This window comes from Lysinibacillus mangiferihumi (assembly GCF_003049665.1).
Taxonomy (GTDB): Bacteria; Bacillota; Bacilli; order Bacillales_A; family Planococcaceae; genus Lysinibacillus; species Lysinibacillus mangiferihumi.
The window spans coordinates 1-57,671 of the sequence record NZ_PYWM01000030.1 but is presented as its reverse complement, the minus strand read 5'-3'; the positions used below and the strand labels follow the sequence as shown (position 1 = coordinate 57,671).

60 protein-coding genes, 3 pseudogenes and 1 riboswitch (1 of these 64 running past the window's edge) are annotated in these 57,671 nt (G+C 35.6%); of the genes and pseudogenes, 55 read left to right on the top strand and 8 right to left on the bottom strand.

Annotated features, from left to right (window positions below):
* From C9J37_RS22015 to C9J37_RS21975, 9 genes are all read left to right on the top strand, one after another.
* A protein-coding gene (locus C9J37_RS22015; protein ID WP_107897084.1) for a hypothetical protein crosses the window boundary here: on the top strand, positions 1-791 show its 3' portion. 61 nt of this gene lie to the left of the window's left edge; the window shows 791 of its 852 coding nt (coding positions 62-852); its start codon lies beyond the left edge, outside the window; its stop codon occupies positions 789-791.
* Between the two features lie 23 nt (positions 792-814).
* Entirely contained in the window at positions 815-1,534 is a 720-nt protein-coding gene (locus C9J37_RS22010; RefSeq protein ID WP_107897083.1) for an Imm43 family immunity protein, read from the top strand.
* A 19-nt stretch (positions 1,535-1,553) separates the two neighbouring features.
* The gene (locus tag C9J37_RS22005) at positions 1,554-2,609 is read left to right on the top strand and encodes a hypothetical protein (RefSeq protein WP_107897082.1); all 1,056 of its coding nucleotides are present in this window, start codon (positions 1,554-1,556) and stop codon (positions 2,607-2,609) included.
* A gap of 150 nt (positions 2,610-2,759) precedes the next feature.
* Entirely contained in the window at positions 2,760-3,389 is a 630-nt protein-coding gene (locus C9J37_RS22000; RefSeq protein WP_167397392.1) for an Imm43 family immunity protein, read from the top strand.
* Positions 3,390-3,561: 172 nt separating this feature from the next.
* Positions 3,562-3,888, top strand: a complete 327-nt coding sequence (locus tag C9J37_RS21995; protein WP_107897080.1) for a hypothetical protein — start codon at positions 3,562-3,564, stop codon at positions 3,886-3,888.
* Between the two features lie 66 nt (positions 3,889-3,954).
* Positions 3,955-4,599, top strand: coding sequence for a DUF1963 domain-containing protein (locus C9J37_RS21990; protein WP_107897079.1), 645 nt, complete (start codon positions 3,955-3,957; stop codon positions 4,597-4,599).
* A 54-nt stretch (positions 4,600-4,653) separates the two neighbouring features.
* Complete coding sequence (locus C9J37_RS21985; RefSeq protein WP_107897078.1) at positions 4,654-5,295, top strand: hypothetical protein; 642 nt, start codon at positions 4,654-4,656, stop codon at positions 5,293-5,295.
* A gap of 310 nt (positions 5,296-5,605) precedes the next feature.
* Positions 5,606-6,136: an imm11 family protein gene (locus tag C9J37_RS21980; RefSeq protein ID WP_107897077.1), complete on the top strand. Its 531-nt coding sequence runs from the start codon at positions 5,606-5,608 to the stop codon at positions 6,134-6,136.
* 75 nt (positions 6,137-6,211) lie between these two features.
* Positions 6,212-6,793 carry an imm11 family protein gene (locus C9J37_RS21975; RefSeq protein ID WP_107897076.1) on the top strand — a complete coding sequence of 194 codons (582 nt, stop codon included), beginning with the start codon at positions 6,212-6,214 and terminating at the stop codon, positions 6,791-6,793.
* Between the two features lie 401 nt (positions 6,794-7,194).
* On the opposite strand, the gene C9J37_RS28480 is transcribed toward C9J37_RS21975, so the two are convergent.
* Positions 7,195-7,350, bottom strand: coding sequence for a hypothetical protein (locus tag C9J37_RS28480; protein WP_167397391.1), 156 nt, complete (start codon positions 7,348-7,350; stop codon positions 7,195-7,197).
* 194 nt (positions 7,351-7,544) lie between these two features.
* Here C9J37_RS28480 and C9J37_RS29120 point away from each other — a divergent pair.
* From C9J37_RS29120 to C9J37_RS21910, 11 genes and pseudogenes are all read left to right on the top strand, one after another.
* A pseudogene (locus C9J37_RS29120) lies at positions 7,545-8,062 on the top strand (transposase); the annotation flags it as partial.
* Positions 8,063-8,231: 169 nt separating this feature from the next.
* Positions 8,232-8,720, top strand: a complete 489-nt coding sequence (locus C9J37_RS21960; protein WP_107897073.1) for an antitoxin YezG family protein — start codon at positions 8,232-8,234, stop codon at positions 8,718-8,720.
* A 1,299-nt stretch (positions 8,721-10,019) separates the two neighbouring features.
* Complete coding sequence (locus C9J37_RS21950) at positions 10,020-10,346, top strand: DUF5713 family protein (protein WP_268808044.1); 327 nt, start codon at positions 10,020-10,022, stop codon at positions 10,344-10,346.
* A gap of 308 nt (positions 10,347-10,654) precedes the next feature.
* Positions 10,655-10,894: a DUF4303 domain-containing protein gene (locus C9J37_RS29755; protein ID WP_107897071.1), complete on the top strand. Its 240-nt coding sequence runs from the start codon at positions 10,655-10,657 to the stop codon at positions 10,892-10,894.
* Between the two features lie 64 nt (positions 10,895-10,958).
* Positions 10,959-11,186, top strand: a complete 228-nt coding sequence (locus C9J37_RS29750) for a DUF4303 domain-containing protein (protein ID WP_407656264.1) — start codon at positions 10,959-10,961, stop codon at positions 11,184-11,186.
* A 45-nt stretch (positions 11,187-11,231) separates the two neighbouring features.
* Positions 11,232-11,651, top strand: a complete 420-nt coding sequence (locus tag C9J37_RS21935; protein ID WP_107897069.1) for an SMI1/KNR4 family protein — start codon at positions 11,232-11,234, stop codon at positions 11,649-11,651.
* Positions 11,652-11,983: 332 nt separating this feature from the next.
* Entirely contained in the window at positions 11,984-12,799 is an 816-nt protein-coding gene (locus tag C9J37_RS21930; RefSeq protein WP_107897068.1) for a hypothetical protein, read from the top strand.
* 16 nt (positions 12,800-12,815) lie between these two features.
* Positions 12,816-13,292: a hypothetical protein gene (locus tag C9J37_RS21925; RefSeq protein WP_069513068.1), complete on the top strand. Its 477-nt coding sequence runs from the start codon at positions 12,816-12,818 to the stop codon at positions 13,290-13,292.
* A 20-nt stretch (positions 13,293-13,312) separates the two neighbouring features.
* Positions 13,313-13,786 (top strand): hypothetical protein, encoded by a 474-nt coding sequence (locus tag C9J37_RS21920; RefSeq protein ID WP_107897067.1) that lies wholly within the window; start codon positions 13,313-13,315, stop codon positions 13,784-13,786.
* 319 nt (positions 13,787-14,105) lie between these two features.
* Positions 14,106-16,958: a hypothetical protein gene (locus C9J37_RS21915; protein ID WP_107897066.1), complete on the top strand. Its 2,853-nt coding sequence runs from the start codon at positions 14,106-14,108 to the stop codon at positions 16,956-16,958.
* A 292-nt stretch (positions 16,959-17,250) separates the two neighbouring features.
* Positions 17,251-18,228 carry a glutaminase gene (locus C9J37_RS21910; protein ID WP_107897065.1) on the top strand — a complete coding sequence of 326 codons (978 nt, stop codon included), beginning with the start codon at positions 17,251-17,253 and terminating at the stop codon, positions 18,226-18,228.
* A 489-nt stretch (positions 18,229-18,717) separates the two neighbouring features.
* On the opposite strand, the gene C9J37_RS21905 is transcribed toward C9J37_RS21910, so the two are convergent.
* From C9J37_RS21905 to C9J37_RS21895, 3 genes are all read right to left on the bottom strand, one after another.
* Positions 18,718-19,884 (bottom strand): MFS transporter, encoded by a 1,167-nt coding sequence (locus C9J37_RS21905; protein WP_137067782.1) that lies wholly within the window; start codon positions 19,882-19,884, stop codon positions 18,718-18,720.
* Positions 19,885-19,912: 28 nt separating this feature from the next.
* Positions 19,913-20,902: a ThiF family adenylyltransferase gene (locus C9J37_RS21900; RefSeq protein ID WP_167397390.1), complete on the bottom strand. Its 990-nt coding sequence runs from the start codon at positions 20,900-20,902 to the stop codon at positions 19,913-19,915.
* Positions 20,903-21,443: 541 nt separating this feature from the next.
* Complete coding sequence (locus C9J37_RS21895) at positions 21,444-22,790, bottom strand: amino acid permease (RefSeq protein ID WP_107897062.1); 1,347 nt, start codon at positions 22,788-22,790, stop codon at positions 21,444-21,446.
* 171 nt (positions 22,791-22,961) lie between these two features.
* A riboswitch (glycine riboswitch) is annotated at positions 22,962-23,038 on the bottom strand.
* Between the two features lie 229 nt (positions 23,039-23,267).
* Between C9J37_RS21895 and C9J37_RS21890 the strand changes: the two genes are divergently transcribed.
* Positions 23,268-24,182, top strand: a complete 915-nt coding sequence (locus tag C9J37_RS21890; RefSeq protein WP_167397389.1) for a tetratricopeptide repeat protein — start codon at positions 23,268-23,270, stop codon at positions 24,180-24,182.
* Positions 24,183-24,355: 173 nt separating this feature from the next.
* Here the strand turns inward: C9J37_RS21890 and C9J37_RS21885 are convergent, their stop codons facing one another.
* Positions 24,356-24,742: a rhodanese-like domain-containing protein gene (locus C9J37_RS21885; protein WP_024361208.1), complete on the bottom strand. Its 387-nt coding sequence runs from the start codon at positions 24,740-24,742 to the stop codon at positions 24,356-24,358.
* Positions 24,743-24,866: 124 nt separating this feature from the next.
* On the opposite strand from C9J37_RS21885, the gene C9J37_RS21880 reads away from it, so the two are divergent.
* The 12 genes and pseudogenes from C9J37_RS21880 (at position 24,867) to C9J37_RS21825 (ending at position 35,841) form a co-directional block, all read left to right on the top strand.
* Positions 24,867-25,697 (top strand): octanoyltransferase LipM, encoded by an 831-nt coding sequence (locus C9J37_RS21880; RefSeq protein WP_167397388.1) that lies wholly within the window; start codon positions 24,867-24,869, stop codon positions 25,695-25,697.
* 191 nt (positions 25,698-25,888) lie between these two features.
* Positions 25,889-26,686: pseudogene (locus C9J37_RS21875) on the top strand (ribonucleotide reductase N-terminal alpha domain-containing protein); the annotation flags it as partial.
* Between the two features lie 93 nt (positions 26,687-26,779).
* The gene (locus C9J37_RS21870; RefSeq protein ID WP_107897059.1) at positions 26,780-27,661 is read left to right on the top strand and encodes a DUF559 domain-containing protein; all 882 of its coding nucleotides are present in this window, start codon (positions 26,780-26,782) and stop codon (positions 27,659-27,661) included.
* Positions 27,662-27,901: 240 nt separating this feature from the next.
* Positions 27,902-29,674 (top strand): annotated as a pseudogene (locus C9J37_RS21865) (vitamin B12-dependent ribonucleotide reductase); the annotation flags it as partial.
* A gap of 727 nt (positions 29,675-30,401) precedes the next feature.
* Positions 30,402-30,929 (top strand): sigma-70 family RNA polymerase sigma factor, encoded by a 528-nt coding sequence (locus tag C9J37_RS21860; protein WP_107897058.1) that lies wholly within the window; start codon positions 30,402-30,404, stop codon positions 30,927-30,929.
* Positions 30,919-31,917 carry an LCP family protein gene (locus tag C9J37_RS21855; RefSeq protein ID WP_107897057.1) on the top strand — a complete coding sequence of 333 codons (999 nt, stop codon included), beginning with the start codon at positions 30,919-30,921 and terminating at the stop codon, positions 31,915-31,917. Before C9J37_RS21860 ends, C9J37_RS21855 begins: the two co-directional genes overlap by 11 nt.
* A gap of 146 nt (positions 31,918-32,063) precedes the next feature.
* Positions 32,064-32,363, top strand: a complete 300-nt coding sequence (locus C9J37_RS21850) for a DUF1871 family protein (protein WP_167397387.1) — start codon at positions 32,064-32,066, stop codon at positions 32,361-32,363.
* 146 nt (positions 32,364-32,509) lie between these two features.
* Positions 32,510-32,950: a LytTR family DNA-binding domain-containing protein gene (locus C9J37_RS21845; RefSeq protein ID WP_107897055.1), complete on the top strand. Its 441-nt coding sequence runs from the start codon at positions 32,510-32,512 to the stop codon at positions 32,948-32,950.
* Positions 32,951-32,960: 10 nt separating this feature from the next.
* Positions 32,961-33,425, top strand: coding sequence for a DUF3021 domain-containing protein (locus C9J37_RS21840; RefSeq protein WP_107897054.1), 465 nt, complete (start codon positions 32,961-32,963; stop codon positions 33,423-33,425).
* Positions 33,415-34,140 (top strand): ABC transporter ATP-binding protein, encoded by a 726-nt coding sequence (locus C9J37_RS21835; RefSeq protein ID WP_107897053.1) that lies wholly within the window; start codon positions 33,415-33,417, stop codon positions 34,138-34,140. Before C9J37_RS21840 ends, C9J37_RS21835 begins: the two co-directional genes overlap by 11 nt.
* On the top strand, positions 34,137-34,868 hold the full coding sequence (locus C9J37_RS21830) for an ABC transporter permease (protein WP_107897052.1): 732 nt from the start codon (positions 34,137-34,139) through the stop codon (positions 34,866-34,868). The genes C9J37_RS21835 and C9J37_RS21830 overlap by 4 nt, the downstream gene beginning before the upstream one ends.
* 64 nt (positions 34,869-34,932) lie before the next feature.
* The gene (locus C9J37_RS21825) at positions 34,933-35,841 is read left to right on the top strand and encodes an NAD(P)H-dependent flavin oxidoreductase (protein WP_107897051.1); all 909 of its coding nucleotides are present in this window, start codon (positions 34,933-34,935) and stop codon (positions 35,839-35,841) included.
* A gap of 103 nt (positions 35,842-35,944) precedes the next feature.
* Here the strand turns inward: C9J37_RS21825 and C9J37_RS21820 are convergent, their stop codons facing one another.
* On the bottom strand, positions 35,945-36,919 hold the full coding sequence (locus C9J37_RS21820; protein WP_029747087.1) for a DUF1385 domain-containing protein: 975 nt from the start codon (positions 36,917-36,919) through the stop codon (positions 35,945-35,947).
* A 176-nt stretch (positions 36,920-37,095) separates the two neighbouring features.
* Between C9J37_RS21820 and C9J37_RS21815 the strand changes: the two genes are divergently transcribed.
* The 20 genes from C9J37_RS21815 to C9J37_RS21725 all read left to right on the top strand — a co-directional run bounded on the left by C9J37_RS21815 (position 37,096) and on the right by C9J37_RS21725 (position 53,600).
* A complete protein-coding gene (locus C9J37_RS21815) occupies positions 37,096-37,521 on the top strand; it encodes a hypothetical protein (protein ID WP_107897050.1) in 426 nt (141 codons plus the stop codon).
* A 62-nt stretch (positions 37,522-37,583) separates the two neighbouring features.
* On the top strand, positions 37,584-38,018 hold the full coding sequence (gene aroQ / locus C9J37_RS21810; RefSeq protein WP_107897049.1) for a type II 3-dehydroquinate dehydratase: 435 nt from the start codon (positions 37,584-37,586) through the stop codon (positions 38,016-38,018).
* Between the two features lie 2 nt (positions 38,019-38,020).
* Positions 38,021-39,082 (top strand): M24 family metallopeptidase, encoded by a 1,062-nt coding sequence (locus C9J37_RS21805; RefSeq protein WP_107897048.1) that lies wholly within the window; start codon positions 38,021-38,023, stop codon positions 39,080-39,082.
* Positions 39,083-39,099: 17 nt separating this feature from the next.
* The gene (gene efp, locus C9J37_RS21800) at positions 39,100-39,657 is read left to right on the top strand and encodes an elongation factor P (RefSeq protein ID WP_024361192.1); all 558 of its coding nucleotides are present in this window, start codon (positions 39,100-39,102) and stop codon (positions 39,655-39,657) included.
* A 146-nt stretch (positions 39,658-39,803) separates the two neighbouring features.
* Positions 39,804-40,805, top strand: a complete 1,002-nt coding sequence (locus tag C9J37_RS21795; RefSeq protein WP_107897047.1) for an NAD(P)H-dependent flavin oxidoreductase — start codon at positions 39,804-39,806, stop codon at positions 40,803-40,805.
* A 99-nt stretch (positions 40,806-40,904) separates the two neighbouring features.
* The gene (locus C9J37_RS21790) at positions 40,905-41,114 is read left to right on the top strand and encodes a hypothetical protein (RefSeq protein WP_008179863.1); all 210 of its coding nucleotides are present in this window, start codon (positions 40,905-40,907) and stop codon (positions 41,112-41,114) included.
* A gap of 4 nt (positions 41,115-41,118) precedes the next feature.
* Positions 41,119-41,496: a hypothetical protein gene (locus tag C9J37_RS21785; RefSeq protein ID WP_024361190.1), complete on the top strand. Its 378-nt coding sequence runs from the start codon at positions 41,119-41,121 to the stop codon at positions 41,494-41,496.
* 12 nt (positions 41,497-41,508) lie between these two features.
* Entirely contained in the window at positions 41,509-42,420 is a 912-nt protein-coding gene (locus tag C9J37_RS21780; protein WP_024361189.1) for a stage III sporulation protein AE, read from the top strand.
* Between the two features lies 1 nt (position 42,421).
* Positions 42,422-42,565 carry a hypothetical protein gene (locus C9J37_RS28475; RefSeq protein WP_162832708.1) on the top strand — a complete coding sequence of 48 codons (144 nt, stop codon included), beginning with the start codon at positions 42,422-42,424 and terminating at the stop codon, positions 42,563-42,565.
* Between the two features lie 62 nt (positions 42,566-42,627).
* Entirely contained in the window at positions 42,628-43,047 is a 420-nt protein-coding gene (locus C9J37_RS21775) for a SpoIIIAG-related protein (protein WP_025219928.1), read from the top strand.
* A complete protein-coding gene (locus C9J37_RS21770) occupies positions 43,048-43,608 on the top strand; it encodes a SpoIIIAH-like family protein (protein WP_024361187.1) in 561 nt (186 codons plus the stop codon).
* A gap of 200 nt (positions 43,609-43,808) precedes the next feature.
* Positions 43,809-44,306: an acetyl-CoA carboxylase biotin carboxyl carrier protein gene (accB, locus tag C9J37_RS21765; protein WP_107897046.1), complete on the top strand. Its 498-nt coding sequence runs from the start codon at positions 43,809-43,811 to the stop codon at positions 44,304-44,306.
* A gap of 12 nt (positions 44,307-44,318) precedes the next feature.
* Complete coding sequence (gene accC / locus C9J37_RS21760) at positions 44,319-45,680, top strand: acetyl-CoA carboxylase biotin carboxylase subunit (RefSeq protein ID WP_024361185.1); 1,362 nt, start codon at positions 44,319-44,321, stop codon at positions 45,678-45,680.
* A 135-nt stretch (positions 45,681-45,815) separates the two neighbouring features.
* A complete protein-coding gene (locus C9J37_RS21755) occupies positions 45,816-46,589 on the top strand; it encodes a class I SAM-dependent methyltransferase (RefSeq protein ID WP_201262203.1) in 774 nt (257 codons plus the stop codon).
* 825 nt (positions 46,590-47,414) lie between these two features.
* Positions 47,415-47,684: an HPr family phosphocarrier protein gene (locus C9J37_RS21750; protein WP_107897045.1), complete on the top strand. Its 270-nt coding sequence runs from the start codon at positions 47,415-47,417 to the stop codon at positions 47,682-47,684.
* The gene (gene ptsP, locus C9J37_RS21745; RefSeq protein WP_107897044.1) at positions 47,678-49,396 is read left to right on the top strand and encodes a phosphoenolpyruvate--protein phosphotransferase; all 1,719 of its coding nucleotides are present in this window, start codon (positions 47,678-47,680) and stop codon (positions 49,394-49,396) included. Before C9J37_RS21750 ends, ptsP begins: the two co-directional genes overlap by 7 nt.
* A gap of 73 nt (positions 49,397-49,469) precedes the next feature.
* Positions 49,470-50,222, top strand: a complete 753-nt coding sequence (locus tag C9J37_RS21740; RefSeq protein ID WP_107897087.1) for a DeoR/GlpR family DNA-binding transcription regulator — start codon at positions 49,470-49,472, stop codon at positions 50,220-50,222.
* Positions 50,219-51,130, top strand: a complete 912-nt coding sequence (pfkB, locus tag C9J37_RS21735; RefSeq protein WP_107897043.1) for a 1-phosphofructokinase — start codon at positions 50,219-50,221, stop codon at positions 51,128-51,130. Before C9J37_RS21740 ends, pfkB begins: the two co-directional genes overlap by 4 nt.
* A gap of 20 nt (positions 51,131-51,150) precedes the next feature.
* Entirely contained in the window at positions 51,151-53,034 is a 1,884-nt protein-coding gene (locus C9J37_RS21730) for a PTS fructose transporter subunit IIABC (protein ID WP_107897042.1), read from the top strand.
* Positions 53,035-53,189: 155 nt separating this feature from the next.
* A complete protein-coding gene (locus C9J37_RS21725) occupies positions 53,190-53,600 on the top strand; it encodes an Asp23/Gls24 family envelope stress response protein (RefSeq protein ID WP_069513084.1) in 411 nt (136 codons plus the stop codon).
* Positions 53,601-53,672: 72 nt separating this feature from the next.
* Here the strand turns inward: C9J37_RS21725 and C9J37_RS21720 are convergent, their stop codons facing one another.
* Positions 53,673-54,842 carry an MFS transporter gene (locus C9J37_RS21720; protein WP_025219923.1) on the bottom strand — a complete coding sequence of 390 codons (1,170 nt, stop codon included), beginning with the start codon at positions 54,840-54,842 and terminating at the stop codon, positions 53,673-53,675.
* A 191-nt stretch (positions 54,843-55,033) separates the two neighbouring features.
* A complete protein-coding gene (locus tag C9J37_RS21715; RefSeq protein ID WP_107897041.1) occupies positions 55,034-55,876 on the bottom strand; it encodes a MerR family transcriptional regulator in 843 nt (280 codons plus the stop codon).
* 328 nt (positions 55,877-56,204) lie between these two features.
* On the opposite strand from C9J37_RS21715, the gene nusB reads away from it, so the two are divergent.
* Together nusB and folD are read left to right on the top strand one after the other, a co-directional pair.
* Complete coding sequence (nusB, locus tag C9J37_RS21710; protein ID WP_024361179.1) at positions 56,205-56,585, top strand: transcription antitermination factor NusB; 381 nt, start codon at positions 56,205-56,207, stop codon at positions 56,583-56,585.
* A gap of 34 nt (positions 56,586-56,619) precedes the next feature.
* Entirely contained in the window at positions 56,620-57,483 is an 864-nt protein-coding gene (folD, locus tag C9J37_RS21705; RefSeq protein ID WP_107897040.1) for a bifunctional methylenetetrahydrofolate dehydrogenase/methenyltetrahydrofolate cyclohydrolase FolD, read from the top strand.
* The last annotated feature ends 188 nt before the right edge of the window (positions 57,484-57,671 follow it).

Here is a 57,671-nt window from a genome sequence, read left to right as displayed (position 1 = left end):
GAACAATTAATGAAACGAAACAAGAGTTAGAAAAAATTTATAATCTCCCTATTTTAAATCAAACACTTTTGAAATGGTACAGTGATTTACCAAGAGATAAAGACGTAATGTTTTTGTGGACGAACGATTTCTATCTATTTGGAATAGAGAATCTAACGGTAGCTTTAGAGGGCTACAGGTTTATTAGAGACGATAAAGGGTGGATAGATAGCTCAGAGACAATGAAATGGCAGGAGAATTGGATCAATATTGCCAGTTGGAGCGGAAACCCAGTCATTGCAGATATAAGTAAAGAAGAAACGCCAATTTATTACGATTATGCAGGAGGGGATTTTTCCCCGAAACTACTTGTGGATTCACTGGAAAAGTTCGACTATTTTTTGTCGGTTTGGCTTGATAAACATGAGGATAGATATTATAAAAGCGGGGAATATCAATCTGATTTTTTTAATTGTATGGAGAAAGAGTGGAAAGTTAAATTACATAATGAAGAAATTAAATTATTATGCGACTTTCTTCCGATTGCAAAATCAAAAGGAAGTTTTGTCCCAATTGATTCCAAAACTAACGAAAAAGTAAAAAAATATTATGTGTATCTTGAGCATCCAGGTGATCATAAATCAAAAGTGATTCTAGCATTAAAAAAAGAAACTGGACTATCATTCGAAGAAATACGAAATCGTTTAAATAGTAATGAGTTTCTAATAGCTGAGGGATATGGGGAAAATACTTTAGTTTTAGCAAATTATTTTATTTCTTTGGGTGCGAATGTAAAAATTAAGAAAATCTAAAATATTATAGTGAGTTCTTGAGCTTGGCTTATGTAAAAGAAATGCGATTGCATATCGCAATAGACTTAATTAAATTTTCGATTAACCAACTAGCTAACGATAGGGGTAACTTAATGAAATATTTTATGTTAGTCAATGATAGAGATACTTCTCCCATTTATTTAGACGGGGTTTTGCACGAAAGCTTTACTGAAGAAAAATATGTAGAAGGAATGAACTATGAATGGAATCGGCCATTTATTGAACAAATGGCGTTTCCAAAAGACCTTTGGTTAATAACGAGAAGCAAAGTTCAATTTGATTATTATGAAAATTTCTTCGGTCATATACTGTCTGAAAAATTTTTATCTGCAATGGAACAAAGGAATGCATTACAGGATTATGTTATAGCTAATTTGGAAATTGTAAGTACAAAAGGTAGACCAAAAGTAAAGGATGTATTTTTCTTTATGAAATGTATTAATAGACAATCATTGGTTGATTATGAAAAGTCTGCGTTTCTTACAAGAGAAGTGCCAAGCAATGCAAAATTAAAAGTTGGTGGAAGTTTTGTTGATAGATATATTAATTTGGTGTTAAAAGAAACGGACTGTGATTTATTTCAATTAAACGATCTAAAACTAGGAAGATACCTATTTTGTTCGGAGAGATTTAAATCATTGTGTGAAAAGGATGATCTTAAGGGGATTCAATTTATGGATTTAGCGTTAGTGCCTAACTATCTACAATCTATCGTGAATTAACGAAATAGGAGTGAATTTAATGAATAATACAGCATTTTTGTTCGAAGAAGGTTATTGTACCAATACTATAAAAGATGCCCATTTGCTAACGAATAGTGTAACACTAGAAATCCCTATAAATGACACTGTAAGCCAATACGATATTTGTAAATTTAAATTGATTGTTGAAGAAGTGAAAAATGGAACGCAATTATTGTTGGATTCCTCTACATTAGGTGAAAAAATAACAGAAGTACTATATAACGACGTAACTTTTATTGAAGAAGATTTTATTTGTTACATGCATGAAAATAATTTGGAGTTACAAAAGCAAAGCCAAAATAAAGTTATTCAACAAGCTTTTAAAGAGGGGGCAGTTTCTAAAAAAAATGCTTATCGAAAAAATTGTCCGGAATTAAAAGGGGATTACAATATCAAAATTCAAGTTTTTCGTCATGGGATTCAAAAACCTGAATTTTTATCGTCAGAAGCTCCTCTGTTTTTAACCGATTATGAACAAAAGATTGAGACAGTTACTGTCTATGTGCTAATATTCAAAAACTCTATTGATATATATAAGAATAAAAATGTTACCAAATCTAAGGTTTATGGTGGTTTAGGACATCTAGGTTTTTTTATGGTGGATTTAAAACTTTTTAGTGAATTTATAAGGAGTGAAGTTGGGGATGAGCCATTAAACCTTGTTGAGTTATTTACTACAACCAATTTAGTTGATAAATGTTTTGAAGAAGGAATATTAATTGTTACTTGGGGGATTAAGCCTTGGCATTATTATATTCAAGCAATGAATAATTCAATTCTACTTCATGAATGCACTGTTAGAGGAACCTACAAAATAAAAAATGAGATAAAGGAGTTATCTGTAATTCCTGGTGACGAATTACTTACATGGCCGGCATGTCTTGAAAAAAAATGGCCAATTATTCGTTTGGAGGGTACTGGTGAAAAAATTGATCTTACTTTATGTACTTGGTCAGGTGCACTCGGAAATGAAATAATTCCTATGTATATTCTTGAAAGAAGTGAAGAAAGGATAGAGAATGTAAATCCTATTATTAATTACAGTTTCATTTAAATTTAAGGACTGAAATAAAGATGCATTTTGATATTAGGAATGAAACATAACAAAACCACATGAATTAATAGCTGCAAGAATTTTCGAAAAGTTATTAATCACAATACATAGAGTAATGTTCACAATGAGGAAAAAATGGGGGGATATAATTTGAAAAAATATATGATAGTAAATGACAAACTCACGACACCTATTTTCTTAGATGGCGTAATACATGAACATTTTGATGAAACAATGTATCACGAGGGAATGGGGTATAGTTGGAATCGTCATTTTTTTAACAAAGATGATTTGCCGAAAGAATTGTGGTTCATTACCACAAGCAAAATTGAATTTGATTATTATGAAAGTTTTTTAGGGCATATTGTTGAAGAACAGTTATTAAATTTAATAGTTGAGTCGAAAGCGATACAAGATTATGTCATAGCAAAACTACATATAGTTAACACCAAGGGAAAGTCAAAAGTAAAGAAAAATAAAAACTATTATTTCATAAAATATTACGATGGTATTTCATTGGTGGATTATGAAAAATCAGAATTTATTTCTAGAGAAGTACCTAAAAATAAAAGTTTTAAATCGGAAGGTACCTTTGTTGAAAAATATCAGAAAATAATTTTTAACAATACAGATTATGATGTCTTTCGTTTAAAGGATTTAAGATTAAGTTCATACATATTTTGTTCAGAGAAATTTAAGAAACAATGCATTGCACTAAAATTAAAGGGGTTAAAATTTATTGATCTAAATGACGTTGCAACACATATTAACTCCCGGTAGGTTGTAACTGAAAGAGCTGAAATGACTGATTGTATTTCATGAAAATAAGAACGGCTAGGTGAAAAGATAATCAGAGAATATGCTAACTTAATGTACCGTAAAAATCTAGATTTTACTGGACGGTTGAGGGGCTACCACTTCTTAGTAGTCAAAGCCATAAAAGGAGATTTCTATGAATAAGAACGAAGCTTTAAATATCGTTTATGAACATATTTTAGGAGAAAATTCAATATTAATTCAATTGAGAAGGGGGGAAGGATTAAATGAGAATCAATTTAATGAATTAATCACTGCTATGCAGTTTTTAATAGTTGAATTTAAGAGCTTAGATGTTGTTCCAAAAAAACTTGCATTAGCGTTTGTAGATGTAAGTAATTATTTTTATTTTAACGAAAATAAATATTGTTTGGAAGAACAAAACATTATTGAAGATGCTGTTCAGATGATTAGTCAATTGGCAAATGAGTTATTTGACTCAAACAAAGAGTCGGATGACTAATGATTCCGTTATTTCCCAGTTTACGAAAATACATATACTCAGATAACTAAATTAGGAGTTGATATGATGTCAGTTGAAATTACGTTTAAAGATGTTGAAAATGAATCCATTGTGCCCCGACTCGGCGGGTATAGCTTCTTGCCTAAAAATATTGATTGGCCATTAAATCCAAATGGAGATAAATTAACACTTGTATTTTGTTTGCCAACAAATTTCCTTAATGAAACGCTAAATTTAAACTTACCAAAAGAACAGTTCCTCTCTGTTTTTACAACGTATAAAAAGAATGATTACTTTTTAGATTACATCACTTTTCATGGAGATCAAGAAGAGTTAACAAACATTAAACAAGGATTTACAAAGGTTTTATTACACGAAATTGGAGAAATTCGAAATGAATCCAATTTCTTAATACCTGCACAAGCGTTCATTTTAGGCGACAAGTTGAATTTGGACTATGAGAATTTTGATGGTGAAGATTTAGATGATATTGAGATTTACTGTGGTTCATTAATGGGTAATAAAGCATCTTTGTTACAAATAGAAGATTTAGGTTTAAACGATTATCAATTTTGCCTACAAATTTATGGGGGTGATTTTCCAGAGGAATTCCGTAATATCTTTAGCCTAAGCGATTCAATAGGATATTTATTTTTAAACAAAAATTATAATCAGAATGACATAGGTATTTTTTTTACTCAATGTACTTAAGGGGCTTTAAAATGGTGAATCATAGGACAAACGCGGTGAATTAGGAGGGCTAGGATGAACTCAAAAGTACTTGAAATTCGAAATGAATTATTAAATCAGTGGACTGAAGTAGAGCAGATTATAGATAGGATGATTACTACAAAGTTATCTGAGGTTTCTTATTGGAAATTTGCTTCTGATGAATATTATACGCATTTACCATATTTTCATGAGATCAATAAATTTAAAAAGGGAAGAATTTTGAAAAATATAACAAAAGGCGAGAGGTTTAGTAAAAGAATGATTCATTCTTTCGGGTTTAATGAATTAAATCAACTAATTATTATGCAGTATCCACAAACTGATAATAATTTAAAACTTGGTACAGGAACCCAAATATATACTATAAATTCTGATAAAAGTGTGAATACTTTTGTAACGCGTTGGTATCCAGAAAAAAACCACCCTACAAAATTGTTATCTATTAGCGTATTTAAACCTGTAGATGAGCATAGTTGGATGGAGGTTGGTATAGGTGCAGAAAAAAATTGGTCAGCAATGAACTATATTTATAATGACGCTAACGTAATAGAAAATGTCATTGCTTGTAATTCTGATGTAGAAGCGCCATTAACTTATCATTTCATTTACAATAAAGAGGGAAAATTAGATGAAATTAAGATTGGTGAAGTTATATGGTGGAAAAGAAAAATATAATTCAAATGTTACAATTAACTTTTTAAAGTCGAGCAGAATCTTATAATTTTGGAAATTATGCTCGTTTTTTAGTTAAAAGTGAAATGGAAGATAATTTAATCAAACTTCAGATGAAATTAAAAATAAATATTATTCGTATTGGAGACATATTATCACATCCAGGGACTTGGTTTTACCTTCCAACGGTTTGTAATGCCTAAATATTTAGAGACTTAATTGGATTCTTTAAGAACCATTTTCGGTAGTGGAAATTGAGTAATATCATAGTAGAGATACTGCTAATTTTATTTGAAAAGAGGGTGTATAAATATTGAATATTTATGAAATAAAAAGTGACTATGATGTTTTTAATTTTTTTGTATTCAAACAGGGAAGTAATTCTAACTATTTAAACTTTGAAGGTCAAAAGTTAGGAGATAATTGGAATCCTTTACAGTTAGAAATAATCAGAGAAAAAGGAAAGAAAGAGGATTTTGATGCATCATGTTATTTTGATGGAATATTAATTGTGAATGCGGAGCTTAAAAAGATTTTTGAAGTGAATTATGGTGAGAAAATAGAGGTTTTGCCAGTTAATACAGATAGAGGTCTATATTACTTTATAAATGTTACCAATAAAATAAAAGCTATTAAAAATATTGATAAAATGACCACGGAAGAAATAATGGAAATGGTTAGAAATAAATGCTACACATTTGACCTTCAGATTGTAAAAGATCAAGGGATTTTCAGGGATAGTAAAATGTCAGCAAACTATTTTGTTACAGATTCCTTTATCAGGTTAATGAACAATAATCGAATCAAGGGCTTACGTTATGAAAAAATTGGACATGCAGAATAGAATAGTCAATATTATTTATACAGCGCTGCTTATTAAAGAGTCAATACAAAACTAGACTTTAAGGGGGAGAAATAGATGAGCTATTTCAGATTATTAGCTTCTTATAAACGAGATGTATATTTCTTTTATTCTGATGAGAATCCATATAATCGATTTGACTTGGAAAAAGGTCTGGCATATGTTCAACATGACAAACTACTATACGTAGTAGATAGGCTCGATTCTGATTTAGATCAGTATGATATTTTACCAACTGTGGGTGGCAAGTTGGTAAGCTTAAAGCTAAAAAAGCTAATAGAAAAATTAGGTTCAGATTGTGAGTTTATTCCTGCAATTATTAAATCTACTGAAACAGGAGAAACCAATGATTCTTACTTCGTAATGAATGTTTTAAATTTAATTCCTTGTTTAGATCATAATAGATCAGACTATGACCCATTAGTTAAATCCAGACCTGATGGACCAATTAGTTTAAATTTTATTGCTCTTATTCCAGATTCTCTAAATGGATATCATGTAGTAAGAATGAAAGAATCAAAAGAAGAGATAGTTGTAGATGAAGTTTTTGTGGAAGCTTGCAGAAAAGAAAAAATTAAAGGTGTTCTATTGGTTAAAGAAGGTAATGTACGTAGTCCAGACTTTGTTGAACTTACATAGTGTTGTTAATTGGTATAAAAATATAGAATTGAGTCCCTTTTCGAAAATATAGGCTAAGTTATGCAAGATTATGAGAACTGGCATAAAAGCTTATAAGGAAGAACAGTTAAAAGGAGTTTTCTTATTGGCATTTTAGACCGCTTTCTGCTCAACAATATAGAAGAGACAGGGGGATTGGTGTTTTTCCTTAGTAAGTTTCTTGAAATCCATGGTAGCAAAATTAAGCATCGTATGCATGGACAGTTTTTATCCCGTTAGGATTGTCCTTCGCATACAATGCTTTTCTTTTGCATCTGCAAAGACACGTTTACTCGTGTCTTCACGTAATGCATATATTTGTTTGTTGTACGAAAGAGAAGAACCCCATCTGTTTTCGTTGGGAGAACGTTAGAACATATGATTTAATTGTCTTTTTTTGATAACAATTTATACCAAGGTTTACCAATGAAAAATAATGGAATCAAAATTAAGGCAAACAGACTATTTTTATTAAATCCGTTACTCCCTAAAATAAGAAGAACACCAAATAACGCTAAAACTCTTACAATTGTATTCAAATGTGCTTCCTCCCTTATTATCATTACTACTTTTATATATAATATAATATATTTTTCTGATATTTACGAATTATTAATTTTATAAATAGGAGCATTCCTGTTAGAAGAATTTTCAGGGGCTTGGAAAAGAAAAAGCCCTCTTGTATGATGCATGAGTGTCAACGCCTAAATTGACCCATCATCACACAGGAGAACAAATTGCCACACTTCTAGAGCAATACAAATTGATGCAAAGCGAACTAGCCACTCTAACAGAACATTTAATCGAACTATCGAAAGAAATAACAGACTATGAATACGTAAGTTCTGTTCCAGGCATCGGCGACGTAACGATGGTCGAGCTGCTTTCAGAAGTCGGCACTCTCACACAATATGAGCATCCACGCCAATTAATGAAGCTAGCGGGACTCATATTGCGTGAAAACTCTTCTGGACAGCACAAAGGGCAAAACGGATTTCTAAACGTGGCAGAAGGAAACTCCGAGCCCTGTTATTCCGAGTGATGATACCGTTAATTCGCCATAATAAAGCCTTTAAGCAATTACATGACTATTACACGACACGCGCTGTCAATCCCCTTTGTAAGAAGCAATCGATTGTCGTGCTCTGTGGAAAGTTACTGAAGATTTTACACAGCTTGTGCAAGAAGAAAGTGCATTTTGATGTGAGTCACATGATGAAAGACCTTTATTGTCTCCAAGAGGCAGCCTAAGCATCATCAAAGCTCGATCTACAACAGAAGGAATGTATGCGCAAGGACGCCAAGAGACATGGGAAGGTCCACCATCATAAGCTACGCAATCCAAAAGTGTATTAATATAACACTGGATCAGGAAATCATTACTAGTAAAATCAACATTTATAGAGGGAAGGTAACTAATATGAAACAAAAAATGAATAAGCTATATAGAGAAATAGCAGAAACAGTTAATGAAATGATTCCAGTAAAATGGGGGGAATTTTATTTTTATGCTCAAATATCAGAATCAGGAGGGGGGACTTATTTTTTTTACAATACACCCGAGAATAGACAATCCTTTAATTATAGTGTAAAAATACCAATTAACTATGCTATTGAAAAAGATGAATATAAAATTAATAAAAGAAAGCTGTTTGAATTGAGTGATGAACTTAGAAATGTTTTCAAAGATAACCAACAAGAACTTTGGTATTCCTTTACAATGTCTCTTGAGAGTAGTGGAGATTTTAAGATTCATTATGATTATACAAATTGGCTTGATACAGAATATAGCTTTAGTGATCAAATGATTATATGGAAAAATAAATACTTAGGTGAAGTTCCAAATGATGAAAATTATAAAGCGTTAATTGAAAAGTACTATATTGAATTTCCTAATAATCCGATTTGACTAAATGAAATACTATTAAACTTAATTTAATTTTACCATTATTTGATACGTTATTTTGAAATGCAACCTATCATTGATAACAGCGACGAAAAATATATTGGGAGGCCATTAAACTGTTCTTCTTTTAAAGATTCGATATATTATTTAAGATTCTAATTTAGAAATACTTTAAATTCTGTAAGTAAAAAAACAGCTTATGCAACCATTTTAAGGGAGTATGAGCTGTTTATTTTGCATTGTGAGAATGTTAAAACGATCTATTAAACAAGAAGTCCTAGATGGCTTGGATGGGGCGATTTATTATGGGGAGACAAGGTAAATGCGGCCCTCTCCTTAGGAGCAGAAAAAGCCAATAAACACCTAGAGACCGTAAAAGATAAGTTCCAAACAAAAGTGGAGGAAGTAAAGGACCAGTTCCGTCAGTTGGGAACACCGCCGTTGGAGTAGGTCGGTGTGAACGTAGGCCGAATAACGGATACGGGAACAGTTGGAAAAATAAGCCATCGAATAGTTCCAAACCACCAGGAAAAGATAGTAAACCTGCTGACGGAACTAAGGGTACGGGTAAGAATGTAAAGGATTATATTGATGATAGAGTTGATGTGTCGGGTAATGTCGATGCTACTAAGATGAACAAGCTTAAATGCTATTCAAAATAATACTTTTTACTGTAGATGAGTTATCTGAGATTAGTAAAGAATATAATGAAGCATTATTTAAATTTGATTTTGGTAAGTATCTGAGAGGGCTAGTAGGTGACCTACCTACCGCTATGATAAATCCACATGTACATCATATTTTATTTAAAAAAGGTCTGGGTCAAAGTGCTTTTTGTTTTTGTAAGAATATTGTGTTGAACAACATAAAAATGCTTAAGTGAAATTCATAACTCATGAAGGTAGTACCATCAAGGCATTCTGTTTTAATACTTGGTTTGAAAAAATAATACGATAATTAGGCGTTAATAATAAAATGCCTGAGAAGTCAGAGAGATCACATTTTACATAGTGATTAGTATGAGAGGGAAGGGTAAAAAAAGAATGATATTGACATAGCCTTTGCGATAAAAAAACAACAAACGAAAATGACTTACGTAGGCTAGAATTGAATAGTTTTTTAAAAAAAGGGTGTATAAGGTTTTCTTTATCAGGTTAATGAATAATAATCTAAATGCTTACGTTACGCAAAGATAGGCGTTTATAAAAATGTAAGTTGTTTCTATGATAGAATAAAAATGGTATTATATGTTTGTGAGAAGTGATTTTTAGTATGACAATCAACATCAAAGGAGGAACCATTGTGAAAAAACTTGATTCTAAATTCGAATACTTGTCGGATATGTACGAAGATTCGTATTATCCAACGTTTTTAGTAAATAAAATTAAAGAGAATATTATGAAATTAGTCCATTTTATTGAAGAGGGTCATCATACAGTTGAAGCGGTGCAGGAAAAGTTGGATGAAATGACTGTAGCAATCAATGACCTACAGGATGAGTTTTATCAACAAGATAGTGAAATTGAAACGGTTGCACGAGATTCAATAGCCATAACAGTAGAAGAAATTTTACAATATTTTGAGATTGATATAGATATCGAAGAAGCATTAAGAGAACGAGATTGGTGAAAAATTAAATACGTAATAAAAGATTTATGCTATAAAATTTCGTCTTAACCTGTACTTTTAAACATACTTTTTATCTTAATATTTGGCCAATTGATAAATTTGATTTCTTACATCGTGAAGATGGAAAATATAATTTTAATGTGGCGAAAATGGATAGTTAAAAAAGAAGCTTAAAAACCTTAAATTGAAGGGTATCACCTCAATCTGATATCGATGCATTTAAACCTTATTTATAGCAACAAGTAATAATCGAGATATGGAGGTGGGTCATAGTTGTATGAAAGTTTTTTGATGAGTTTGGAAAAAGATTGGTCTTGGCAGTCAGAAACGATTTTAAAGAATTGTCAAAAAAGATTGGGAACGAGAGAATATATGCAGTTTGTTTGATAACTGATAGTAATGCTATGACAGTAACTTTAGTAATAAATACATATGAAAAGGTTGAATCAAATTATCAAAAATACATTCAGGGGAAGTCAGAGTGTGTAAAAGACGAAATCTTATACAAAACGGTAAAATGGGTTCCAGCTAAAATGGGAATATGGTGATACTGATCTTGAGCAGAGTGAGATAGAATTAGTATCAGACTATTTAGCTGAGAAATGAGAGACTATTGAAGAAAGTAAGTTTAAGCAGTTTGAAGCGAAACTTTATGAAACAATGACTGAGTCATTACTTACATTACGAAATGAAGGATTGTTTTGTTGTTCTAAAAAAGAAGAGATTATAGTTTTGATTTCTATTTCTGATGATGAAAGAGCTGAAATGGTTGAGAATTATTCTGCGGGGCTATTAAATTCAGAAAATATCAGAAATAATTTTGAGAAGAGATGGAATTAAAAAACTTCTAATTAATAATATTTTCTTTGAAAGAAGGAATAATCAATGAAATTCGCATTTATAAAAAATAATACAACCCTTCAGTTTACACCGATAAATAGTGATGAAATTGAACACGTTGAAGGAGAACTAGGCATTACATTTCCAAATGAACTAAAGTTATTATTGATGGAGATTGGTTATGGTTCTTTTATTGGTGAAGATGAACTAGATGAAAATTGTATATTAAGTCCATCATCGATTCGAGATTTTCGATTGAGACAAGGCTATTTTGAAGCATTTCCACGTTACGATGAAATTAATAAATTAATTTTTTTTATCGGGTGGGAATCAGTGCCTTTTTCAATTGAATTAACCGAAGAACAACAAAATCCTGTTTATAATAACAAAAATAAGATTGCAAACTCTCTTGAAGAATTTTTATTAAAGATTAGCGAAAATCCTGAATATTACCAACCTGATTAAGTATAAGGCTGTCAATATTTAAATACCACACATCATAAGACTTTTTCCCTTGAAAATTTATACACATCTATTCAAGCACTTGATTGCCTAATAAGCAACAAGTGTTTTTTTATGTTTAAGACTACATTTCCTCATTAGAATTATTGAAAGCTGAGAAGAGTGTGTAACTATATTCATACTCGTTAATTTATTATTTAATTCTTCTTAAAAAGGTATTTAGATATAGAAAATGAGTTGAAATTTATAAAAAAATCAAAAAAATATGATTTTATATAAAAAAACAATATTGTATAATGATTGTAAATTTTAATACTAATCATTGGGAGGTCTATATGTCAATTAATACGAACTTTAATCAGCCAAATTCGACACTTGTAACTGTGAAAAGATCTAGTAGCACTACGCCATTAATTGCTACATCAAACCAAAACAATGACAAAAACATTCAAAATTTTGCAATGCAACAACAAAGAGACACCGTATCTATCTCGAGTGAAGCAAGAAATAGGTTGCTAGCGGCTCGTGCTTCTGTGAGATCTAACTCATGGGTAGATACAGCCTTAGATTGGGCAAAATCTACAGTTAGTTGGCTTAAAAAAGCGGGCCAATTTGCTGTAGATGCAGCTAAAGAAGGCATTAACTTTTTAGTACTTGATGATGTTAGAACGATTTTTAATCCGAATGCGGGCATTACAGAAAAAGGGGTAGCGTTAGTTTCCCTCTTCCCAGCAGGAAAAGTAGTGAAATCAGGGAAATTATTCGAGCTATTGAGAAAAGCGGGGAAATCCGCGGATGTTGATGCCTTTGCTGGTTTAGGTAAAATTCAAAAGTTTAATGCTAAAGGAATTTTATTAGATGGAGATAGCCGTACGGGTTGGGACCACATTTACAAAAGACATGTTGCGGGAACTACTGCAAATAGGGGGACCACATTATTTCCTAGAGCACTCGGTGATGCACAGATAAAAAATTTAATTATGGAATCATTAGAAAAAGGAACTTTAAAAAGTACGCATGCTAATGGAATGAAAATTTACACATACCGCCCAAGAAAATATGGTATTTCTGAGATGACAACAGTTGTCACAAAAGATAATATTATTAAAACATCTTATCCTAATGGTGGAACATCGGTAATAAGAAAATAAAGGAGGGAGCCTAAAAATGAAAATTAGATTTGATTTAGAAGATGACGATTTATCAGTTCTGCAAAATAAGAATATCCGTGCTGATTTTTATCTCGACAGTTATTTAGAAGTATTTGTACTTGAAAATAATAAGGAAATTTTTCTCTTTTCCACAACAATACACAGTACAATTATTATTACATTCAGTCGACAATTATTAGAATTATACGAAACAGGTAAGAAACTTGTTCTTGATACTTTTGGTAATGCCAACGTCTATACTTTTAAAAAAGTGGGGAATAATATAGTTATTACCAATTTTGATGTATTCACTAATGCAGAAGCATGGCAATATACATTTGATTTTAATGCATTTTTGAAGGCTTATACAAACGAGTTACGAAGACATTTGCGAAATTTGACAGAAAAAGATGCAAACATTATAAAATGTTCAGACTTTATCTTATTAAAAGAAAGCTTAAAGAGTTTAGAAGCGGTTGCCAATGCAATTTAATTTAGAGAGGTAAGCTAACAATGAAAATTAGATTTGATTTAGAAGATGACGATGTTTCGGTTTTTCATAATAAAAACGTGCATGCTGATTTTTATCTCGACAGCTATTTGGAAGTATTTGTGATTGAAGATAACAAAGAAATTTTACTCTTCTTTACAACGATACACAGTACCATAGTGATTGATTTCAATCAACTATTAATAGAATTGCATCAAACAGGCAAGGAACAAGTTCTTGATACATTTGGTAATGCCAACGTCTATACCTTTAAAAAAGTAGGAAGTAATCTGCTGATTACAAATTTTGATGAATTCTCTAATTCACAAGAATGGCAATATACGTTTGATTTTATGGCATTTACGAAGGCGTATACAAACGAGTTGCGACAGCATTTGAAAAATTTAGTAGAAAAAGATGCAAAGATTATCAAACGTCCAAACTTTATGTTACTTAGACAAGGGTTAAATGAACTGGAAATAGTTGTAGCGCCGTGATATGATTCTTCTTATTTGGAGATACTCGTATATTATGACAATAATAATTGAAACAAAGAAAGAAGAGGTTTCTCTATGTTTTGAGATGCCTCTTTTGTTAATTGTTAGTTTACTATATGTCGATTTATGTTTTTGTCAATATGTATGTTGTAGAGCCCTGTTTGATTTATGTACTTCAACAGTTTTAATCAAAAGAATACTAGAACTGTGCTGGGAATTAGGTAGAATTTACTTTTTTAGATTGTTCAACAATAATAAGGGAAATTTTTGTTTTTTTACCGATATATATCGTAGGAAACAAAAAGGAGGTCAACACGTTTTGAATAAAAAATATCTTTTTACAGTAGCGGCTATTCCCGCAGCATTTGTTGTACCTGCTGTAGCAGGGGCAGAAGAAGTAACGACCCTTACAATAACAGGTAACCCATTAGTAGGTGTAACGCTTAATGCCGACTTAAAAGGTGCACCAGCTGGCACATACATAAAAAGTTATCAGTGGTATTATGTTGAAGGGGGTTCCAATAAACCGATTCCTAGTGCAACAGAGGCTACATTTAAATTACCGGTAGAGGCAGAAGGTAAAACAGTCCTAGTGGAGGCTGTGACGACGACAGATACTAAATATACGAGTAGCCCAATAGTGGTACCAGAATTGTCCTTAAAAATTGAGAAACCTACTTTTGAGGGATACAGTCCAACAGATAATGTATTACCTGGTGATACAGTGAAAGTTATCGGAGCTAAAGTTACTGATACGAAGGGTGCTGTAATCCAAAGTAATCAAATTACATATAGCTATGAATGGTTTTATAAAACGGGTGATGTGTTTACGATTATTACGGGTGTAAATACAGAGTCCTTTACGATTCCTAAAGATGCGCTTGAAACAAATAAAAAAGATATATCGGTCAGAGTAATCGCGAAAGTCGGTACTAAGAGAGTGGAATCTGATTTCACAGAAGTGCTAACTGTTTCGAAACAGCCAATTGAAACACTTATGACGAGCATTACGAATTTACGCAAAAGCGATAGCAAGTATCAGGTAACAAACTTTGCATCATTTGAAGCGAATGTAAAAGCATTAGAAGCGAAATACCAAGCTCTTTCAGCTACTGCAAAGGCAAGCATTACGAACTATGATGTACTAAAGCGTGCATTGGCAGATGTTGAGGCTATTAGCAAATTAAATAAGCAATTAGACAATATTCCAGCTGGGCAAAAAGACCTAGCGAAATATATTAGCGAACTAGAAGCGTCTTATGACAAGCTTGATTTATTACAACGTAGTTTAGACGTAAATGATACTTTGTACAGTGGTATTAAAGCTTTAGTAAAAGAACCATCTGATACCGCAGATTTAGCTGAAGTGAGAAGAATTAATAATGAGATTGTGGCGCTATTAAACTATGATAGTGCGCTCATTAAATATGCCCCTAACAGTGTCGAATCGTTACAGCAAGCGGTAAACAAAATAGAAGCTGATATTGCGAAACTATCGAAAAATTATCAAGTAGCTGTACAAAATCAAACGATACTTAAAGACGCAAAGCAAGATTTGAAAAAGATAGAACAGTTTATTAAACTTTTCGATAAATTGACAGCAAATACGACGGCGAACAAGCAGGTGACAATTGCTAAATCCATTCGCTCTAGCTATGAAAAATTAACGTATAAACAATTGCTTTTAGTGCCAAATGACTATAAAGTGAAGTTGCTTAATGCGGAAAATGCTGAGCAGGATATGATCAATCGTTTGAATGCGGAAATTAAAGCGTATATTGGTGATAAGCAATATCAAATTAAGCCTACAGCAGATTCATGGCAAGGCTATGTGAACAATATTAATAAAATCGTATCGGATTATAAAAGTTTAACAAAAAATTCAGCGGCTAAAATTATCGACTATGATCGTATTTTAATCTTGCAAAAAGACTTTAAAGCGGCTGAAAAAGTTATTAAAGATATAGATGGCTATAAAAAGCTTGCTAACACAGCTGGCGTTACAGAAAGTAAGCTGAAAACGAGCTACAGTAATACACTAAAAGCATACAATAAATTAACGACTTTACAGCAATCACTAGTTTATAATGCACAGGAATTTTTAAATAGCTCTCCTAATATAACGGTAGGGAATAATGGCAATGAACCTACTGATAAGGCAGATGCGGAAGCACTGAAAGTTAAAATACAAGCTTTCGCCAATGTAACAAGTTATACATTTACGCAATTTGAAGCGGAAGTAGAAGAGGCAACAAAGCAATATAAAAAATTGTCATCTCCAGCACGAAAATATGTAACAAACTATGATTTATTAACTACAGCGACAAAAGATCTTACTGGTGTAAGAGCATTCCATAAAAAAGTACAAGCAGCTCGAGAAGAACTAGATGTTGCAAAGCAAACGAAAAAAATTGAATCAGTCGAAGCGGCTTATGCGAAATTGCCTGCCAATCAACAGCATTTAGCGAAGGCACAGTACGAGGATTTATTAAAAAATCGTTTAGTAGACACGACTGCACCTGATATTTCGAAATTAATACAAGATATTGCGGCAATTGAAACGGATGATTTATATAAAGTATCCATACAGGATATTCAAAACTTGGCGAACCAATATAATAAACTAAGTTCCAGCGATAAAAAACGCGTAACAAATGCGTCAATTTTAACAGCAGCTATAGCAGATGTTAAAAAGGTAGAGTCATTTATGAAGCAATACGATAAGTCGTTTGCAAGCAATCCGACAACAGTTATTAAAGCATTTGCGAAGTTAACATCTAAACAAATGAGCTTAGTCAATGAAAATGTTCGCCAACAAATTATCGCCAAGGAGAAAGAACTTCAGCAAGCAAACGATATTGCATTAACGTTAATAGAGGACATTAATTCACTTGTCCAAAATGGCGATTATATTGCGAATTTAGAAGCGAAAGTGACGCAAATTCGCACTGCTTACGATAAACTAACTGCTTCTGAAAAAAGTGTTGTGAAAAATTATTCGAAGCTGACACAGGCAGAGAATGACTTGAAAAAAGTAGCAGAGGTTCATGCGCTATATGTACCTGATGCAAATGGCAATGAAGCTGCTCGCAAAGCTTGGCAAACAGCCTATGGTAAACTCTCTAAAAAACTAGAAAATCTGTATAAGAATATGTACGCAGGCGATCTGTAAGCAGACTTCTGTGTAATCTGTAAAAATAGTATGTAAGGGGAAAAGACAAACCTTACATACTATTTTTGTCTTAGTCTAACAGGGGCTAATTTGGTATTATATTTAAGGTAAGGTTTGAGAAGTCATTCATTGTGTATACTAAGTCCGAAAAGCAGTAACTGTTTAGACATTTTCTTTTGTCATACCTTATGACAGACGCTACAATACATGGTTGACTTAGATTAATCAAATAGAGTCTTCGTAGTTCAAGCTATGAGGGCTCTGTTTTTAACTAGAAAAGGAGAGCACAGCAATGCCAATACATCATAATCAAGTTAAAAATCACGATAGTCAATCGATAGGGCAGTGGGTTGAGCAGTTCCGTCCCTTTGCTAAGGAAGGGAAATGTGCCAGCTATATTCCAGCTTTAGCACAAAAAGATCCACAGCAACTAGCCATCTCCATTATCGGACCGAATAGTGAACAAATCGTTGGAGGAGATGTAACGGAATTATTTACCCTCCAAAGTGTTTCAAAAGTTGTGACCTTTATTTTAGCTTGTATGGACCGAGGATTGCCGTATGTTTTAGAACGGGTAGATGTTGAGCCTACAGGTGATACGTTCAATTCCATTATTCGTCTTGAAAGTCATCAGCCTGGGAAACCTTTTAATCCGATGATTAATGCAGGAGCGATTACAGTGTCCTCGATGCTGGATGGCAGTTCGCCACAGGAGAAAGTGGCTAAAATCCTGTCGTTTTTAGAACAAATGGTTGGCAAACAGTTAAAGGTAAACGAAGAAGTGTTTCAATCTGAATGGCAAACAGCTAATCGCAATCGATCATTAGCCTACTATTTAATGGATTCGGGCTTTTTAGATTGTCCAGTTGAAGAAGCATTGGAAGTTTATTTGAAGCAATGTGCAATTGAAGTCAATGTTTCGGATTTAGCGATGATTGGCTTAGTAATCGCGAATGATGGCTATCATCCACAACGAAAAATCCAGCTCTTTCCAAAACAAGTGGCTAAATTAGCGAAAGCCCTAATGGTGACATGTGGTATGTATAATGCATCAGGTAAGTTTGCTGCTTTTATCGGTTTGCCAGCTAAAAGTGGTGTCTCTGGTGCCATTGTTGCGGCTGTTCCCAATCACGCAAGCTTGGAATCACCTTTTCCAGCTGGTTGTGGCATCGGTATTTATGGGCCAGCTATTGATGATATCGGAAATAGTGTAGCAGGTGTAAAATTACTTAAGCATGTTGCAGATGAATGGAATATGACGATTTTTTAATGTTGATAGTGGTGAATAATTACATTACAGGAGGGCGCTTTCCGTAGGCATATACGTAAACCGCAACCGTCGTAAATGACAGACTGTTGCGGTTTACATTCCCACACAATGGAGAGAAAATACATTTAATTTGTACTTGATGGCTGGTGCTTATAAATTTCATATACCTTGTGAAGTCATGTTTAAGAATGTCTTGTTCTTTTGTAGTGGTTCAGTCATGCCAAGCATGCATTTGAATGTTTGCAGAGTGAAAGTTTTCGCTAATATCATCTAGTTTTAAATATTCAGTCACTATATAACTTACTTCGTCTAATGTTAAATTTGCAGCTACTGCATTATTTTGGGGCAAAATTATTATACTAATCATGGAGGTGAGTTACTGTAAGGATAGCCCTAGTAATCAGGAATTTATCAAGTTTATAAATCATAAAGTGTGTGCATTCATAGAGATTTGGCTTTCTCGATGTCTACGGGGAAAGAGGATATAAGTTATGACATCTTTTCAAAAGAATCATTTGATTTATTGAAAAATAGAAGATACAAACCAAACGTAATAGTGATAATTCCTGTTATAATGATTAAATTTACTACATCATCATATATCATAGGTACTAACAAACATGTAACAATGGCAAAGGACGAAACGGTATTGATAATAGAAGTCACTTTACCAATATGTTGATATTCATAAAAATGATAAATCATTTTTCCATAAACTGTACCTGACATACCAATTAATAAAAATGTTAAAGCAAAGAGTACGGTTTTTATGGCTATACTATCAGTGAAAGCTATCAGTGTAATAGCAACGCCAGAGACCAGATAATCAATCATGAAAAAGTTTTTAAAAGGCATTTTAATATGGTTTGAGAGAAATACTCCGACAAGCTCTGATCCTCTCTGGATAGCTAATAGAACACCTAGATATTCCACGCCAATGTTTAGTATAACTAGATAAGCACCAACAATACGCATTACCATCGTTGTAAGACCGCTTAAGATACCCTCCATGACAACAATTCGTGACGGTGTCTTTTTTTGCCAAAAATATTTAAAGGCATACAAAATATCAGTTTTATAATTCGCTTTTTCTTGAAGAGGATTGTTATTGGGAGGAGTATAGCCAATATTTTTTACAGATATTTTCAAGAATAATGCAATACATAAAATGAAAGTAAACATGTCAAGTATGAGTATACTGATGACAGACATATATATAAGAATGATTGATGACAAAAAATTTGATACTATATCAACGGTATTATTTGTAATATTCATGGCATAAACAGATTGTTCGATATCTGTTTTTTTATATTGTAGTATTTGAGGAATAAAACTGGATTGAACTGGATATATCAATGTGTTTGCAAATGAAAATATAAAATGGCATATGAAGATTAATAGAATATCTAATCTAAAGTATACTGTGAATAATATGCCTGTTATAGATAGTAATTGTACAATTTCAAAAGTGATTAATAGGCCTTTTTTATTTCTACAGTTATCTATTAAAGATCCAAAGGCAAAGTTAATTAAAGAGGGGAAAAAAGCGATTAATCCGAAGAGAGCCAAAGCATCTGCACCTAAATTATATATAGAGATAGTTATATAGGCTAATACAACAGTATATAAGCTATCTCCAAAATTTGTTATCACTCTCCCGGAAATTAAGTAAATAAAGTTGTTATTTTTTCTTAAGGTCATATTTATATACATTCCAATTAAATAAATCGATTTGAATTGCCTCTGGTTTATAATTTAGTTGTGTAATAACGCTGAAAGCTTGATAGGAAATTAAGCCTGCAGCCATATAAGTCACGGGTGCTATAACACTTGTCGAGAATGTAATGTTTTCCAAAAGTTGTTCTCTTGGTGCACCTTGCTCTCCATACAATTCAGAGCTTGTTATCGTTAAATTTGGATTCATACAAAATGTGTTGATCACTGTAGAAGCATAGGAACCTGAAATAAAAGGTTTATTAAACTCTATTGATAAATCATCAAACCATACGTCAATTTCGTGTTTTGGGGTGTCAGCACAACATATCGAAATATCAAAGTTATATTTTTTGAAAATCTCCTGCAAGTCATTTTTTGTCGCTAAATATTTATTTATTTTATTCACATTAATTTTTGAATCTATTTTTTTTATATATTTTTCAACTCTGTCTACTTTATTTTTTCCTATATCTTCTTTGAAATATGTACCCTGTCTAGTTAAATTTGTTTCATCTATTCTATCATTATCAATGATTGTGAATGTTTGAATACCAAGTCTAGCTAAGATTTCGCATACATTGGCACCAATTCCACCTAAACCAACGATTAAAACATGTGCTTTATTTAATTTTCTTTGATAAATTGAAGGGTCTGTATTATTTGAAATATCCATCCATTCAAAGAAATTAATGTTGCGTGAATATTTATATTGTTTATCATAATCATTTATAGTCAGTAGTCCTAAATCTTTTAGAGCCTCTACTTTATTATTAAATTCTTCTGTACTAATTGTTAAATGTTCACGCTCTTTCTCACCATTTAGTACTTTTAAAATATCAATATTTAGTTCACTTTTTTCTATTGACCTTTCTATCCCATCTTGTCCAAAACCAAAGATTATTTTTCCCTCTACTATTAAAGGTTGTAAAGTCTTTTTTATTTTTAATAGAGTCATCGAAATATTCCTCCGTTCAAGATTGAAAACAAAACAGAAAGAATATAAATTCTTCCTGTTTTGCTTCATTGGAATTAATTTACTAAATTAACCATTTAGGTTTTACGAATTGCTAATATTAGCGATCGCCATTACGAAATGCTGGTAGCATAAAAATCACCCCCAACCAATTTCTTAGGGACATTATAATGAATTAACTGAAAATTTTCAATATATAAATAATTGAAATTGCACTATTTTTCTTTCTATTAATCACTCTAAAAAGGAGGTTACTTTTAGTTTTATAATATGTTTGTTTTGGAAAAGATGAAGTTTGTAAGAGGAGAGACTTTTGTTGAAAACGTTTATTTGTCATCGCTATTATCGCCTGACAACTTGATAGTCTAAGGCGATAGCAATATTAGTTCTATAGCTACATATAGTAGTGTTGGATAATTGGGGAAATGTAGGCGATTTAATCATCTATTATAATGAAAGACAAGACGCAATGCATTGTGATTGCGTCTTGCTGTGGATTTGTCGCGAATTTATAAAATTGCTGTTATCTATTGTTGATATTTTTGCTTTTATAAAGAATGAAAAGAACGATAAACCAGATAGGTGTTAGTAAAAGCGCTGTTCTAGTCGCTTCGGAAATCAACATAATTACTAGCAAAAACGCGAAGAAAGCAAGTACTAAATAGTTCACAAAAGGTGTCAATGGTGCTTTAAAAATCGACGCTTCGTGGAGTGCGCGATTTTTACGTTTATAGATAATATGCGAGATTAAAATAATACTCCATACCCAAATAAAACAAATAGCACTAATCGTTGTCACGACGCTAAAGGCGTTTTCTGGCATGAGCTTGCTAAGTAATGCCCCTACTGATACAACGATTGCTGAAAGCACAAGTGCGTTACTTGGCACACTGTTTTTATTTAGCTTAGCAAAAGAAGCGGATGCTTGCTTATGACGGCCAAGATTATAAAGCATACGACTTGTAGAAAATAAACCACTATTGCCTGCTGAAGCCGCAGATGTCAGCACAACAAAATTGATAATACCTGCTGCGATAGGTATACCTGCTAATGAAAATACTTGTACGAATGGACTGCTTGTAGCAGACATTTCATACCAAGGGTTGATGCATAAAATGACTGTTAATGCTCCTACATAAAATAGTAAAATACGCAATGGAATTTTATTTATTGCAGATGGTATATTTTTTTTCGGATCTGCTGTTTCTGCAGCAGAAACACCGACTAGTTCAACCCCTACGAAAGCAAAAACAACCATTTGGAAGGCCATTAAGAAGCCATAAATACCGTTCGGGAACAGCCCGCCATGTGCCCAAAGATTGTTTACTGATACAGTGCCAGAAGTTGTTTGAAAGCCTGTGAATAGCATGAATAATCCAATAATTATTAATGCAACAATTGTTACAACTTTAATCAGTGCAAACCAAAATTCGAGTTCTCCAAAAAGCTTTACTGTCAATAAATTAAGAAATAATAAGAGTACTAGACAGCCAATAGCTGGTACCCATTGCGGAATATTAAACCAATATTGTACATAGACACCGACGGCAATAATATCTGCCATCGCAGTCATTATCCAACAAAACCAGTAGGTCCAACCAGTGACATACCCAGCCCAAGGGCCGATGTACTCTGTGGCGAAATCTGTAAATGATGTATAGCCTGCGTTTGATAATAGTAGTTCACCTAGTGCCCGCATGACAAAAAATAAGGCGATTCCAACAATGAGGTAAGCCAAAATAATGGAAGGTCCTGCTAAAGCAATCGCTTTACCTGATCCTAAAAATAAGCCAGTCCCAATTGTTCCGCCAATTGCAATAAGTTGCACATGGCGATTTTTTAATTCTCGTTTTAACTGATGCTGTTCCAAGTTTATTCCCCCATAAGATGCGTAGAAGCGCTAGCTGGAAAATAAAAAAGAGACTAGTAGCAACACTAGTCTCGTAAACGTCAGAATAAAAATACCGTGACTGAAGGTTTAGTTTGTGACATATACAATGTAACATTCGTCGTGTGGTATAGCTTTCATGGTGAAAGTTTATCTTACTCCTCTGTCCTTTTGCCTGAGATAGTGAACCCTTCGGCGACGCTAATTGCGCTCTCTCCAGAAATGCTCCTGCTATAGTTTTATCCATAGCATTCATAGCTTCAATCTTTATTTTAAGATATTATTTATCCTACCAATGACTAGCCAATAATACAAGGGTCAATTTTCAGTAGTATGCAGGTAAAAAGAAGAATTGGTTTCATGTTGATATAATTGTTACAAAAAATAGTTATTTTAGACATATAGCAATAGATGCATTATCATTATGTTTACAACTATAAAGCTAAAAGAGGTGAAGGAATGGAGCGAGTAAAAGAAGCAGCACGATTATTAGCACAAGAAGGGGAGAGTGAGCAAGCAAAATTATTATTGCTAGATGCATTTTCTGAACAGGCAAATCTTATTGTTGCGCATAATTTAGCAGATTACTATAAGGAACATGATCAATACGAGGAAGCGTTTCACTATGCATTGCAGGCTGTTGCATGGCAACCAAAAACGTATTACCCATATGCATTATTAGGCGAATTGTCTATGCGCCGAGGTGACAATGATTCGGCTCAGAAATGGCTAGAAAAAGCCTATAAACGATTTCAATCACCAGTCGTAGCGCACAATTTAGCAACTCTATACAAGGCACAGCAAAAATATGAACAGGCTGCTCGCCTTTTTATAAAATCATATGAAACCGAGGACTATGGGCTGTTGCATGCTGTCGAATGTCTTGTGTTAGCCAACGATTTTCAGCATGCTAAAAAGTGGATAGCGATTATTGAACAAGAACAGGAACGCTTTATAGGTGAAGTAGAGCTAGGAGAGTTGTACGGGCGAATTGGGGATTACCAAAAATCCGCTGTATGGTATGCAAAAGGCTACAATCATTATGCCCATACAGGTGAATGGATTGCTGATTATGTATGGGTACTTCACCAATTAGGGAATGAGGCGCAGAAAAAAGCTGTGATTACAGCTTTTATGGAGCAATGTAAGCAAACAATGGCTGACTTGGCTGATAAGACGTTGGAAGATGACTGGACGGAAGAAGAAGTAGCAGAAGAAGAGGCAAGGCTTAGAGCGAATATGGAACGGGTGAACAGTGCCCATTTACAGCATCAGATTATGATGCAAAATGAGCCGAGTATCGCTTCACGCTGTTATACTTTTTTCTGTCCGATGCATGATGAAGGACATGGTGACAGCGAACTAGATGGTTAGTCGTTAGACAACTACTATTATATAGAAGAAACTCTGAATATTAGCAAAAAGAATCCTTTACCAAAACATTTGGAAAGGATTCTTTTTATGAAAAAAACAAGCGCTAGTATCCTACTTCACTGGGGAAAGGACTATGTAAAATAGTCGCTATAGCCTGATTGAATTAACTTTGCTTATTGTTTTTTTGTTTTAATTTTACCAGTCCAATTACGGAAGCCGCCTTCAAGCTGGTAGATTTGATTGTAACCACGTTTTTTTAGGTAAAGAGCAGCACGCGCGCTACGGCCTGTATTTTGACAGTATAAATATACTGGTAAATCTGGGCGGATTTCTTTATAACGTTGACGTAATGCTGTAGAAGGAACGTTTCGTGCGCCGAGAATATGACCTGCATCAAATTCTTTTTGTTCACGCACATCGATTAACTGCGCTTTACGGTAGCCTTCAATAAATTGTTCTTGTGTTAGGTTGGTTACGGCTTTTTTTAGTCGCATTGCATTAATCGCGATATATGCAATTAGCACTACTAAAACGACACCAATTGTGATAAGTATATCCAATTTCTTCTTACCCCTTTCTATCTTCTTTATTATTATAAAAGATGCGCTGGCGATAGTCCAATGAGTTTGATAAAATTAACTAGATTGTGGCTAGAAATGATTGATAGATGTAGGAGATGACATAATGACAACTTGGTATTTTCTAAATTCAGGAAAATGTAGTCCCTCTTTTAATATGGCACTAGATGAGGCATTGCTTGATTGGCATAGTGAGGGTTTAATTCCTCCTGTTATTCGTTTTTATGAATGGGAGCCAGCGACATTGTCGATTGGTTATTTCCAACAAGCGAAAAGAGATATTAATTTAGATGCGTTACGTGAACAAGGAATAGGATTTGTTCGTCGTCCAACGGGTGGTCGAGCAGTATTACATGAACATGAGTTAACATATAGCGTCATTGTTACTGAAAGTTATCCAAATATGCCTGAATCCGTAACAGAGGCGTATCGAGTACTTAGTGAAGGGATATTGCAAGGCTTTCATAATTTAGGAATGGATGCCTATTTCAGCGTGCCTGACACAGAGGAAAAAAGGGCAGATTTGAAGCAGCCAAAAAGTGCCGTGTGTTTTGACGCACCGAGTTGGTATGAACTTGTCGTTGAAGGGAAAAAAATAGCGGGTAGTGCACAAACTCGTCAAAAAGGTGTTATTTTGCAACATGGCGCGATTTTACTTGATCTTGATGAGGATAAATTATTATCTGTTTTTAATTTTTCAAGTGAAGCGGCGAAAGAACGTATGCGCAAAAAGCTACCGGAGAAGGCAGTTGCCATTAATAGTCTTGTAAAAGAACCTGTTTCCATTGAACAATGTGTAACTGCTTTTCGAGATGGTTTTGCAAAATCGTTGCAAATTGAATTAAAACCATTTACACTTTCTGAGGAGCAATTAAAATATGTGTATGAGTTGGCAGAAAAAAAATATGCGCATGATGATTGGAACTTTAAAAAGTAAAATGTGGTATAAGAAAAATATTTTTTCATCGTTTAAACCTTGTAATGGCAAGCAGTAACCAATCTATTCGAAATTGCAAGAGTTGAATTTAAAAACTATATATAGTATCTTTTTATAAGCGACATACACAATATGTAGTGTTTAACAGCACATGATATTGTGTATTTATTATTGTAAGGGGAGGCAAAACGATGGTACTTACAAATCATCAACCCGATGTAAACAAACAAATTGAACAGTTAAACAAAGATATTGAGCAATTCCCACAGGTTCACCCTGTCACGCCTGATATGCATATCACACATAAAGGTGTATCAAGACTTGTGATGATCGATCGCTACTCGTTTAAGGATACGGAAAAGAAAACGCTAAAAGCTGGTGATTTCGTCGTATTAACGGTAAAGGCAGATCCAAAATTCCCCGCACGTGGTTTAGGAACAATTCAACATATTGATATGGCTACAAAAACAGCTGATATTTTGATTGAAGAAGACTACCGTAGCGCATTAGATGATCCAAAAGAGCAGGAAACAGGTGTGATTACACGTTCAATTGACGTGCTAGAAAAGCCTCTTGAAATTTTTTATGAACAAATTGCTAAACGAAATGCAACAGGGCTTGCTTCTGTTGAAAAAACAGCTGAAAAACGCCAAGAATGGTTTGAAAAATTTTATCAGCAACTCGTTTCATTAAAATTTGTACCAGCTGGTCGTGTCATATACGGAGCAGGTTCTGAAACAGATGTAACTTTCTTTAACTGCTATGTAATGCCGTTTGTAGCGGACTCACGTGAAGGAATCAGTGATCACCGCAAGCAAGTAATGGAAATTATGAGCCGTGGTGGTGGTGTAGGAACAAATGGTTCAACACTTCGTCCTCGCAACACGTTAGCACGTGGTGTGAACGGTAAATCGTCAGGTTCGGTATCATGGCTAGATGACATTGCAAAACTGACTCACCTTGTCGAACAGGGTGGTTCGCGCAGAGGTATGGATAATCTTAGTGCTTCTGCGTAAACAAACCTCGTGAATTGCTGGGATCTCTTTGACTGAAATATTATCACTTTAATCGAGGTGAAAAATATGGAAGTTTATGATGCAAAGCAACCTCAAACTTGTTTAATATGTGGTTTTAAAATTAATCACAATAAGCAAGGGTGGTTTACAACTCATTTAAAAAATGAGCATAATTTAACATTAAATGATTATTTAATTTCTCATTTTTATCCAAAAGAAATGGTAACTTGCCAATATATTTTATGTAATAACATAGTTAAACTAAGGCGAGGCATTCCCAATAAATTTTGCAGTAGAAGCTGTCGAGGAAAAGGTGCCCCTTTAACTTGTGTAATATGTGGAAAACTGTTTGATGAAAAACATCGTCAGACAAAAACTTGCAGTAAAGAATGTGCAAGTCAACTTAGATCACAAAACACTGGCAAGTGGCATAACGAGATGTCTATGGAGCAAAAGAAGCTTCATTTTGAAACTATTATTTCTAAAACAGCCAAAACTCGAAAGTTGAATGGCACCCCGTCTTGGAATAGTGGCAAGACAGGGATATACAGCAAAGAAACGATAGAAAAAATTCGACAAGCTGCTTTGAAGCAAATAGAGGGAGCAACCTATAGAAAAACGAGCATTGAAAGAATGATTGAGTCTTTCCTGCTAGAAGAATCTATTCCCTATAAATATTCCTTTATACTAGAAGGAGCACAATTTGATTTTCACTTAGTGGACACGAATATCTTAATTGAATGTGATGGGGACTTTTGGCACGGAAATCCAAAGTTCTATTCCTCCTTCTATTCAGTTCAAAAGCGAATAAAAGCAAGGGATATTGAAAAGAATCAAATTGCAGCAGCAAATGGTTACAATTTACTCCGTTTCTGGGAAGATGAGATAAAACATGATTTTGAAAATGTTAAAAAACGCATTATAAATGCACTGCTAGCTACAACGTAACTGGAAACGGTAAGCGTGAATGCTTAAAAATAGTAGTGGGATAAAGACAATCAGCAGCCAAGCCTCTATTGGATGAGGAAGGTTCAACGACCATCGAAAACACGCTAGGATAGCGGAAGTGAGTAGAGTAGGAGTGAAGTCACTCCGAAGTGCGAGGACATCTAATTAGATGTAAGATATGGTCTCAACTTCTATGGTGACATAGAGAGTGGGTGTAACGAACCCGCGCAAGGGGAATTGGCACAAATGATTATGCTGGCAGATTGGCATCCTGATATCGTGGAATTTATTATTTCAAAAATGCAAAATCCACGTATTTTACGATACCTAATGGAAAATACAGCAGATGAGACGATTATTCGTCTAGCGAAAGAAAAATTAAACTTTAAGCCGCTTTCAATGCAAGAAGAAGCGATGTATCAAGGCATTGTGAATTATAAAGGCATCGAAGGCTTAGGCGGATTCGATAGTGGCATTATTCGTGAAGCCGAAAATAAATTGCGTGACGGTGGAACGTACACAGTTCATAACCCAGAATTTTTAACGGGTGCTAATATTTCTGTAACGCTAACGAAAGAATTTATGGAAGCTGTTGAAGCGGACGCTGAATTCGATCTGCGTTTCCCAGCGGTTGAAGAATATACAAAAGAAGAAATGGCTGTTTACAATAGTGAGTGGCATAAAGTTGGAGACGTACGTGAATGGGAGAAGATGGGCTATAAAGTACGCACATATCGTACGATTAAAGCAAAAGAGCTTTGGAATCTTATTAACGTCTGTGCAACATATTCGGCAGAGCCAGGGATATTCTTTATAGACAATGCCAACGATATGACAAACGCAAAAGCATATGGTCAAAGTGTTGTTGCGACGAATCCTTGCGGTGAACAACCACTTGCACCATATTCAGTGTGTAACTTAGCTGCTGTCAACTTAGCGCAGTTTGCCAATAAAGAAAATCAAACAGTTGATTACGAAGCATTACGTGAAACGGTTCGTGTTGGTGTCCGTATGCAAGATAACGTAATTGATGCAACGCCGTATTTCCTTGAAGAAAACCGTGTACAAGCTCTTGGTGAACGTCGAGTTGGCTTAGGAGTAATGGGCTTAGCGGATTTACTTATTTATTGTGAAAAAGAATATGGCTCAGAAGCGGGCAATGCACTTGTAGATGAAATCTTTAAAACAATTGCAGAAACTGCTTACGAGGCGTCTACAGAGCTTGCAAAAGAACGTGGCAGCTTCCCATTCCTAGTAGGGGCGACAGAGGAAGAAACAGCACGTTTACGTAAAGCCTTTACAGAAACAGGCTTTATGCAAAAAATGCCAGCGCACATTAAAGAGCAAATTTTAGCAACAGGTATACGTAACTCGCATTTACTAACAGTAGCGCCAACAGGATCGACAGGAACAATGGTAGGCGTAGCAACGGGTCTAGAACCATACTTCTCGTTCACATACTATCGTTCTGGTCGTCTAGGCAAGTTTATTGAAGTAAAAGCAGAAATCGTTCAAGAATACTTAGACCGTCATCCAGAAGTATCTGAAGATCAGTTACCTGAATGGTTTGTGACGGCAATGGAATTAAAACCAGAGGCGCATGCGGATGTGCAATGCATTATCCAAAAATGGATTGATTCGTCGATTTCTAAAACAGTAAATGCACCGAAAGGCTATACGGTCGAACAAGTTGAAAAAGTGTACGAGCGCCTTTATAAAGGTGGCGCTAAAGGTGGTACGGTCTATGTTGATGGTAGCCGTGATTCACAAGTTCTGACACTAAAAGCAGAAGAAAATGATATGGATCAATTATCATTTGAAGAAGAATTAGTAGAAGAGCATGCAAAACGTCCAGTCGTATTAGTGGATACGATCCAAGCACTTGAGTCAACAACAGTTATCGGCTCAGATGTAGGGAACACATGCCCAGTTTGTCGTAAAGGCACAGTCGAAGAAATGGGTGGCTGTAACACATGTACAAACTGTGGTGCACAATTAAAATGCGGTTTGTAAAATAAAACCTAATGTAAACCACCTCACCTCTATAGATATTAGAGGTGAGGTGGTTTTCTATTGGATAATTGTGTTAGTATTGTTCTGAATAGTAATGAAGAAAGTATCTTCAACTAAATCCATTTGGGTGGAGTGTTATTTTTTTCGAATCAGCGTTTCTCCAAGCGCGATTCCAACTGTAACAACTAAAATTGTTAGGATTAACAGAGCTTGTAAAATAAAATACCCAACTTGATCGAACATCGTATCTCTCCTCTTTTCTTAATAATACCTTCTATTATGAAATATTTACTTCCTAAATGAAGGGTCAAACGAACGAATAAAGCTCCCAATCAGTTCGATTTTTATCATATAGTTTACTTCATTAACATCATATATATGCAGTTGTTGTAATATTTCTTTAACGACAGGACGTTCAATATTTAATCAGCCTTGCGATTTTCTTAAACGAACAAGGTGAAAGAGGGTATTCTTTTAGTAGGCGTTAGCGAGGGTTGCGTTCTTACTGTGCAAAGCGGAAAGTACCGCAGCGGCAACAACGGCATAGAAAAGTGTTAGATTGACCGTGGTCAATCTAACACTTTTTCTCTTTTATACCGACATCTTCTTATTGGTGAAGCTTTTCAAAAAGAAAATCTTTTTTAAATACTATTTTTAAAAAATTGAACCTATAATCATTTGCTAATCGTCTAATAGCAGAATTTAAGAGAGGAAGGGAGGGTAGTAGATGGACAGAACAGAAAAAGATTTCTTATTAGAAAAAATGATGATTGAATATGGTGATGAGTTGGTACGATTGGCATTTTCTTATGTAAAAGATACTGAAATTGCGAAGGATATGGTGCAAAATACGTTTATCAAATGCTACAAAAACGTGGATACGTTTCGCTATGATGCCCAAATAAGGACATGGCTCTATCGTATTGCAATTAACGAATGTAAAGATTACTTAAAAAGTTGGCATTTCAAAATGGTACAAGTAAAAAGTTTTATTCATGAAACAGCGAAGTCGATTTACCCATCAACAGAAAAAACAGTAATCGATAAATACAATAATGAAGAACTAAAGGATACCATCTTTTCTCTGCCAAAAGTGTATCGGGAAGTGGTGTATCTCTACTACTACGAATCGTTAAAGACAGATGAAATTGCTGAAGTATTGGATATTCCAATGAATACAGTGAAAACGAGATTAAGAAGAGCCAAACAACGATTAGAGTCGATGATAAAGGAGGCTGAACTGAATGGAAGATAAACGATTAAGAGATAAAATGCAGAAGATTTCTAATCAAGATTTAAGATTTACGCAAGAAGACCGACAAAAGGTTTTTGAACAAATTGGTAGGTTGGAAAAGAAGCACCGAGTACAAAAGAAGTCTCTTGTTCCTTCTTCAAAAAAGATTTTGCCAGTGCTTGTTTCGTTATTAGTGCTAGGCTTATGTCTAGTTTTATTTATGCCATCCTTGTTGCCTAAGAGCTTTCATGAAGACGGGAACAATAGTGCAACAGCAGTTCAGGAAGATCAAATTGTCACTACTTTAATTACGGTGAAAGCAGAACAGGAGGACGATAGAATACCTCTAAATCTTTTACTTACATATAGCAAAGAGAAAAACGCTATGAAAGTTCTGTCGATTCCTCGTGAAACGTATGCACCGATAGCGAACAATGGTGGGACTACAGTGTACGATAAATTATTATTTGCTTATGCTTTTGGTTCAGGAGGAGCAGAAAATGTAAGAACGACCGTTTCCAACCTATTTAATTTACCCATTGATTATTATGCGGTCATCGACTTAGAGACCTTCTCAGCATGGATCGCATCTATAAACGGTATAGATTATGACTTGCAAGAAGATACTCGCGTAAGAGCTATCACGAAAGTAGGACTAGATTTCAAAAAAGGAACGAATCGTTTAAATGGGGAAGAGGTAGTGGCATTAATGATGGCTGCTACTGACGGGAGAAATTTAAAGGAAGAAAACTTATTAAATCTTATTCAAATTGTGGTGAATAAAACGAAAAACGAAATGGCGCAATCGAAATTAAAAGAACTTTCCACTCAAATTGAAGCCAATATACCACTAGAACAATTGTTTGAAAACAAAATAAATCTTCATTCAATTAAATCAGTATCGTTAAGTGCTGGCATTCGAGATGATATGATAGATGGAAAATATTATGTTACGTTTGAGAAAGATTTTTTAACAGCCATTTCCGAAGAGTTAACGACATTTGAGTAATTAAACATTGGATTTGTTGTAATTTATAGGAAAATGTTTTTATACTAGAAGTGCGTTAATAAGTTTAACGCACTTTTTATATTTATGTAAAAGGTTGGAATGATTAAGCGGACAAGAAGCGTTAAATGGCGAGAAGAGGGAAAAATATGTTAAAGAGGGGTAATATGGAGCACTATCGAATTGTTAAAGAAGTCATTGATAATTGGGATCCAAAGCCATTTTTGCATTACACACCTGAGGATGAATATGACCCAGAAATTAGGATGATTGTAGAGCTACTTCCAACAGTAACTTCTGTTGAAAATTTAGCGGTTAGGATACATGAAGTTTTTGTGAAAATGTTCTCGGTAGATGAAGTATTTGCAATTCCGAATTGCTTTCCAATTGCGTTGGAAATTTACAGTAAAATCAAGGATTTAAAGAGTGAGAATCAAACTTCAAATTAAAATAAAAGTGGCTATCTCGTCAAATAAAACGGATAGCCACTTTTTTATATACCCACTTATCCATTGAAAACGACCGGTTGTCGAAAATGCATTTACATCGTTGCTTGAAATCTTTATAGTGAAAGCGAATGAAGGGGGTGTAGGATATGAATGTAGAAGTATCCATTAATCCGTTATGTAGAGAACCTAAAATAATTATATACACAGATAAAATGACATCTGAAATCGAGCAAATCATGCGGAATATTTTTTCTACAGAGGAAGATACATTACCGGTATTGTCGAATAAAGGGGTAGAGCTTATTCATTGTGAAGACATTATAAGGTTATATACGGAGCGGAAAAAAGTCCTCGTTCAAACGGCAGACGAGATATACACGATTCGTTTGCGCATGTATGAACTAGAGGCAAAGCTAAATTCCCAAATGTTTGTGCGAATATCAAATGCTGAGATTGTTAATCGGAAGAAGATTAAATACATGGATATAAGTAAAACAGGAACGATTGGTGTTTTCCTAGAAGGCAATGTTAAAACGTTTGCATCAAGGCGCTATGTTGCCAAAATAAAGAAACAGTTAGGGATATGAGGTGAAAAACATGAAAAAAGAATTGCTGATCCGCATATTAGGTGGATACGTCATTGGTGTTATGATTGGACAATTTGTACAGCTTTGTTTATCTATCGGCTTGGGACAAGGAAGGTATATATTCGTTTTACCTGAATTTCGTGCGTTATTTGAAAGTGAGGTAGCAGCTGTTGTTACACAAATGTTGTTAACAGGGTTGATTGGTATCGTTTTTGCCTTGGCTGCATTAATCTTTGACATGGCGAAATGGGGGATGTTGAAACAATATACAGTACATTTTTTTATAACGGCACTTGTTTGGATTCCGATTGTTTTGATATTGTGGACCCCTAAAACGATTATAAATATCGTTTCTTTAATAGCAAGTTTTTTGGGTACTTATGTTGTGACTTGGCTTTTACAATATAATTTATCAAAACGCGATATTGAAAAAATTAATGGAGTACTTTTAAGAGGTGAGTATGATGACAATTGAAATTAAAGCACTATCAAAACATTATAAGAATCAAGTGGTAGTTGACCAGTTGACCTTAAGTATTGAAAAGGGAGAACTATTCGCACTACTCGGTCAAAATGCCGCAGGAAAGACGACTACGATTAAAATGCTTTGTGGTCTTTTAACACCAACGAGTGGAGATGCTATTTTAGAAGGAGAGAGTATTGTTTTCAGTCAAACGGCTGTAAAGAAAATCATTAATATTTCTCCTCAAGAAACGGCTGTTGCTCCCAATTTAACTGTGCAGGAAAATTTGCTGTTAATGGGCCAAATTTACGGAGATTCAAAGCAAATAGCACAACAGCATGCAGTCGCCCAAATGGATTTATTTGGTTTGACGTCGGTGAAGGAGAAAAGGGCAAAAGTGCTATCAGGCGGTTATTTGCGCAGATTAAGTGTAGCGATGGCCATGATGTCGAAACCGCAAATACTTTTTCTTGATGAACCCACATTAGGTATGGATGTGCGAGCACGCCGTGATTTATGGAGAATTTTATTGCAAATAAAAGGTGATGTAACGATTGTTGTAACTACTCATTATTTAGAGGAAATAGAAATGTTAGCTAATCGTGTTGGTATTATGAATCAGGGGAAATTATGTGCTCTTGGTACAGTGCAGCAATTAATAGATGAAACGGGAAAACCAACATTAACAGAAGTATTTTTAGAGTTAACAAAGGAGGTATTACATTGAAAGCGATTGTATTTGCAACAAGAAATCATAAAGAAATTATACGAGATCCATTAACGCTTCTTTTTGGTATTGGCTTACCAATAGTACTGATGGGATTATTTTCAGTCATGCAAAAAAATATTCCGTTTGGATTATATGAAATCAACAATCTAACGCCAGGCGTAATTGTTTTTAGTTTTTCATTCCTCACACTTTTCTCGGGTATGTTACTGGGGAGAGATAAAAGTACCTCATTTTTAATGCGTATCTTTGCTTCTCCAATGGTCGCTATTGATTATATTGTCGGGTATGTTTTACCTTTATTACCGATTGCCATTTTACAAATTGTTTTCTGTTTACTAACAGCAGGGTTTCTAGGCTTAACATTGGATTTTTATACTTTACTATTAGTAGTCGTGCTACTTATTATTTCCTTACTATATATCGGAATTGGGTTGCTACTAGGGACATTATTTACAGATAAACAAGTAGGTGGCTTATTCGCAATATTTGTAAATATCGCTACTTGGTTGAGTGGTACATGGTTTGAGCTAGATATGATTGGAGGTACAGTACAAAAGATAGCGAATTTGCTTCCATTTGCTTATGCGGTGGATGCTGCACGAGATGTGCTAAATGGACATTATGATGATGCTATCCTACCCCTTTCTGTAGTCATTGTTTATACGCTCTTCACGTTTATTATTGTCAATTTAGCTTTTAAGCAAAAAATGCGAGCGCATTTTTAATTGAATTTTAAAGTAGGGATTTTGGAAGACAGCTCGAATGTTTATATAGAAAGGGGGAGAGAGTATGTCACGTTTACCAATTATGGTAGCACCAATGTTTTTAATTTCGAATCCAGCGATGGTCATCGAGGCAAGTCGAGCAGGGGCTATTGGTTCGTTTCCATTATTAAATGCAAGACCCGTTTCAACTTGCGCAGACTGGCTTCAAGAGATTAAAGAGGCGTTGCCAACAGAGCCATGGGCCGTCAATTTTATATGTCATCCAGTAGCGAATGCTCGTTTTGAAGAAGATTTACAATTAATTGAAGAATATGAGCCACCTATTGTTATTACATCGCTTGGCAACCCGAAGCGTGTTATTGATATTGTGCATAGTTATGGGGGAAAGGTCTATGCGGATGTGGCAAATGTCAAGCATGCTGAGAAATCGGCAGCCACGGGAGTAGATGGGTTAATTCTTGTGTGTGCAGGAGCTGGTGGACATGGTGGACAACTGAATCCATTCGGCTTTGTCGCTGCGGTCAAAAAATTCTTTAATGGCACCATTATTTTATCAGGCTCTATTTCAAGTGGTGCAGATGTATTGGCAGCGCAAATTATTGGAGCGGACTATGCTTATTTAGGCACTCGCTTTATTGCTTGTCATGAAGGAGATGCACCAGAGGCTTATAAAAACATGGTTATCGAAAGTAAAACAGATGATGTTTTGTATACAGATGCCTTTAGTGGCGTGCCTGTCAATGTGCTAATTCCATCCTTAATAAAAGAAGGGATTGACCCGTCGACATTAACGCCAAAAGAGGCTATTGATTTAACACACCTTGTAAATGTGAAGGCTTGGCGTGATATTTGGTCGGCAGGACATGGTGTCACAACGATTGAAAAACGTGAGTCTGTGCGTGAAATTATTACGTCATTACATGAGGAATATGAAAGCGCAAAACAACGATTGAATGTGGTACAGTCTTTGTAATTGCTGGAAGGGGGCCCTTTCAGGATGTTAGGAAAAACAAAACGCACAATGCTGTTTAACCAACAATTGTGCGTTTTTGTATTGTCTTAGTTGTGGATCTTTATTAATCGTGATTCAATGTTGCAGCAATTTCAGGTTGTTGTTCAACTCGACGTAGCATATTAAATGAGGCAATCGCAACTTCGACCTGTTCGTCCATCGGCTCTCTTGTTGTCAGTAATTGTAACCATAGACCTGGATAGCCTAAATAGCGTAACAAAGGAATATTGCGGCATGCATTTGTTGCTTGTAGTACTTCAAATGATACCCCTAATACAACAGGAATTAATAAAATACGGTCTACAATTCGTAACCACAGCGGGTCTGTAGGTACGAAGAAATATAAAAACATACCAACGAACACAGTGAATAGCATAAAGCTACTACCGCATCGATAATGTAAACGAGATTGAGCTTGCACATTTTCCACAGTAATATCCATACCAGCTTCATAGCAATTAATGACCTTATGCTCGGCACCATGATATTGGAAAACGCGTTTAATAATTGGTGTTAAAGAAATAAAATATAGATAGGTAAGCAGTAGAAGAAGCTTAATGCCACTTTCGAGAAGCACTTGACCAACTTTCCCTTCTATCCATGGTGAGAATAAATCCGCAATAAACACTGGAATTAATGTAAATGCAAATTTACCGAATAGGAAAGAAAGAATCCCGACAACGGCTACGCCTAAAATCATTTGTAATTTTGAGCCGCTTTCTTCTACATTTTCGACTTCTTCGCCAGGTGTAACGTCATAACGGTCCCCTGAAAATTGCATATGACGTGAACCTAAACCTGCTGATTCAATAAGTGCAACAACCCCACGTACAAATGGAATTTTTTTAAGCTTTTGCAGGATTGGTTTTTGGACTTTTTTATAATGATAATAATCAATGGAATCATCGTTACGGCGAATGGCAGTAATCGTATGTTCCTTCCCTCCGAACATCACACCCTCTAATTGTGCTTGTCCCCCGTATACAGGTGAATTGCTCAAGGCTAACACCACTCTCTTTATATATTTCAACTGTACCATTGTACTAAATTTAGCGAAAAACCTCTAGAGGTACGCATAGTAAATTTTCTTTATGGCTACACTTATCGTATAATTTTGCTTTTTTAGGAAGAGCGCTTATGTATCATTCAGTGCCATTAGCTAAAGACAGGACGTGTAAGCGATGTGCACGCTGCTTATTTATAGGAGGGGTAGCTTTGAAAGTAGGACTAATAACCGCTGCTGTTAATGCAATCGTGTTAGCATTATGTTTAAAAGGGCTTCATTTTTTTCATTTTATTCGTTGGAATCCAATAGGTTTTTATAAAAAATGGGAGTTGTTCGAAGATAGTTCTAAACTATTTCATTGGAGTTTTTTAACGTTAGCACTGTTTTTAGTCGGATTCTTTTTATATATGACGTTACGATATACTCATATTATACCTGCAATCTTGACTTCATTTTTACTCGGACTTTTGGTAACAATCACATTGGAGTGGTTTGTTTTGGATTTACCGTTACAATCCTCATCTTTTAAAAAATTATCAATCCCTTTTATGGTCGTAGTTATTTGCCTTTTGCGCTTTTTACTTGAAACAGCTAATTTTCATTACAAAGAGCATACAGCACAAAAAGGAAATTAGTTGCTGTATGCAATTGGTATGATAAAATAAAAAACAAGTACATAGAAAGAGGCGAATACTGCGTGAAGTTTTTATGTTTGAATGGACCAAACTTAAATCGACTTGGAAAGCGTGAGCCACATATTTATGGCCATGAAACACTAGACGATGTCAAAAATAATATTCAAAATCTTGCGGCTTCTCTTGGTGCTACAGTCGAGTTTCGTCAATCGAATCACGAGGGTGTTCTTGTAGATTGGGTGCACGAGGCGGAAGATGAAAAGTATGATGGGATTATCTTTAATCCAGGTGCGTATACCCATACAAGTGTAGCATTACATGATGCAATTGCAGGAGTGACCGTACCGGTTATTGAAGTACATATTTCCAATATCCACAAACGTGAGGCATTCCGCCACCATTCTTATCTTGCCCCAGCCTGTCTAGGTCAAATTAGTGGACTTGGTACAAAAGGCTATGAACTAGCACTACGCACTTTTATTGAGAGGGAGAAATAATTATGTTGAAATTACAAAAGCTTCGTAAAATACTTCAAGAACAAAACATCGATGGCATTTTAATTACGAACGAGTATAACCGCCGCTATATGACAGGTTTTACTGGTACGGCTGGCGTAGCGATTGTGTCCCAAAATGATGCTGTGTTTATTACAGACTTCCGCTATACAGAGCAAGCAACTGCACAAATTAAGGATTACCGAATTGTGCAACATGAAGTAACACTCCTAGAAGAAATTGCGACACAAGTCAAAGCGATGGGTATTAAATTATTGGGCTTTGAGAAAGATTCTGTCAGCTATGGTACATATGAGTTGTATAAAAATGTAATTCAAGCTGATTTAGTGCCCGTTTCTGGATTAATTGAAAAAATTCGCTTGATTAAGACTGCACAAGAGATTAATATTATTAAGGTTGCGTGTGAAATTGCTGACCACGCATTTACACATATTTTAGACTACATCAAGCCAGGTAAAACAGAGCTTGACGTTTCGAATGAATTAGAATTTTTCATGCGACAACAAGGAGCAACACAGTCCTCTTTTGATACAATTGTAGCGTCTGGTCTTCGCTCGGCACTACCACATGGTGTTGCAACAAATAAAGTTATTGAAAAAGGCGACTTTGTCACACTTGATTTTGGTGCGCTATACAATGGCTATATTTCGGATATAACACGTACGGTGGCAGTTGGTGAGCCATCTGAAAAATTAGTAGAAATGTACAACACAGTCCTTGCATCACAACTTTTAGCACTTGAAAAAGTTGGTCCTGGCTTAACAGGTATTCAAGCAGATGCCATTGCACGTGACTATTTAACAGAAAAAGGCTATGGTGAGGCATTTGGTCATTCATTAGGGCATGGGATTGGTCTTGAAGTACATGAAGGCCCTGGGCTATCGAAACGATCAAATACGGTTTTAGAGCCGGGAATGGCCGTGACGATTGAACCAGGTGTTTATGTACCAGGAGTCGGTGGTGTTCGTATCGAAGACGATATTTTAATCACTGAATCAAGTAATGAACTACTAACACATTCGACAAAAGAACTTATCATCTTATAAACAATGGAGGAACACAAATGATTTCAGTAAACGATTTCCGTACAGGTCTAACAATTATTGTTGATGGCCAATTATATCGCGTGTTAGATTTCCAACACGTTAAACCAGGTAAAGGTGCTGCATTCGTACGTTCTAAATTACGTAACCTTCGTAACGGTTCTGTGAATGAAAAAACATTCCGTGCTGGTGAAAAAGTAGAGAAAGCACAAATTGATAACCGTAAAATGCAATATTTATATGCTCAAGGTGATGAGCATGTATTTATGGATTTAGAGTCATATGAGCAAACTGAACTTGCTTCAGCTGCCATTGAATATGAATTGAAATTCCTAAAAGAAAATATGGAAGTACACATTCAATCTTACCAAGGTGAAATGCTAGGTGTAGAATTACCAAACACGGTTGAATTAGAAGTAACTGAAACAGAACCAGGTATTAAAGGTGATACTGCTTCAGGCGGTACAAAACCTGCTACACTTGAAACGGGTCTTATCGTGCAAGTTCCGTTCTTCGTGAACCAAGGTGATAAATTAGTGATTAACACTACTGAAGCATCTTATGTATCACGTGCATAAGCAATATTTAGTAAACCTACTCTTTTAAAAGGGTAGGTTTTTACTTTTTTTTAATACATATATCGAGTAAAGTACAAAAATATGTAAAAATAGAAGGAGGTCGAAAAGAGAAATAAGGTTTACAATAATAGTAAGGAGTGAATGCAATGTTAAAAAAATTTGAAATGCACTATCCAATTATTCAAGCACCGATGGCGGGGGTTACTACACCAAAGTTTGTTGCTGCCTGTGCGGAAGTTGGGATACTAGGCTCAATTGGAGCGGGCTATTTAGATGGTGAGCAGACAAGAAATTTTATTCAGGAAGTAAAAAAGCTTACGCAAAAGCCATTTGCCGTAAATTTATTTGTGCAAGAAGAGCCACGCATTGATATAGATGTTCTCCAAAAAGCACGTATGGCTCTACAGCCTTACTATGATGAGCTCGGATTATCACCAGTGCAAAGTGTGATGTCAAACGAAGTTTTTGAAGGGCAATTGCAAGCAGTTCTTGATGAGCAAGTAGCTGTGTGCTCGTTTACATTTGGTATACCATCTCCAGAAGTTATTCAACGTTTAAAGGATAAAAATATTTATGTGATCGGGACAGCTACTACGCTAGAAGAAGCCATTCAAGTTGAGCAATCAGGTATGGATGCGGTTGTTTTACAAGGTGGTGAGGCAGGAGGGCATCGTGGCTCATTTACGAACCCCATGGAATTAATTGCCCGTGAAGATTTACTGCAACAAGTAGTAGGCAACATAACAATTCCAATTATTGTTGCAGGGGGCATTGTTTCTCACGAAGATGTGCAGCGCGCGCTAGCGGGTGGTGCACAGGCAGTACAAATAGGTACAGCTTTATTGGTAGCTGATGAATGTGAAATATCACCATTGTATAAAAAGGCTATCTTGCAGTCGAAGCCACAACAGACGACGATTACGTATGCTTTTACTGGTAAAGCAGCGCGTGGCTTAACCAATCATTTTACAGAACATATGAAGGATGCTGTTGTCGCACCGTATCCATTGCAACATCATTTAACCTCCACTATTCGTAAGGAAAGTGCAGCACAAGGCAATCCACAGTATTTATCGATGTGGATGGGGGAAAACAGTCACTTAGTGCAGCCCGGTACAGTGAAAAGTATCATTGAAAAATTAGTATAGGTGCCAGTCACTCAAACAATTCTGAATTGTTTGAGTGACTGGCACTGTTCTTTTTTTTTGGAGTGCGACATATATTGCTGTACACGAGGGGGCGTATGAATGGAATTACAAGACGTATTAAGAGTCGCTGGAGTGGGACTAGTAGTAGCGCTTCTTCATGTTTTCTTTGATCAAACAGGGAAGAAAGAATTTTCATTTTTCTTATTTTTTATTGCCTACTTATATATGACAGCAGAATTGCTCCGATTTTTACGTCTATTTTTCACTGAAATTTTAACATTCTTCCAGTGGTTAACCTCATCTGGGTAAGTAAATGGAAATTGTCATTGTTGCTGTTGTCATGCTGCTTTTATTGTTGCTTATAAAAGAAGTCATACAGCCACTCCACGCGCTAATTAGTGTCATGTTTTCGTTTTTGTTGTTCAGTTTTTTGTTTACGACACTCCTATTGCCTTTCGTCAAACAAATTCTCGATATGCTTTCATTTTTGCCTTATGCAAAAGCCATTGTAATGAGTGCTAGTCTTTTTTATGTAGGGCAATGGGTGTCGATGTTATTAGTGGAGCATAGCTATAAAGTGTTAGGTAGTATCGTTTTCGATGCAGTTAAAATTGTTATTTTACTGTATTGGTTTAAAGAATTTGTGGTTGTTTTACAGGGGGTGTCATCTATTTTACAAAGGTTAAACTAAGGGGCGAAGCCAGTGCAGGAGCAACTACTTTCGTTTTTCATCGATCCATTTTTTCTCTTGCTCAAGATGACGCTCATATTGTGTGGCTATGTCATCATTACTTTAATTGTCAATATGCTTTTACCAGAATTTGAAAAAGGGACAAGAATCCTTTTTTTTCTTATTGTGTTAGCCACGATCGGTCCAGTAGTCGTCAACTCATTTCAACTTATTGATGAAATTGCACAAGGACTTTCTCATATATTCACAGCATTTTATCCAATTCTTACTTCTAGTTTTTTGCTATCCAGTAGTATTACTGCAATTGCTTCTTGGCAGCCTTTTTTGCTTTTTTTTGTACAAGTCTTAACGATCATTAGTAGTAAATGGCTTATCCCAGGTGTACTCTTTGCCATTGTCTTTGATGTATGCAGTGTCATTGTCAAAGAAATATCTTTTACGAGAATTGCAGAATTAATTCGTTTTACTATTATGAGTATTGTTTCTGCGTCTGTTATTTGCTACATCATTTTAATGTCGGCAAGTGGTGTTGCTGCATTTAGTGTCAATAAGGCTGTTGCAGAGCCAGTGAAAAAGTTAATAGAAGAAAATATTCCAGTAGTCGGTTCTTTTATCGTAGATAGTTTTTCGATGTTTCAGCATATGACCCAATTTTCTACTTCAATTAGTAGTATAAGTGCCTTTATTGCCGTGATAACTGTATCGTTTATTCCGACAGTCCAGCTTGTGGTTAGTGCGTATTCATTAAAACTATTAGCCGCTATTTTAGAACCGATTGCTTTTGATGATATATGTAAATTACTTGATCATGTTAGTAAATCTCTCTTTACATTATGTGCAGTATCATTTCTAATTGCTTTTTCATTTATGTTTTCTTGTTTTTTCCTTATTGTTTTCGTGCAAGTGCTGGCAGGGGGGAGATAGATTGATTCTTTTATTGGCGTTGCTCTTTATTTGTCAATTTTTCGTATTTCTGACGGATGATAAACAAATAATTTCACTAACAAAACTTGTCATTACGTTAGTATTTTTGCAATTGCTATTAAAGATTCCATTTATCAATTCATAGGAGGAAACAAGCGTACATACACTTGAAAAAGAGAAGATGAAAGGAGGCAATGTACAAGTGATGTGGAAAAGGCACGAAAAAAAACAACGTCATTTATCGTCTTAATGTTGATTGCTGCCTCCGTGGGAATTTTCATCGTGTTACCTATGTATCAAACGAATTCATCAAATGAGCGAGTAACACCGAATACGAGTGAAGAAAAACTTGAGCAAACGCTTAAGGCAATGCAAGGTGTTGGGGAGGTTAAAGTATATTTTTATTACGGAGAGATGACAGATGCCAAGGATGAAAATAAACTATTTAGCCAGTACTTTCGAGGGACTGACCAAGGTACGAAAGATGTAACAGGAATGCTAATTGTTTCAGAAGGAGCATCAGATATATTTGTAAAAAATGAAATTCGTGCGGTCGTTAGTCAAGTGATGCAATTACCTATTCATCGAATTATTATTGTTCCAATGGAAAATAAGGAGGAAAAGTAAATGCGCGTACGTAGAAGAACAGTTTGGTTTATGACATTATTAAGTCTTGTAGCAGTTATTTCAGTTTATTATTTGGTGGATCCTGCAAAACAGTTTAATGGCTTAACGATTTTTACAGATGATACATTACAACAAACAGCAATTACAGGTGTTACAGATCAGGAAGCTACTAATAAGCAAGATGCAACCCAAGAAGTATTGTCTCCAAGTCATTTATTTGAAGAAATGCGTATGCAAGTAAATGATGAAAGAAGCCAATTACGTGAACAATTAACGCAAAAAATTGCGTCTGAAGAATATACTGCTGAAGAAAAAAATGAGGCTTTCAATGAAATCGATGGCTTGATTAAACAGGAATCGGCTGAGGCAATGCTTGAAATGTTGATTAAGTCTTTAGGCTATAATGATGCATTTGTTAGAGCGGAAGGTGAAAAAGTTTCCGTAACGGTTATGGCGGAAGAATTATCAAAATCACAAGCAAATGAAATTATTTATTTAGTAAAAACAGAGTGGGAAGGCGCAAATGACGTTCAAGTTAAATTTAGTGCAAATAACTATTAAATAATAAAGAAAAAAAGGAATATTCTGTTTATTAATTAATCATTGTTATATATCAGCATAATGAAAAGGCTTTCGTTTAGTAAAAGAAAGCCTTTTATTTTGTTTATATTTACTTAATTTTCATTTTAGTGTTTCAAATTGTTTGAAAAAAATATAGAATAGTTATTGTAGTAGATTTTATTTCATAAGGAGAGTTAGAAATGTTCAAAATTCAAGAAATTCGTGAAATTATCAAATTAGTAGATTCTTCTTCAATCGACGAGTTCGTTTATGAAGTAGATGGCGCAAAGGTTAAATTAAAAAAGAATGGTGTTGTCGTAACTGAAACAGTAGCACCTAAAAAACAAGAAACAGCCCCTGTTGTACAACAAACTGCACCAGTAGCACCAGCAGCTCCAGCGAAAGTTGAAGAAGCACCAGCAGCACCAGCAGCAGCACCTGCAAGCAACGACCCATCGTTACATAAAATTGTATCACCAATGGTTGGTACATTCTATGCAGCTCCAAACCCAGATTCACCAGCATACGTAAAAGTGGGCGACAAAGTAGACGATGAAACAATCGTTTGTATCGTAGAAGCTATGAAGCTTTTCAACGAAATCGAAGCTGAAGTTAAAGGTGAAATCGTTGAAGTACTTGTTAAAGATGGCGATTTAGTAGAATACGGTCAACCATTATTCCTTGTAAAAGCTGAGTAAGGAGTGCAAACCATGAAAAAAGTTTTAATCGCAAACCGCGGCGAAATCGCTGTTCGTATTATTCGTGCCTGTAAAGAATTAGGCATCAAATCGGTTGCTGTATATTCTGAAGCAGACGCAGATGCATTACATGTGAAGTTAGCAGACGAAGCATATTGCATCGGTCCAAAGCTATCTAAAGATTCATATCTAAGCTTCCCAGCATTATTAAGCGTAGCAGAAAAAACAGGAGCAGACGGTATCCACCCAGGTTACGGTTTCGTTTCTGAAAATGCTGATTTCGCTGAAGCATGTGAAAATGCGGGCATTAAATTCATTGGTCCTTCATCTGATTCCATCAAAATTATGGGGATTAAAGACGTTGCTCGTACAACAATGGAAGCAGCAGGCGTTCCACTTGTACCAGGTACTGGTATTGTTCCAGATATCGAAACAGGTAAAGAATGGGCTGCGAAAATTGGTTACCCAGTTATCATTAAAGCAACTGCTGGTGGTGGCGGTAAAGGTATCCGTGTAGCACGTACAGAAGAAGACCTTGTAAAAGGTATTGATATTACGCAAAAAGAGGCTGCTGCAGCATTCGGTAACCCTGGCGTATATTTAGAAAAATTCATTGAATACTTCCGTCACTGTGAAATTCAAGTGTTAGCTGATGGGTACGGTAATGTCGTACATTTAGGCGAACGTGACTGTACTGTTCAACGTCGTATGCAGAAATTAGTAGAGGAAGCTCCATCTCCTGCTCTATCTTCTGAACGCCGTGCAGAAATGGGTGCAGCAGCGGTGAAAGCAGCTCAAGCATGTAACTATGAAGGTGCTGGTACAATCGAGTTCATCTATGACTATCAAGAGGACAAGTTCTACTTCATGGAAATGAATACACGTATCCAAGTAGAACACCCTGTAACAGAAATGATTTCTGGTGTCGATCTTGTTCAACAACAATTAAAAATTGCATCAGGTGAGAAACTTCCATTCACACAAGATGATATTAAATTAAATGGTTGGGCAATTGAATGCCGCATTAACGCAGAGAATGCATACAAAAACTTTATGCCTTCAGCTGGTACTGTAGATACTTATGTAACACCAGGTGGCTATGGTGTACGTATTGACTCTGCTGTATATGCAGGTTACACAATTCCTCCATATTACGATTCAATGGTAGCAAAACTGATTGTTCATGCGGATACGCGTGAAGAAGCAATTGCGAAAATGAATCGTGCGCTTGGTGAATTTGAAGTAGCTGGTCCTGGTATCAATACGACAATCCCATTCCACCAAGCATTAATGAACAACGACGTCTTCAAATCTGCGAAATTCAACACGAAATTCTTGGAAGAAAATGACGTATTAGGAACAAGTAAGAAATAATTAACAAACGATGGAATAGAATCGAATATCTATTTCTTAAACCTTCTGGCTTTTAGTAGTCAGAAGGTTTTTTTATCTAGTAGATGTCTATTTTCCTTTTTGTGTTAAAATTATAAAAAGAGGGGAGAGAAAACTATGGTTATGTATAATTTTGAAGAATACGATGACCCAACTTTATATGACAAAGAAAATGAAAACTATTTGCCGGAATTGCCTTTTTTGTTAAAGTGGGCGTCAACTACACAAGGGACAATTATTGACTTAGCTTGTGGCACAGGAAGGCTGACGATTCCACTTTCTAAAAATGGTTGTCAAATGATAGGAGTAGACATCCATAAAGGTATGTTAAATGAAGCAAAGAAAAAATCAGCGGATTTTGATTTGCCGATTGAATGGGTGGAACAAGATTGTACAAAATTGCAATTACCAACGAAAAGTCATTTCATTTATTCAGTTGGGAATTCATTTCAACATTTTTTGACGAACGATGCGCAAGATAGTTTACTTTCTTCAGTGAATAAACATTTGGAAATGGGAGGCATCTTCATTTTTGGTACGAGGTTTCCTAGCGCAGAGGAATTACTTCAACCAAGTACGGAAGAATATTGGAGAACGTATACTGATCGCGATTCGCTTCATATTGTTGATGTCTATACAATTAGTCATTATGATGCTTTAAGTCAAATCCAACACTATACAACAATTAGAAAGTATAAAAATAGTGAAGGTCAAATTGTGGACGAAAAGAGCACAAAGATAAGTTTAAGATATGTATATCCAAAAGAAATGGAACGAATTTTATTGTACAACGGTTTTGAAATTGTGGATGTATTTCAGGACTGGAAGGAAACCGTTGCTACAAACGACAGTTACGAGTTAATCTATGTTTGTAAAAAAATAAGCAACTGAAAAGTTTGGAGGTTTTTTATGGACACGCTATGGCAATGACAGAACGGAAGAACTATCAAAAAGAACTTGCGTATAAGGGTATCCAATAACGCAAGTTCATCCTTACTAGCGTATAAATTTTTATAGTTTACTAACTGAGTTAATTTCATAAATGCCTCTTCGATTAAAAAATACGAACAATGTGTTATAAAAATAACTAATAATAATATATCGTTCGTTTTATTTGATTTTAATCAGGAACCACGAAAATCAAAGTTCGTGTTTATTAATGGGGAATAACCATAAAGTTCGTTTTTCTCAATTGTATCCCTATCCATCTCCATCTCCAATCCCCCACTATAAACTATCTGGAATATTTTTCTACCATAAAGCAATTTTAGCACGAAGGCAGTGTAAGGTGTAGATAAAACAAAATCGTTAAGATGATATCGATAGTAATAAAAACTTACGCTATTAGCAGTCAACAATCAATACAACCATTCAAAAACCTTCGTAATTACTACAATGAGTTACCAACTAAACTCCTGCAAAGAAATATAGCATTTAAAACATCTAGGACAGCTCCTGAAAAAGCCGCAATCAATTTTGTCATTCTGTAGAACTATTGCACGGTGTAAAGTCAAAACAGAGTGTGAATACCAGAGGGTCAAGTCATTTCTGAAAAAATATGAAAATATTATTTGAATGAAATCGGATGTTTTTGAATGAATATGATTGAACGGGACTTTTTAATGTAATATAATTAAAATGTGACGTGATTCATCCAAAAACCTTCACGGAAACACTACTTAAAACAAAGAGTTTTTATGCTAGGGGGATATTTAAATGAAAAAAACATTCAAAATTACAGTGCTGGAAGGTTTACATGCAAGACCAACAACATTATTAGTAACGACTGTAAATTCGTTTGAATCAGAAGTTTCCATTACATATGAAGGAAAAACTGCAAATTTAAAATCCATTATGGGTGTTATGTCTCTGGCAATTTCAGCAGGAGCAGTTATAGAAATATCGGCTATCGGTTCAGATGCAAAGGAATTAATCGAAAAAATTACGGAAGTCATCATTTCTCAAGGGATTGGTGAAGAATGCTAGAATTGAGCGGGATTGCCGTTTCCGATGGGGTTGCCATAGCAAGTGCGTATTGTTTGATAGAGCCCGATTTGTCGTTTGAAAAAAGTAGGATTTCGGATATTCATGCTGAAAAGGTTAGACTAAAAGAGGCATGTATCAAAGCTAAAAATCAATTAGCAGAAATTCGTGCGATTGCAGATAGAAAATTTGGTGCAGAAAAGGCGGCTATATTTTCAGCGCATCTATTACTATTAGCTGATCCTGAAATGCTAGCAGCAATTGAAGGGAAAATCGATGATGGCTGGAATGCAGAATTTGCAGTTCAAGAGACGGCCAATGAATACATTCAAATATTTGAAGCAATGGATAATAGGTATATGCAAGAACGAGCTACAGACATTCACGATGTTTCAACGCGCTTACTTGCTCATTTGCTAGGTGTAGAAATACCTGATTATAGTAGCATTTCAAAAGATGTCATTCTTGTTGCACAAGATTTAACACCATCTATCACAGCCCAACTAGATACATCCTATGTCAAAGGCTTTATTACGGATAGGGGTGGTAGAACTTCACATTCAGCTATTTTAGCAAGAATAATGGAGATTCCTGCGATTGTCGGGACAAAAACTGCTACTCAAGAACTTGTGCAAGGGGCACCAATTATTATTGATAGTACGCGTGGTAAAGTTATTATGAATGCAACACAAGAAGTACTGGATGAGTACTTGGAAAAACAACAAGCATTTATAGAACAAAGGCAATTACTGAAGCAATATCGTTTATGTGAAAGTGTGAGTGCTGATGGTCATCGGGTAGAGATTGCAGGAAACATTGGAAAGCCACAAGATGTTGAATTAGTACTTGCTAATGGTGGAGATGGTATAGGGTTATTCCGTACAGAATTTTTGTATATGCATCGTCATGAATTGCCATTGGAAGAGGAACAGTTTCTCGCTTACAAAATGGTTCTTGAGAAAATGCAAGGCAAGCCTACCGTTGTCCGTACATTAGATATTGGTGGCGATAAAAACCTTTCCTATTTGAAATTTGTACATGAGTTAAATCCATTTTTAGGTCTTCGTGGAGTGCGCCTTTGTTTAGCGCAACAGGATATTTTCCGTACGCAATTACGTGCCCTGTTACGAGCAAGTGTTTACGGTAATTTAAAAATAATGTTTCCGATGATTGCCACTCTAGATGAGTTTAGAGAGGCAAAAGCAATATTATTAGAAGAAAAACAAAAGCTACGAGATGAAGGCATACCTGTAGCTGAAACAATTGAAGTAGGGATGATGGTTGAAATCCCATCTGCTGCTGTGATCGCGGATTTATTTGCACAAGAGGCTGATTTTTTGTCAATAGGCACGAATGATTTAATACAATACACGTTAGCGGCGGATCGTATGAATGAACAGGTTTCCTATTTGTATCAGCCTTATCATCCAGCTATTTTGAGATTGGTGAAAATGGTTATTGAGGCTGCACATCAGAACGGAAAATGGGTAGGGATGTGTGGTGAAATGGCTGGTGACGAAATTGCTATTCCGATTTTGCTAGCATTAGGATTGGATGAATTTTCAATGAGTGCACCTTCAATTTTAACGACACGTGCTCAAATTGCTAACCTATCAAAAGTGAACTTATCAACACATCTAGAGCAACTATTAACGCTAACGACAGCGAGAGAAGTGGAAGCTTATGTTAAAAAATATTTATGGCAAGCGAGATAAAATGCTGTCGATAAATAAGGCATGAGAAATGTGATAGATTTTTAAAAATGACGTGACAAGAGGGTGGAACATTATTATCACTGCAGAACGACATCAAATTATTTTAGATATTTTAACTCGACACGGGGTTGTGGATTTACAAAGTTTAGTGCAAAGAACCAAATCATCTGAATCAACCATTCGGAGAGATTTAGCACTATTAGAAGGGCAAGGAATTTTGAAGCGGATACATGGCGGGGCAACACTGCCATCTTCAAAAGTAGCGGAGCCAACAATGCAAGAAAAATCATCCAAAAACCTTCACGATAAACAAATCATTGCTAAAGCTGCTGCGAGTATGATTCGTGATGGAGATTGTGTGTATTTGGATGCTGGTACAACTGTTTCGGAGATGATTCCGTTTGTCACAAACAAAAAAATCATTATTGTCACAAATGGTTTAATGCATGTTGATGCATTAACGTCAGCCAATATTCCGACTTATTTATTAGGCGGTAGAATAAAAATGAATACGAAAGCGATAGTCGGTTCTGTAGCGCAAGAAAATTTAAAACAGTATCGCTTTGATAAGTGTTTTTTAGGGATGAATGGTGTAGATATCAAGTTTGGCTTGACAACACCTGATCCAGAGGAAGCGATTCTTAAAAAAATGGCAATGGAATTAGCTGAAGAAACATTTGTTTTAGCTGACAACAGTAAGTTTTCTGAAATATTTTTTGCAAAAGTAGCAGAGATTGATCAAGTAACTATTTTTACAACAAATTTGGCTAATGAGGCAGCAAAAGAATATCTAGATCAAACAAGCTTGAAGGTTGTGACAACATGATTTATACAGTAACACTGAATCCATCTATTGACTTGATTGTTGAAGTGCCCGATTTTCAATTGAATCACTTAAATCGCATTGAGCGTGAAAGTAAATTTCCAGGTGGAAAAGGTATTAATGTTTCGCGTGTGTTAAACACGATGGGTGTTCCTTCTGTTGCATTAGGGTATATAGGAGGCTTTACAGGGGCATATATTCACAAGGCTTTAGAAAGCGAAGGGATTCAAACAGATTTTGTAAATGTACAAGAAGATAGTCGAATCAATATCAAGCTGAAAACAGAAAATGAGACAGAAATTAATGGACAAGGCCCTGCATTAACCGAACAAAATATGCAAGAGTTATATAAAAAGTTAGAAAACTTACAAGCAGGGGATATTTTAATATTAGCAGGTAGTATTCCACCTTCCCTACCAAAAAGCTTTTATTGTGATATTACGGCGAAATACCGTATCCGTGGCGTGAAAGTAGTGGTGGATGCGGGTGGGAAGGTGCTTGCTGATGTATTACAACAAAAACCATTTTTAGTAAAGCCAAATCACCATGAATTAAGCGATTTATTTGGTGTAGCGATTCATACAATGGATGACATTATATCATATGGCAAAAAGGTATTAGCGATGGGAGCTGAACATGTCATTGTGTCCATGGCTGGTGATGGCGCTTTGCTTTTTGTAAATGATGAAGTTTACAAGGCTACTGTTCCACAAGGTGACGTGGTAAATTCTGTAGGTGCCGGTGACTCATTAGTAGCAGGTTTTATTGGGACATATGCACAAAAACAAGACTTGCGTAAAGCGTTGCAAGTAGCCGTAGCAACAGGAAGTGCAACTGCTTTTAGCAAAGACTTAGCCTCAAAAAACATGATTGATTTTTTAATGGATCAAGTAGCTATCAAAAAAATTTAATAGAGGTGGTGTAGTCGGTTATGAAAATTTCGGATCTTTTAAAAATAGATACCGTTATGATTGATTTGGCTGCTACTAATAAAGATGCAGCTATAGATGAAATGACGGAAAAATTACATCTAGCTGGTCGTTTAAACAATTTTGATGGATTTAAAAAAGCGATTTTACAGAGAGAATCACAGAGTACTACTGGTATAGGGGAAGGGATTGCCATTCCGCATGCCAAAACAGATGCAGTCAAAATTCCTTCTATATTATTTGCAAAATCAAAAGAAGGTGTTGCGTTTGATGCATTAGATGGACAAAAAGTACATCTTTTCTTTATGATAGCAGCAAGTGCCGGTGCGAATAACGAGCATCTTGAAACTTTATCCCGTCTTTCTTCTTTATTGATGGATGTAACATTGCGTAATCAATTATTGGCGGCACAAACGCCAGAAGAGGTCATTCGTATTATTGAAGCGCAAGAAAAAGCACAAGATGGCGACGAAGAACATACAGTAAAAAGCGCAGACAACGCACCGCTTATTTTAGCTGTAACAGCATGTCCTACGGGTATTGCCCATACATATATGGCAGCCGATGCATTAAAGGCAAAAGCACAAGAAAAAGGCATTGCCATTAGAGTTGAAACAAATGGTGCAACAGGAATAAAAGACGCATTAACCGCAGCGGAAATTGACAAAGCGCTAGCCATTATCGTTGCAGCCGATAAGCAAGTTGACATGCATCGTTTTGCTGGTAAGCATGTTATTAAAGTTCCTGTAGCTGCAGGAATTCGGAAAACAGATGAGCTGTTAGAGCGTGCTTTACAACAAGATGCGCCCATTTATCATGTATCGCGTGAAGCTAGTGGTCAAGTTGCAGCGGCTGTCGGTGAAGGGAAGTTTAAAGAATATTTTTATCAACCATTGATGAATGGAATCTCTAATATGTTGCCATTTGTTGTTGGGGGAGGATTATTAATTGCCTTATCCTTTTTAATCGGTGGTATTAATGCAGAGGGTCCAATAGCTGAAGCGCTCAATTTAATTGGTGGTGGAAACGCCTTTGCATTATTAATTCCCGTATTAGCTGGATTTATCGCAATGGGTATTGCTGATCGTCCTGCTTTAGCACCTGGTATGGTTGGCGGTTATTTAGCTGCATCAGGTGGTGCGGGATTTTTAGGTGGATTAGTGGCAGGGTTTTTAGCAGGCTATATTGTGATTGCTTTAAAAAAGCTCTTCTCTCGCTTGCCACAGTCATTCGAGGGAATAAAACCTGTATTACTATATCCGTTGTTCAGTATGGTAATTGTAGGGTTCATTATGATATTTGTCGTCAATACCCCAGTGAAATTAATAATGGATGAATTGACAACATGGTTAAACGGCTTAAGCGGAACCAATATTGTGTTGGTAGGCATGATTCTTGCCGGTATGATGGCAGTTGATATGGGAGGCCCCATTAATAAAGCTGCCTTCACATTTGGCATTGCAATGATTGATGCGGGTCAGTATGCACCGCAGGCAGCGGTCATGATTGGTGGGATGATTCCGCCACTAGGATTAGCGCTTGCGACAACATTCTTTAAAAATAAATTTACATTAGCACAGCGGGATGCGGGTAAGACAAACTATATTATGGGACTTTCCTTTATAACAGAAGGCGCCATTCCATTTGCTGCGGCAGATCCAATTCGTGTCATTGTAAGTTCTGTTGTCGGTGCAGCAGTTGCTGGAGGGTTAGCATTATATTTCGGCTGTACGTTGCAAGCTCCACACGGTGGTATCTTTGTGATCTGGGCGGTGCAAAAACCTCTGCTGTACGTTGTATCGTTAGTCGTCGGTGCAATAGTAACTGCGGTTATGGTTGGTATGTGGAAAAAGCCCATTGAAAGCAAAATAGAAGCCAGTGTTTAACTTTCAATGTCTAATCAACAAGGAAGAAAAATCTAAGATTACTTGTATGTAAAAAAATGAAAACGTCTTTTCTAAGCCAAACCTTCCTTTTTATAGTATAATAAGCATAACAACAGCATTTGCTTGCGATGTGTAAGGGAAAGGATGATATTTGTATGGCAGAGAAAGTAGGACAATCTTTCGTACAACCAACACCTTCTGGTAAAGAAGAGCTTGGGAAAATTGAAGTAGCTGCAGAAGTAATTGAAATTGTAGCTGGAATCGCAGTAAACGAGGTAGAGGGTATCGCAGCAACGCGTGGTAATATAGCAACTGGCGTCGTTGAACGCTTCGGTAAGAAAGTACACAATAAGGGCATAAAATCTGGTGTAACAGAACATGGACAAATTACAATTGATGTATTTTGTTCTGTAAAATATGGCTATTCAATTCCGAAAGTGGCAAAGGATGTACAAACGCAAATTCGCCAAGCAATTTTAAATATGACTGCACTTGAAACAGCAGAGGTGAATGTCCATATTACAGGTATTCACTTCGAAAAAGAGGAAACAGTAGTACCAGAATAAAAAAAGAGGAGCTGCCATCTTGGTGATATTTCACCATAGAAGGCAACTCCTTTTTAAATTGGTTAAAAGGTTTTATAGCGCGATATCTTTTGGTTTCTTCCAGAACAGTGCAAGTATTACGCCGAAAACTAACACGATGGTAGCAAAGTAATAAGGATAATTTAAGTCAATGTCGAATAATATTCCCCCGATAATTGGTCCGAATATATTTCCGAGACTTGTAAACATAGAGTTCATGCCCCCGACAAAGCCCTGCTCATTTCCTGCGATTTTTGATAAATAGGACGTAACAGCAGGACGAATTAAATCGAAGCCGACAAAAATAAAGAATGTCACAAATAATATTGCGAAATAATGATTAACGATTGTCATGGCAAAAGTCAGCGTGGCAGACAGAATGAGGGAGTATCGAATAACATTAATCTCGCCCATTTTCTTCGTAAGCCAGTCAAACAATAGTAATTGGGCAATGGCACCAATAATACCACTACCGGTAATGATAATAGCAATATCAGATGGTGTAAATGCAAATTTATGATCAACGAATAAACTAAAAAGTGATTCGAATGCTGCAAGACCAAATGAAAGGACAAAAATAAGCACAAATGCAATGAAATACAAAGGGCTAAAAATTCGTTTCGCACTGCTGAAAATAGAAGATGCGGCTTCTGTATCATCCGTAGCACGTGTCGGTTCTTTTAAAAATGTGAGCGATAATAACGCTGCTACGAAACCAAGAACACCGGCAGCGAAGAATGGTAAACGTGTACCGTATTCTGCTAAAAATCCACCGAGCCCTGGTCCTATAATAAAGCCTGTACTAATAGCTGCACTCATATAGCCAAGTGCTTTCGGACGTTGCGCCATTGTTGTGATATCAGCAATAAATGCTGTTACTGCGGGCATAATAAAAGCAGCACTTACACCACCAAGCATACGCGATAAAAATAAAATTTCAATGGAACGGCCCATCCCGAATAATAGCTCTGAAAGGCCAAAAATAAATAGACCAACAACAATCATGATTTTTCGGCCAATACGGTCCACCAGTTTCCCTGCAATTGGCGATACAATGAGTTGTGTTATGGCAAATGCTGCCACCATATAGCCAACGACAGAGCCTGTAATATTAAGCTCGTTCATAATAGTTGGTAATACCGGGATAACCAATCCTATTCCTAAAAAGGCGATAAAGAGATTGGCTAATAAAATAGTTAATGTTATAGCTTGTTTCTTGTTCATTTTTCTCTCCTTCAACAGTTCACGATACACGAGATTCATAATCTACTAGAATATTTTCCATCTAATACAATAAACCCTATAGTTACTATAGGGTCAAAAGATTTGTTTTTATTTTTTTTAGTGTGGAAGTAAAACGGCATAGTTATGCAATGCCCGCCCTCTAATTATTCTTCCTTAAAAGAGGAAGGTGATTAAAGCGTCGTACTTTGTCTGATTTTTAATTCTACAATAAACTTCTTTTCCTGCTCATCAGTTAATGTTGCTGGCATATATAATTCGTAAACGGTGGATTCAAATGCTGTTTGTTGCGCATCTACATATTTTTTAAGTTTTTCGTAAAAGGAAAAATACGTATCGGGGTTATAAATAAAAGCAATGCAAGCATATTTACCTGCTGGTACAATGGTTTGTTTCATATTTGTTGTCAGTTTAGAAAATCTACGTTCTGTTAATAGTGGAGTGAAAATCGCATCATAAAAAATGTCATTTACATCTTTGTAATGAGCTAGCGGATAAATACATCCATAGCGACTATTTAAGACACTTCCTTCATTCTCGATAATTTTTGTTAAAATGCTGTAGTATGTATTGGTGCTAGAAGTGGGTGTCAGTTCAGTCGTAGTCACTTGTAATATTGGCATTTCTTCTTCAAAACGCGTGTATACTTCGCCGAAGATGGGGATGTCAATTTGCTCTTGCATTTGCTTTTTTGTTTTCAACAGCGTGTATCTTACTTCATTCAGACGTGAAATTTTTTCTTCCAACCGTTGTTCTTGTTGTTCTAAAAAAACAAGCAGCTCTTCAGGCGTTAGCATAAGCGCCTTTTTAATGTCTTCAAGTGATGTCCCGATATATTTTAGTGACTTAATGATATCTAAGTAAAAAATCTGACTGTCTTTATAATAGCGGTAATTGCTAGCGGAATCAGTATAAGCAGGCTTAAACAAGTCAATTTGGTCGTAGTAACGAAGGGTCTGCACAGAAAGGTTTGCTAATTTTGCAACTTCCCCGATTGTATAATAATGTTCTTTCATCTGTTTTCCTCCACTAGTAAAAAATGTTGCGTTTGTGTCAAACTCTCGCTAAAGAAAGTGTATTTTTTTATTATAGCATTCAGCAAAGAAATGGCTCGATAAGATTGAATCTTATTATTAAAAGTTTCTATTATATATTGTAAGAAGGTCCACAAGTTAAAAATAAGGTAGCACTACATTTTTAACATTTCAACAAATTAGAAGTTAAAATAAGTAGAAAGTTGCTTGAAAAAGGTTTCAGATTATTGAAAACTTGCTTGAATCCGTGTTTCTCGTACGAATTTATGCTATTATAAACCTTAATGCCACTTAAGAAGGAGAGCTTTACATGAAACGACATGAAGCACGTGAAAAAGCGTTGCAAGTTTTGTTTCAGCTAGACAATACGGATCTTACAGTCGAAGAAGCAAAAGCACATATTAAAGGTCAACCGACAAATGCTTTCTACGAAAAGATTGTAAATGGAACAGCTGAACATTTAGAGGAAATTGATGCGGCATTAACGCAGCATCTAGAAAAGTGGTCACTTGCCCGTCTGCCAAAAATTGAGAGAACAGTTTTACGACTAGCTGTATACGAGCTTTTATACATGCAAGAAACACCAAAAAGAGTAGTACTTAATGAAGCAATCGAGTTATGCAAAACATTTGGAGACGATAAATCGTCAAAATTTGTTAATGGCGTACTTTCTAAATTTACAGAACAATAAAAATGTGTTGAATTGGAAGGAGTAACTAAGGTTTATGTCAAGTGCAATTATTAATGGTAAAGAGATTGGTCAAGAAATTCGTAGTTCAGTAGCCGAGCGAGTAGCTCGTTTAAAGGAGCAAGGTTTAATTCCAGGCTTAGCGGTTGTTCTAGTTGGGGACAACCAAGCTTCAGCTACATATGTGAGAAATAAGCAAAAATCTTGTGAAGCAATTGGGATGTTTTCAGAGTTAATTAAACTGCCAGAGGAAACGACACAAGAAGAGCTGTTAGTGCAAATTGAATGTTTAAATAATCGTGAAGATATTCACGGGATTTTAGTACAATTACCACTGCCTAAACATATTGATGAGGACACAGTTATTGCGACAATCGCTGTTGAAAAAGATGTAGATGGCTTCTCGCCAGTTAGCGTTGGGAAAATGATGCTTGGCCAGGAAACATTTTTACCATGTACTCCGTTTGGCGTGATGAAGCTTCTTGAATATTCAGGAATTGAAATCGCTGGGAAGCATGCAGTCATTGTAGGTAGAAGCCATATTGTAGGGAAACCAATGGGTCAACTATTGCTACAAAAAGATGCGACGGTGACATACACGCATTCAAAAACACCAGATTTACCTTCATTCACAAAACAAGCGGATATTTTAATTGCAGCGGTGGGGCGTGCGAACTTTATTACAAAAGAGCATGTTAAAGAAGGTGCTGTTGTTATTGATGTCGGCATTAACCGCGATGAAAACAACAAGCTATGCGGCGACGTAAACTTTGCAGAGGTTGACGGTATCGCATCTCACATTACACCAGTTCCAGGCGGTGTCGGCCCGATGACAATCACGATGTTACTCTTCAACACTGTGCAAGCGGCAGAAACAAAGCTTGCGAATAAAATGAAGTAATTGATTACAATAGAATTTCGTTTGCTTAGAGAGCCATCTCATTACTTTTGAGGTGGCTCTCTTTTTGCGTGCGCCCGGCATGCGTATGAACTATAGGGTGCAAGTCCCGAACCCCGAAGACAGAAGTAGAGGTTAGCCAAGAGCAAGGGTGTCCGTGGCGATGCGGAATCTGAAGGAAGCTGGAGGCA

Bases quoted from the DNA above. Each gene is read 5' to 3' on its own strand.
- C9J37_RS21755 (WP_201262203.1), top strand. From the start codon at position 45,816: ATGGTTATGTATAATTTTGAAGAATACGATGACCCAACTTTATATGAC.
- C9J37_RS21725 (WP_069513084.1), top strand. From the start codon at position 53,190: ATGGCAGAGAAAGTAGGACAATCTTTCGTACAACCAACACCTTCTGGT.
- C9J37_RS21995 (WP_107897080.1), top strand. From the start codon at position 3,562: ATGAATAAGAACGAAGCTTTAAATATCGTTTATGAACATATTTTAGGA.
- nusB (WP_024361179.1), top strand. From the start codon at position 56,205: ATGAAACGACATGAAGCACGTGAAAAAGCGTTGCAAGTTTTGTTTCAG.
- C9J37_RS22005 (WP_107897082.1), top strand. From the start codon at position 1,554: ATGAATAATACAGCATTTTTGTTCGAAGAAGGTTATTGTACCAATACT.
- C9J37_RS21870 (WP_107897059.1), top strand. From the start codon at position 26,780: ATGGAAGTTTATGATGCAAAGCAACCTCAAACTTGTTTAATATGTGGT.
- accB (WP_107897046.1), top strand. From the start codon at position 43,809: ATGTTCAAAATTCAAGAAATTCGTGAAATTATCAAATTAGTAGATTCT.
- folD (WP_107897040.1), top strand. From the start codon at position 56,620: ATGTCAAGTGCAATTATTAATGGTAAAGAGATTGGTCAAGAAATTCGT.
- C9J37_RS21910 (WP_107897065.1), top strand. From the start codon at position 17,251: ATGCCAATACATCATAATCAAGTTAAAAATCACGATAGTCAATCGATA.
- C9J37_RS21960 (WP_107897073.1), top strand. From the start codon at position 8,232: ATGAAACAAAAAATGAATAAGCTATATAGAGAAATAGCAGAAACAGTT.
- C9J37_RS21855 (WP_107897057.1), top strand. From the start codon at position 30,919: ATGGAAGATAAACGATTAAGAGATAAAATGCAGAAGATTTCTAATCAA.
- C9J37_RS21785 (WP_024361190.1), top strand. From the start codon at position 41,119: ATGGAAATTGTCATTGTTGCTGTTGTCATGCTGCTTTTATTGTTGCTT.
- C9J37_RS21930 (WP_107897068.1), top strand. From the start codon at position 11,984: ATGTCAATTAATACGAACTTTAATCAGCCAAATTCGACACTTGTAACT.
- C9J37_RS21845 (WP_107897055.1), top strand. From the start codon at position 32,510: ATGAATGTAGAAGTATCCATTAATCCGTTATGTAGAGAACCTAAAATA.
- C9J37_RS21890 (WP_167397389.1), top strand. From the start codon at position 23,268: ATGGAGCGAGTAAAAGAAGCAGCACGATTATTAGCACAAGAAGGGGAG.
- C9J37_RS21835 (WP_107897053.1), top strand. From the start codon at position 33,415: ATGACAATTGAAATTAAAGCACTATCAAAACATTATAAGAATCAAGTG.
- C9J37_RS21975 (WP_107897076.1), top strand. From the start codon at position 6,212: ATGAGCTATTTCAGATTATTAGCTTCTTATAAACGAGATGTATATTTC.
- C9J37_RS21825 (WP_107897051.1), top strand. From the start codon at position 34,933: ATGTCACGTTTACCAATTATGGTAGCACCAATGTTTTTAATTTCGAAT.
- C9J37_RS21730 (WP_107897042.1), top strand. From the start codon at position 51,151: ATGAAAATTTCGGATCTTTTAAAAATAGATACCGTTATGATTGATTTG.
- C9J37_RS21985 (WP_107897078.1), top strand. From the start codon at position 4,654: ATGAACTCAAAAGTACTTGAAATTCGAAATGAATTATTAAATCAGTGG.
- C9J37_RS21925 (WP_069513068.1), top strand. From the start codon at position 12,816: ATGAAAATTAGATTTGATTTAGAAGATGACGATTTATCAGTTCTGCAA.
- accC (WP_024361185.1), top strand. From the start codon at position 44,319: ATGAAAAAAGTTTTAATCGCAAACCGCGGCGAAATCGCTGTTCGTATT.
- C9J37_RS21900 (WP_167397390.1), bottom strand. From the start codon at position 20,902: ATGACTCTATTAAAAATAAAAAAGACTTTACAACCTTTAATAGTAGAG.
- C9J37_RS21840 (WP_107897054.1), top strand. From the start codon at position 32,961: ATGAAAAAAGAATTGCTGATCCGCATATTAGGTGGATACGTCATTGGT.
- efp (WP_024361192.1), top strand. From the start codon at position 39,100: ATGATTTCAGTAAACGATTTCCGTACAGGTCTAACAATTATTGTTGAT.
- C9J37_RS21805 (WP_107897048.1), top strand. From the start codon at position 38,021: ATGTTGAAATTACAAAAGCTTCGTAAAATACTTCAAGAACAAAACATC.
- C9J37_RS21990 (WP_107897079.1), top strand. From the start codon at position 3,955: ATGTCAGTTGAAATTACGTTTAAAGATGTTGAAAATGAATCCATTGTG.
- C9J37_RS21715 (WP_107897041.1), bottom strand. From the start codon at position 55,876: ATGAAAGAACATTATTATACAATCGGGGAAGTTGCAAAATTAGCAAAC.
- C9J37_RS21880 (WP_167397388.1), top strand. From the start codon at position 24,867: ATGACAACTTGGTATTTTCTAAATTCAGGAAAATGTAGTCCCTCTTTT.
- C9J37_RS21920 (WP_107897067.1), top strand. From the start codon at position 13,313: ATGAAAATTAGATTTGATTTAGAAGATGACGATGTTTCGGTTTTTCAT.
- ptsP (WP_107897044.1), top strand. From the start codon at position 47,678: ATGCTAGAATTGAGCGGGATTGCCGTTTCCGATGGGGTTGCCATAGCA.
- C9J37_RS21935 (WP_107897069.1), top strand. From the start codon at position 11,232: ATGAAATTCGCATTTATAAAAAATAATACAACCCTTCAGTTTACACCG.
- C9J37_RS21850 (WP_167397387.1), top strand. From the start codon at position 32,064: ATGTTAAAGAGGGGTAATATGGAGCACTATCGAATTGTTAAAGAAGTC.
- C9J37_RS21795 (WP_107897047.1), top strand. From the start codon at position 39,804: ATGTTAAAAAAATTTGAAATGCACTATCCAATTATTCAAGCACCGATG.
- pfkB (WP_107897043.1), top strand. From the start codon at position 50,219: ATGATTTATACAGTAACACTGAATCCATCTATTGACTTGATTGTTGAA.
- C9J37_RS21790 (WP_008179863.1), top strand. From the start codon at position 40,905: ATGGAATTACAAGACGTATTAAGAGTCGCTGGAGTGGGACTAGTAGTA.
- C9J37_RS21720 (WP_025219923.1), bottom strand. From the start codon at position 54,842: ATGAACAAGAAACAAGCTATAACATTAACTATTTTATTAGCCAATCTC.
- C9J37_RS21770 (WP_024361187.1), top strand. From the start codon at position 43,048: ATGCGCGTACGTAGAAGAACAGTTTGGTTTATGACATTATTAAGTCTT.
- C9J37_RS21820 (WP_029747087.1), bottom strand. From the start codon at position 36,919: ATGGTACAGTTGAAATATATAAAGAGAGTGGTGTTAGCCTTGAGCAAT.
- C9J37_RS21750 (WP_107897045.1), top strand. From the start codon at position 47,415: ATGAAAAAAACATTCAAAATTACAGTGCTGGAAGGTTTACATGCAAGA.
- C9J37_RS21860 (WP_107897058.1), top strand. From the start codon at position 30,402: ATGGACAGAACAGAAAAAGATTTCTTATTAGAAAAAATGATGATTGAA.